This window comes from Pseudomonas sp. NFACC02 (genome assembly GCF_900110765.1).
Classification (GTDB): domain Bacteria; phylum Pseudomonadota; class Gammaproteobacteria; order Pseudomonadales; family Pseudomonadaceae; genus Aquipseudomonas.
In genome coordinates this window covers 1-56562 of the sequence record NZ_FOEO01000018.1, presented here as the reverse complement: position 1 = coordinate 56562, position 56562 = coordinate 1, and the positions used below count along the sequence as shown (strand labels likewise).

The window sequence follows — 56562 nt, the reverse complement described above, 5'->3', positions numbered from 1 at the left end:
GCCACTCAGCGAAGAGCTCAAGCGCATTGGCATTGGACAAGTCAGCTATGTCGCAAGCCTGACCCAGACTGATCGGCACTACGAGCAAATCATCGAATCACTGAAGCCTCAGGGCAGGCTGGGCCTGATCGATGATCCGGCCACGCTTGACGCTGTGCCGCTGAAGCGTAAGAGCCTGTCGTTGCACTGGGAGCTGATGTATACCCGCTCGCTTTACGAAACCGAGGACATGCAGGAGCAGCACAACATCCTCAACGAAATTGCGCGGCACGTCGATTCGGGTCTCTTGCGCACCACTCTTGGCGATAACTACGGACGCCTCAGCGCAGAAAATCTTCGTCGTGCCCATGCTCTACTGGAAAGCGGCAAGGCAAAAGGCAAGATCGTTCTGGAGGGCTTCTAAGAGGTACCACAGAAACGACTGGGTAATCTCCAGCTTCAGGTACCCTTCACGCAAACCGTGTTGCTTCAGGCGCTTGGACACGCACGGAAAGCACCGAAGCCCGAAACTGCCGGGCCGCGATCAGCCTCAAGCAACGCGATAAAAGACCAAACACCGCAGAACCATGGGCTCCTCCTCACAGACAGCTTTCGACCCAAAGCAGCCGGTCGCGGCAGCTTGAATAAAGCAGCAAGAATCGGATGGTAAGTACTGTACGAGTTCCAGTCTGATAGGACTCCAAGCCAAGAGGAGTTCGACCATGGCGTTCCGTATAACTGGCCTTTCCCCCGAGCCATTCCAGTCACTGTTTGGATTGTCCGACCAAGAGCTGGCATCTCTTGGGATGAAGCGTTACATCGTCGACAGCAACCCAGGCTTTCCTGACCGTATCGAAATGAAAGATGCGGAGCTAGGTCAGAGCGTGCTTTTACTCAACCATGTCTGTCAGCCAGCCAAGACGCCATACCGTGCCTCACACGCGATCTTCATACGGGAGTGGGCCTCACAAGCTTATGACGCAGTCGATCAGGTACCTGAGTCTATGCGAATCCGCCTGCTATCGCTTCGCGCTTTCACTGATGATGGGATGATGCTCGATGCCGACGTAGCTGATGGAATAGCAATAGAACCTGTAGTCACTCGGATGTTTGCCAATCCAGAGGTTAGTTACATTCACGTTCACAATGCCAAGCAGGGTTGCTACTCCGGGCGAATAGATCGGGCGTAGTCACCGCAGGTCTTGGTGGCTCGTCCTTCTGTCGACTCTGCCGGTCACCGACTGGCCGGTATTGGCCGATAGCTGACGCTCATTTGACCCTGCACGATGTTTGCCTTGCCAACCTGTACTGAACGGGCACTACCGGTGAAACGCACCCAAAATAAGCGACGAAAAAGTTGTGATCGCTTCATCGAGGGTGTGTCGTCCACGCACAGTTGCGCTCGAAAGCGCTTCGCCTGCTCCTATCAGACCGGTGCAGATACGCTCCATCTCTGCAGTCGACAGCGCTGCGTGCGGTTCCAGCACCGCCATAAACATGCGCACGCAGTTATCCAGCAGCTCCTGGAAAACCACCGCTTTGTCGCTACTGCCTGCAAGCGCTGCTCCGACAGCGTGAAATTCGTCTGTTTGGTCGGCCGCACAGTGGATATAAGCACTGGCAAGCGCCTGCGCAGTATCCTCCAAAGTCTGCGGACTTCCCGCCATAGCGTGGCGAAAAGCATCGACGCGTTCCGTATCGATCCATCTGTACAGCTCGATCAATAGTGCCGACCGAGTCCTGAAATGATCGTAAACCACCGGTTTGGAAACGCCGGCGCGGACCGCCAAATGGCCCAAGGTCAAACGGTCAGCGTCTTCTTCCCGCACAATCAGCAGTGCCGTCTTGAGCAATTGTTGCCGCCGCTCGGCTTTTGTAAGTCGATGTGAGCCTGTGCCACTGGCTGGAGGGTTGCTGACTTTTTCCACGCTGATCCTCAGAAGCAGATAACCTACCAATGGTAGGTTACGGATTGTAAGTCTCGTGCTAGTTTTCCTACTAATAGTAGGTTAACTGGAGGGAGAACGCACAATGTCTAGGCATCCAATACTTTTCATGGGCGGTTCAGGCGCTATAGGCCAACGCACTGCTCAAGCCTTACGCGCAGCTCATCCCGAGATTGCGCTCTTGATAGGCGGACGCGATCTTGCCAAGGCTCAGCAAGCGGCAGAGCAGTTAGGATGTGCGCAGGGGATTGTGACTGATCCCGCAGCAGATGATTTAGGGTTAGGTGATCGTCAAGTCAGCGCAGTGGTGGTCTTTTACATGGACCACACGCTTGCCGGATTGCGTTTTGCCCAAAAGCGCGGCGTGCCGCATCTGAGCATCTCCTCCGGCGTTTTCGAGATCGCGCCTGAAATCGCAACCTACATGCACAGGCCTGACATCGCGCCCATTGTTCTGGGTTATGAGTGGATGGTCGGCGCGACAACCGTGTCGACGCTCAGTATCGCCAGTGCTTATGGCCGTGTTCGCGACATCGTGATCAACGCGTTAGTGGATGAGCAAGACAGTGGCGGTCCGACTGTCGCCAGGGATTTCGAGCACTTGAGCAAGATGTTGCCGGCGGCGCTGAGTAGGCGCGATGGGGGGTACATCTGGCGCGAAGGCCAGGATGCCAAGGTCAGCTTCCACGCGGTGGATGGTACAAAGCTCGAGGGTAACGGTTTCTCTTCTATCGACGTTGTCGGTTTGGCTGCTGCTACCGGAGCGCCCAACGTCCAGTTCAATCTCGCCACCGGCGTGAGCTCGACCCGGCGCCAAGGCCAGCCAATGTCGACTGAGATCATCATCGAGCTTGCAGGTGAAGATCTGAACGGAGCACCTCTGCGTACCCGCCACGCTTTTGTCCACCCAAAGGGCGCTGCCTACCTCACCGGCCTAAGCGTGGCAATGCTGTTGGAGCGACTGCTTGCACTGGACGGACGGCCTGCCCCACTGCCCGGACTCTATTTTCCATACCAGCTCTTGGAGGCCGATTTGTATTTTAAACGCTTGGCTCAGGAAGGCGGGGAGCTGCGTAGGTTACCCACTCAAGGGTGAAACCTTGGCTGCACCACTACGCAGCGCGTGTAAGCGTCATTAATTAAGTGATGGTCGGTCACGATCATTAGACGAGTTTGCCGACTGCATTCGATAGCGCTGGGCACGCTTGACTCACCCTTGTAGCCTCAAACGCAGAAGCACGTTCATATCGAATCTTTAGCCAACGGGTACACGGCATCCAACCCGGGCCCTTTCGTCCACTGACGGCGCTATGTCGTAGTCAGCTGTGCGCCACTTTGTCGCAGCTCGTCTGAGGCTCAGGTTTATTGGGACGCCTGCCACGGGCGCACAGTGGTTTCAGTTTTTCCCGTTGGGCAGCTTGTGTATTTCCATTTCCGACGATGTTAGATTCCGCCGATGAATTTCGTCCGAACCCACCGCTCGATCATTGCCTGGATGCTTTACGGCTTCATCCTGTTCAATGGCATCGTGTGCAGTGTGGGTCATGGGCAAATGGTCGATGCCTTTTCCGGCGCCACTCAGGCCATGGATTGTGGTGACCAGGGCGCATTTATCCTGTCCGATCTTTCGAAGATGGGTGATCACGCGCTGATCATGAAGTTGTCGATGAGCGATTGCGCGTTCGCCGGAATCGCTTTCCTGTCGTTGATGTTTTTCATCGGTCTGGGGTGGCTGCTCAGCACCCGCCAGCTTCGACTGCCTGCCGCTTACACCTTCCATCGACGAATACCCCGTCATCTGCTCCCCGGACTCCTGCCTCAGGCTCCCTGATTGATTTGACGTGCTCGACTGACGAGCCCCTATGCAATCTGAATCCTGAATCGCTTGCGCTGGCGACCTGTTCGTCATGCGCATGCATACCGTGGAGAGTCTTCATGTCCAGTCACCTGCTTCCGGCGCGCCTGCGCGTCGTTCGTTGAAAACAAAGCGTGTTTTGCGGTGATCGACTAATGCGTCAAAGGCGCCTGATTGCTGCATGGCTGAGCCTTTTCGCCATGCTGATGATCTTTGCCGGTCCCTTGATCAGTCAGGGGATCAGCCTTGCGCAGGGTCAAAACGCGTCCATGAGCATGGCGGGCATGGCATGCGACGAAATGCCGGGCATGAGCATGGCGTCGCATCAACCGCCAATCAGCAAGAACCATCATTTGCTGCTCTGGGAGAAATGCGGCTATTGCTCGCTGCTGTTTCAGCATCCGCCGCTGGTTGAATCCAGGCTGTTGATCACGCCGCCTGGTGTACCCCAAGCCAGTTTGTTTTCCATTCATTTTGTCCCTGAACAACCCGCACCACCTGTATTCCCAGGGGCGCGAAGCCGAGCACCACCGGTTTGACCGTTGAACGTCACAGATCATTTTTAGAACGCTGAACGCCCGACAGCCCCAGCACGCGCTTTTGCGAATCACGTGTGGGATGGCTGTGGGCGCTCCATGTACACCTGACTTTCATCGGAAGATCCATGTACTCGACCAAGAACGAGCCGCTTTTTCAACTTGATCGGTCGCGCCTGAACTGGCGCCGTGCCTATTTCATTTTTCTGGGGCTGACGTTGCCCGTCGTTGCACAAGCGGCACAGCCAACCGCCGGTGACGGCGATCCGCAAGAGCAAGTGCTGGGGCTGTCGCCACTGGTGATCACGGCGGTGCAGCAAAGCTCGCCACTGACCATCGTCACCCGTCCGAAGGACGCTCGCCAACCTGTTCCTGCCAGCGACGGAACGGATTATCTGAAGACCATCCCCGGTTTTTCTGCCATTCGCAGCGGCGGCTCAAACGGTGACCCGGTGCTGCGCGGCATGTTCGGTTCGCGTTTGAACCTGCGTACCAATGGTGGCCTGATGCTCGGCGCCTGTCCGTTCCGCATGGATGCGCCGAGCTCCTACATCGCCCCGGAAACCTTCGACAAACTGACCGTGATCAAAGGCCCGCAGACCGTGCAATGGGGCCCCGGCGCTTCGGCGGGCACCGTGCTGTTCGAGCGCGAGCCGGAACACTTCGGGGAACTGGGCAGCCGTCTCAACGGCAGTGTGCTGGTGGGCTCCAATGGCCGCTTCGACAAGGTGCTCGACGGCGCGGTCGGCGGCCCGCAAGGCTACCTTCGGGTAATCGGAAACCAGGCGCAGGCTGACGACTATAAGGACGGCCACAACAACACCGTGCCTTCACGCTGGGATAAGTGGAACGGTGATGTGGCGCTGGGCTGGACACCGGATGCCGACACACTGGTTGAGCTGACTACCGGTAAAGGCAACGGCGAGGCGCGTCTGGGCGGTCGAGGCATGGACAGCTCGCAACTGGAGCGCGAGAGCCTGGGGCTGAAGTTCGAAAAGCGCAACATCGGCGGCGTGCTGGATAAGCTTGAAGCGCAGGTCTACTACAACTACGCCGACCACATCATGGACAACTTCCGGCTGCGTACACCGGACCCCACCAGCATGATGGCCATGCCGATGGCCTCGCAAGTCGACCGGCGCACGATGGGCGCCCGTGCGGCCGCGACCTGGAAATGGACCGACGTCGAACTGGTGACCGGTATTGATGCACTGCGCAGCGAACACCGTGAGCGCAATTCGACGTACGACATGGTGACCAATGTCTACACCGACACAGACGCCTTCGCCTGGAGCAAGGACGCGGTTGAGCACAACTACGGCGCGTTCGCCGAGATGACCTGGTACGCCGCCGAGCGCAGTCGTATTGTCTCGGGCGCGCGCCTGGACAGGGCGTCGGCCAAGGACTATCGGCAATCGGTCAGCACGATGTCGATGAGCATGCCCAATCCGACGGCGGACGACACGCGCGCCGATACGTTGCCCAGCGGGTTCGCCCGTTACGAATATGACCTCGCCGACTCTCCGACGACGCTGTACGCCGGGATAGGTCATGTCCAGCGGTTCCCCGACTATTGGGAGCTGTTTTCCGCAGGCAGCGGCCCCGCGGGATCCCGCAACGCGTTCGAGGGGGTGAAGCCCGAGAAAACCACCCAGTTGGACTTCGGCGCGCAATACAGCGGTGACGATCTCCAGGCATGGGCATCCGGTTACGTCGGCGTGGTTCGCGACTTCATTCTGTTCGACTACGGCACCGACATGATGGGCATGAGCACCACCAGTACCGAGAACGTCAATGCCCGGATCATGGGGGGCGAGTTGGGCTTTGCCTATCGTCTGGCGCCGAACTGGAAAACCGATGCCACGCTGGCCTACGCGTGGGGCAAGAACACGTCAGACGGTCAGGCATTGCCGCAGATGCCACCGCTTGTGACCAAGCTGGGACTGACCTACGAGCAAAACGCCTGGAGCGCCGGGGCCTTGTGGCGAGTCGTTGCGGCGCAGAACCGGGTGGCTGAAGGCAAAGGCAACGTCGTCGGCCAGGACTTCGGCAAGAGTGCGGGCTTCGGGGTGTTTTCTCTCAATGGCAGCTATCGCCTCAGCAAACAGCTGAAGGTCAGCACCGGCGTCGACAACCTGTTCGGCAAGGACTACGCCGAGCACCTGAACCTTGCGGGCGACGCCGGTTTTGGCTTACCCGGCGACCGCGCGCTCAACGAGCCCGGACGCACGTTCTGGACCAAGGTCGACTTCAGCTTCTGATGTACGGGCCGCTTGGACCTGCGTCCGGGCGGCCTGCCTTGCGCTGTGTTGTCGAGCCTTTGCTCGACGCGTCAGCGACCGGGGCATCTTCATGGACCAGAGTGAGGTTATCGAAGATGGCAGCACTGCGCAGTTCTTCGAAGGGGGGGCAGATCGGCACCCGCGAGCTCAAACGTTCCTCCATCAGATCCGCCGGCATTGAGCGCGGATGACCTTGATTCTGAAGCCTCACTTTTTCATATGGTTGTCCACACGCTTCAAATCCTTTGCCAGTTGGATGCGTAATGCGGATATCAACTTTCGCGCGTTGTCCGCCAAGGGTTTTCCGGGACGGAAAAGCAGAAGGCTGGTGAAGTTGACCGTCAGGGAAAACGGGCGGATCACCAAGCCTCGGTCGATGTAGTCCACGACGGCGACAGGATTGGCAAAACCGAACCCGATTCCGCGCAATGCCATCTCGCAAACGGTGTGGGCATAGGGCGTTTCAATCCTGATATTCGGCGTTACGCCATAGGGGCTCAGCGCAGCCTCAAGCCGCCGACGACTGCTGTCTTCTGGATTGAGTGCGATGAAGTCATGGCTGCCGATGTCGCTCGGGGTGATGACTGACAGCTTGGCGAGCGGGTGATCAGGCGGCATGGCCATTACGCCCGGCGAATCCAGAAACGGCGAATGTTCCAGCCCCATGACCGGCATCTCGTCGGCCATCAGGCCAAAATCGCATTGGCCCGACGACACGTCCTGGTGGACCTCCCTGGAGCTCAGGACCCGCAGCGACACTCTCATGTCTCGCCCTGCCAGGTCGAAGGACGACAAGGCCCTGGGCATGAATGCATTGCCAAGTGCCGGATGCACAGCGATGGCCAGACGGTCCGTACCGAACTGCTTCAAGCTCTTGATTCGATGTTCGATCGCATCCATACCGATGAAGAGTTTGTCCACGTCCACCATTAACGCGTGCGCTTCCTGCGTGGGCACCAGACGCCCGCGGATCCGGTGGAAAAAAGCAATCCCGGCTGCCGTTTCGAGCTTGCGAATCGCCTGGCTGACGGCAGGTTGCGAGATTCCGAGCATGTTCGCTGCCTTGCTGGTGCTCCCTGCGTTCATGACCACTCGGAATACTTCGATTTCGCGGACACCCATGCGGCAACCTATAACCTTTGCTTATCGAGTTAATAATTCTACGTGTAGCCGCTGACGCAGGTCTATTCAACAATAGGTTTCATTGTTCCTGACCTGACAAGGCGTACTCAGATGAAACTTGTAGATCCTGCCGGCAGCCCGTATGCCAGCCTCTCTCCAGGTGTATGGCGCGGTTCGACCGTGGTTTTCGACTCATTCGAAGACTTCGTCAGCCGCAAAAGTCGACAGCCGGACGGCTACAGTTACGGCATTACCGGCACGCCGACTTCTCGCGCGCTTGAGCGGCAAGTCGCTGAGCTGGAAGGCGCTCGTCATTGCGTGGTCATGCCGACGGGTGCGTCTGCGCTGATCACCACGGTCATGGGCTTTGTTCGTGCCGGTGACCATCTGCTTATCTCGGACTCCTGCTATGGCTCGCTCAAGACGTTCGGTCGCCAGTGGCTGGCTCATCTCGGTGTTGAGGTCGAGTTCTATCCGCCGACGATCGACGCCGGGATTGAAGCGCTGATCCGCCCGAACACACGCATGATCTGCATGGAAGCGCCGGGCACCGTCACCATGGAAATGCAGGACATCGGTGCGATCACCGCCATCGCCAAAAAGCATGGCGTGCTCACGATGATGGACAACACCTGGGCGAGCCCGCTGTACTTTAGGGCCATCGAGCACGGCGTGGATTTCGTGGTTCAGGCAGCCACCAAATACTTCGGTGGTCATTCCGATCTGTTGATGGGAACCGTCAGTCTCAATGATCCAGAACGCTATGCGACGCTCAGGGAAACCCAAAGCATCTTCGGGCAGGCCACCAGTCCCGAGGATTGTTTCCTGGTACAGCGCGGGCTTCAGACGTTCGAGCTTCGGCTGCGTGAGCAAAGCCGAAAGGCCTTGGCAGTGGCGCGTTGGCTGGAGGCTCAGCCTCTGGTGAGACGCGTGCTGTTTCCTGCCCTGGAAAGCGATCCAGGTCACACACTGTGGCAGAACCAGTTCGAAGGCAGCGGTTGCCTGCTCTCGATCATTCTGGAACCGGCCGCTGACGAACGTGCCTTCGGGGCATTTTTCAACGCCCTGCAACTGTTCCCGATCGGCGCGAGTTGGGGCGGCACCCATAGCCTGATTGCCTACTACCCGGCGTCCCAGCAACAAGCACGGCAATTTTCGCCAACGGACCAACCCATCGTGCGTCTCTCGATCGGGCTGGAGGACGAGTCGATGTTGATCGCCGACCTGGCCAACGCCCTGGAGGCGTACGCCCGGGCGCGCTGACGTATAGGCACGCTGCGCTTCAGACGCGGCGGCCAGACACGCTTTTTCTGCCGTTACTCCCGCGAGCCCCCGAGGCCGCACACCCAAATGAGGATGGATAACAATGAAACAGAACGGCATTCGTTTCGCACTGGCGATGATCATGTCTTTCGGCATTGGCTCGGCCGCCATGGCGGATGACTCGTTGCAAACCCTGCGCGAACGGGGCGTTATTCGCATCGCCAATACCCAGGCCAGTCCACCCTGGAGTTATCTGGGGCAAGACAACCAGCCAGCGGGATACGACGTTGCCATCGCCAAAGAGGTTGCCAAGCGTATTGGCGTGGCCAAGGTGGAGTTCATCGCCGACAGCTTCAAAAGCTTCGTCGAAGGCTTGAAGGCAGACAAATACGACCTTGTCATGAACGACCTGACGCCCACCGATGAGCGCAGAAAACAGGTCGACTTCGCCAGTCCGTATGGCGTGGAAGAGTTCTACATTTTCGTGCGCGACGACAATCAGGACATCCATAGCATCAAGGACATGCCTGGTCACTCCATCGGTGTCACGTCCGGTACCAGCAATGAATCCTGGGCCCGCAAACACATGACCACGTCCGATATCCGGGCCTATGAAAACGGCGGCTTGGTTTTCAACGATATGGCAATTGGACGGGTCGACGCCGTGTTGTCTTCATTGTTCGGCGGGGAGAAGTACAAAAAGGTCAATAACCTGCCGATCAAGGCAGTGGGTGAGCCTCTGACGTACCAGCTGTCTGCGCCGGCCATGGCGAAGGGCAGGGACAGTTTGCGTGATGCGGTCAGCAAAGCCATTGAGTCGATGGTTGCAGATGGCACGGTGGACGCCGTCGCCAAGGAGTGGATCGGGCCGGATTATCACATGACCGCCGGGATCAAGGCCGCTCTCGCTGAGCTGGCGGAGGAGTAAACCATGTGGGATCTCTTTCTACGGGCGTTGCCGCTGCTGCAAAAAGCGATCGTGACAACGCTTGGCTTGGGTCTGGGTGCCTTCGTCCTCGGCACCGGCCTGGGCCTGATCATTGCCCTGATGAGGATTTCTCCAGTGCGGCTGTTCCGGATGATCGCCTTCAGCTACGTCTCGATCTTTCGTGGCACGCCCCTGCTGGTGCAGATACTTCTGATCTACTTCGGCTTGCCCCATTACGGGATCGTGATGACGCCGATACCTTCTGCGCTGCTCGCACTGACGCTGTTCTCGGCGGCTTATCTGAGCGAAACCTTTCGTGCCGGCATCATTGCGGTCGACAGTGGCCAGTGGGAGGCGGCCAGCTCCATGAGCATGGGCTACTGGACCTGTCTGCGTCGGATCATTCTTCCGCAGGCGTTTCGAATCGCGTTGCCCACCATGGGCAGCCGGCTCATTGCGCTGATCAAGGACACCTCGCTTGCCTCCACGATCACGGTCATGGAAATGACCCGGGTCGCTGAGCAAATCGGTGCGTCCACGTTCCGGTACATGGAAATGTTCCTGATGGTGGGGGCGATGTACTGGCTCATCAACCAGATGTTGACCATCCTGCAAACCTGGCTGGAAGGCCGTTGGACGAGGCACATGCGATGACCACAAGCACTGTACGCGTTACCGGGCTTAGCAAGACCTTTGGCGATCTGGCCGTACTCAAAAATGTCGACCTTGAGGTTCAGGCTGGTCAGGTCGTGGTCATCCTGGGTCCGTCGGGATCAGGCAAGACAACCTTGCTGCGCTCTCTGAACCTGCTGGAAAAACCAGACGCTGGCACGCTGGAAGTCTGTGGGCATAAGGTGGAGGTTCCGCGCAACGGTCGATTCGACCGGGCAACGCGCAAGCAAGTGGCGCTGCTCAGGCAGAAGACCGCCATGGTGTTCCAGTCCTTCAACCTATTTCCACACATGACGGCCCTTGAGAACGTCATGGAGGGGCTTCTCAGCGTAAAGAAAGTGCCCAAGGCAAAGGCCATCGAGCGGGCCCGTCATCTGCTGGCGCAGGTCGGCCTGGCGGAAAAAGCTGACAGTTACCCCGCCAAACTTTCTGGGGGCCAGAAGCAGCGCGTCGCCATTGCGAGAGGGTTGTCCATGGACCCCGAGGTCATCTTTTTCGATGAGCCGACCTCGGCCCTTGACCCTGAATTGCGCGACGAAGTGCTAGGGGTCATGCGTGAACTGGCGAACAGTGGCATGACCATGCTGGTGGTGACCCACGAGCTGCGTTTCGCTCGAGAAGCGGCAGACCGCGTGGTGTTCATGGAAAACGGTGTGGTGGTCAAGGATTGTTCCACTGAAGCGTTCTTCGGTGGCGACAGCGGCGAGCGCATTCAGCAGTTCCTGCGCCGGTATTGATTGCCAACGTTATCGGGAGCGAGGTGATGACACTTTTGCGCAATACCCGGTTGCACCTTCTGGCAGGCACTCGGGGTTTACAACTGACCCCGAGCACCAGCGCTGTACCAGCGCCACTCAACTTAGGCAGGACGATGTAGGAAAGAGCATCTTCAATAGCGATGCCGCCATAAAAAGTCCCAGTCCGAATGTCAGATGCGCGGTGATACTCTTGCGCCTTGCAACGCCAGGTGCCCCTGTCTTCGAACCGGCAATGCCGAAACCGAGCGCGGGCTGCATGATGAAAAAAGGCGCAATCACACTCAACAACCCCGTCACCAGCGCAGGTACGAGCGTGGGGTTGCAGATCCAGGCAGGCCCTATCGCGCCGATCAACACCATCGCGAAGACGACCCCCGTGATGTAATGGAATACCCACCCCATCAAACGTTCATTCCTGACGGGGGGCGCCGCCATGATCGAGGCATGACGAAACCGTCCGTGCCACATGTGGCCCAGCCAGCGACCCACCCATCCATAGTCAAGCGACGCTTGGCCAAACAATCGGGCTTGAGCAAAACCCGACACGTCCATAATCAGTGTGGCCCCCACTCCAACACCCAGGATGTGCAGTGCGGTCTCGGTTGTCCCCATGATGTTGCTCCTTGCCTTGAGCCTGTTTTAGCGGTTTGATCCGAGCAGTCTGCACGTTCAAGTCGACTTGAGGTCAAGCATGAAAGAGCTGGATATTGGTGAGGTGGCGCGACGTTCCGGTCTACCGACTTCAACGCTGCGCTACTACGAAGAAAAGGGGCTTATCAGCTCAATCGGTCGTCGCGGTCTGATTCGCGTGTTTGGTGCCGACGTACTCCAGCGTTTGTCCTTGATCGCGCTCGGGCAATCGGCCCAGCTCTCACTGGACGAAATATCCACCATGCTGGACGCAGAGGGGCAGCCTGACATTGATCGTCAGCTGCTTAACGAAAAGGCAGACGAACTGGACCGCACCATCGAGCGACTCAGCGCCGTACGCGACGAGCTTCGTCGAGTCGCGTGCTGCCCTGCTGCTCGTCACATGGACTGCTCAACGTTTCAGACATTATTGAAAGCAGCAGGGAAGGGGGGATCAGGAAAAAGAACCGGAAAGGGGGACCTGCGCAGACGAGCGTGAAGAAGGGGTTGGATCGATAGCGACCCTTCCTCTCCGATCCTCAGTTGTCGACCCGAGGCAGCCGGTCGCCACTGGCAGCAATGGATCAAAGCCTGGGGCACCCGACGAGGTTACCGCGAGCATACTTCACGGCCGTGCCCCTGATGCCCTGGGGGAATGGCTTCTGGTCAGACCAGAAAGCGTTTTCCGCTTTGGTAGCACTCTCACCAGAAAAGGCTTTGTGTCTCGATCTGGCTGTTAAACCGCCTTGGCGGAGTGATGACTTAGAGGGCGCTCGCCACTGAGATATGCCTGTCTGAAAAAACTCGGCCCATGACACCGTGGGCGTTACGACGTCAGGCTTGAACGGAAACGTCGCAGTGTCAGGCAGAAAAACATCAGGCCAAGCACGGCCAAGGCCAGGACCTGAGGCCATATCAGTAACCACCCGGCATTGCGAAACAGGATGGCAGTGCTCAGGCTGACAAAGTGGGTCGAAGGCGAAAGCTGCATCATCCATTGCAGCCACAGCGGCATGCTTTCAAGCGGAGTCGAGCCTCCTGAGAGCAAAAGCATCGGAATGATCACCGGAATGGCCAGAAGGCCGAATTGCGGAGTGGAGCGCGCCAGTGTCGCGAGAAAGATCCCCAGAGAGTTGGTGGCGAACAGATACAGAGCGGTGAGAAGCAAAAACAGCGTCGTCGAGCCTGTCAGGGGTACATCCAGGGCAAGCCTGACGACACACTCCAGCGAAGCCCAACTGCAAGCGACCACGACGATGGCATTGGCGCTGATTTTCGACAGCATCACCTCCATGGGGCTCAGAGGAAGCACGAGCAAATGGTCGAGCGTGCCATGCTCCCGTTCCCGCAGTACCGCAGTGCCCGACAGGACAATCGCCAGAATGGTGATGTTATTGACGATCTGGATCACAGCCAGAAACCAGGCGCCCTCAAGGTTTGGATTGAACAGCGCGCGGGTCGTCAACTGTATCGGCGGCGGCAGCGTGGGTGCGCCCCGGCTGCGGTAGTCCTGCAACACCCTTTGCAGAATCCTGGAGAGGTAACCGGCGCCCATGAAGGCCTGGCTCATGGCGGTGGCGTCGACATTGATCTGCATTTCGGGACGGCGACCGGCGTTCAGGTCACTCTGAAAGTTCGCGGGTATATCGATGATAAAAGTGTAGCGACCATTGTCCATCGATCGGTCCAGCTGGTCGTAAGGCAGGAGCACGGGCGGTTGAAACTCGGGTGGTAACACGGCCTCCATGACCAGCCGGGAAACATGGCTGTGATCTTCATCGACGATCGCCACACTGGCATGGTGTACGCCGATGACCGAGCCTGCCGCCGGCATATAGATGGCGATGGAGAAGGCATACGTGAGAAACAGGAGCAGCACGTGGTCGTAGCGCAGACTGGTCAGCTCTTTGAGTGTCAACCAGAGCACATTGGCTGCCTTGCTCATCAGCGCTCCTGTTTCTTCAACATCAGCAGACTTAAACCACTGAACGCCAGGAAGAATCCTGACAGCGCGACGCACTGCGGCCACAGGTGGCGAATATCCAGCGCCTTGGTGAATGTGCCCACCGCAATGTCCAGGAAATAACCCGCAGGAAACAACGCACCCATCCATGCGGCAGCGCCCTGCAACGACGACCTGGGCACGATCAGCCCGGAAAACTGGATCGTCGGCAGGCTGGTGATGATCATGGTCCCCAGGATGGCGGCGATTTGTGTACGGGTGAAGGCGGAAATCAGCAGGCCCAGGCTGGTGGTCGCCATCACGTACAGAACGCCGCCCAATGCCAGGGTCAGCAGGCTCCCCTTGAACGGCACATCAAACAGCCATCGGTTCATGGCGGTGAGCAGACACAGATTGATCAAACTCACGGCGACATAGGGCAACTGCTTGCCGAGGAGGAACTCGATCCGCGTCAACGGGGTGGCGAAAAAGTTGGTGATCGACCCCAGTTCCTTTTCCCGGACGATGCTCAGTGCCGTGAGCATGGCTGGTATGAATGCCAGGATAAGCGCCATCACCCCGGGACCGATAGCGTTGACGCTGACCACGTCCTGGTTGTAACGAAAGCGTGTCTGGAGCTGGGCGTCGGGTGCCGGAAGTGCAGGATGGCTACTCAACTGCGCCATCGCTTGCAGATTGGCGGCATGCACGGCTTCCACGTAGTTACGGCTGGTTTCGGCCCGGAATGGCATACCGCCCTCCAGCCAGGCCGCCACGACGGGATGCCGCCCGGCATACAGGTCGCGAGCGAATCCCGGCGGAATCTCCAGCGCCAGCTTTATTTCCGAACGTTGTAAACGCTCATGCAGGTCAACGGGGTTCTGAATGGGAGCGTGCTCGGAGAAATACCGTGAGCCTCTGAACGCTTCCAGATACGCCCGGCTTTCTGGTGTCTGGTCCTGATCGAATACCGCAAACGCCAGGTTCTCGACATCAAGAGAGATGCCCAGGCCGAAGATCACCATCATCAGGATGGCGCCCAGCAGGGCAAAGGCCAGACGCACTCTGTCACGCAGCAGCTCCCGGCGCTCCTTTCCCGCGACGGCAAGCAGGCGGCCCACCCGCGCGTAACGGCGCGTCACAGGGTGGTTGACGGCTGGGGCCGAAGCGGACAAGTCGGCCACAGGCGTCGGGTTGTGCTCTGCCTGAGCCCGCTCCAGACAATCGATGAAGGCAAGCTCCAGCGTCGGCGACCCATACTGTTCCTGCAACTGCGCGCAGGTGCCGCAGGCCAGGACTTTGCCGGCGTGCATGAAGGAAATGCGGTCACACCGTTGCGCTTCATTCATGAAGTGGGTGGAGAGGAAAATCGTTACCCCCTGGTTGCGCGACAATTCGGTCAGCGCCTGCCAGAACGTATCCCGTGCCGCCGGGTCGACGCCAGAGGTGGGCTCATCGAGGATCAACACCTCCGGCTCGTGGAGGATCGCGACGGCCAGCGACAGTCGTTGGCGAATCCCCAGTGGCAAGGCACCGGAAGGCTGGTCGGCGAGGTCGGCCAGCTCGAAGCGGTCAAGCAGACGAGTGATGCGCTGCTCTCGTTCGCCGGCGGGCACGTCGTAGAGCCTGGCATGCAGGGTCAGGTTCTGGCGCGCCGTGAGCTCACCGTAAAGCGAGAAGCTTTGGGTCATGAAGCCAATGCGTTTGCGGGTCTGCAGGTCTCTGGCGTCCACGGGTTTGCCTAACAGCGTGGCCGTTCCCGTCGTGGCCGGGATCAGGCCTGTGAGCACCTTCATGGTCGACGTCTTGCCGCAGCCGTTGGAGCCCAGAAAACCGAAGATCTCGCCTTTGCCGATCGAGAAACTGACATCGTCGACCGCGGTGAAATCGCCGAAGCGAAGGGTCAGCCCGCGGGCCTCGATCGCAATAGCGTGCGTATCCGGCTGTTGGCTGTAGAGCACCTGCGGTCCTGGCGCGGGCGCTGGCGTGCCGCCCTGAAAGTGGGTGAACGCTTGGTCCAGCTTGCCACTGGGCGTGCTCGCAGCCAGTGCTTCGCGGGTTCCGGCCGCAATCAACCGGCCCTGGTCGAGCATCAGGCAGTGCTCGAATTGCTCAGCCTCTTCCATGTAGGCGGTGGCCACCAGAATGGTCAGTTGCGGACGTTGCAGACGCACATGGTCTATCAGTTCCCAGAAGTGTCGCCGGGACAGTGGGTCGACGCCGGTGGTCGGCTCGTCAAGTATCAACAGATCCGGGTCATGAATCAGCGCGCAACACAGTCCCAGTTTCTGTTTCATGCCGCCTGAGAGTTTTCCCGCACGACGATCCTGGAATGGCAGCAGATCGGTCGCCAGCAAAAGCGCTTGCATACGCGCCTGGGTTTCGACGGCGCTCAAGCTGAACAGCGCGGCGAAGTAACGCACGTTTTCCTCAACGCTCAGGTCGGGATAGAGGTTATTGCCCAGCCCCTGCGGCATGAACGCAATGCGGGTATACAGGGTAGTGCGGTGGGTGCGGTCATCGATCTCACCGCCCAGAACCGAAAGCTGCCCGCACTGCAACGATTTGACACCCGCAATCAGCGCCAGAAGGGTCGATTTGCCAGCGCCATCGGGTCCGATCAGGCCACAGCGTATGCCAGCAGGGAGCTCAAGGTTGATGTCGGTCAATGCAGGAGCGGCGCCGTAATAATGGCTCAACCCATGAACGCGCAGCGCCGGGCCTGTCATGGCAGCACAGCCGGCCAGGAGACGGGGCGCGTCCTGACATAGCCGGTGCCTGGCATGCCAGGTTTGGCCTGCGGTGTCCGCTCGGGATCGGTCAAGGTCAGTTTCACGCGGAATACCAGCTTCTGGCGTTCATCCCGAGTTTCCACTTCCTTGGGCGTGAACTGGGCCTTGTCTTCCACGAAGCTGATGCGGGCCGGCAGCGGTGTGGTGGCGAGCGCATCGAGCACGATTCGCGCTTCGTCGCCCAGCGTCAACTTGCCTACGGTCGCCGTAGGCAAGTACAGGTTCATGTATTGATCCTGAGTGTCGATCAGAAGGAGCACCTGCCCGCCCGCGGCCAGCACTTCGCCTGGCTCGGCCATGCGTAACTGAATGACGCCATCCACAGGCGCCCGGAGGCTGTTATCGTCAATTTCGCTTTGCAGGCTCGCGACCTCCGCCAACGCCGCTCCAATAGTGGTCTGGAGTGCTTCCACTTGAGCTCTGGCAGCGCGCACTGCTGACGTCGTGGTTTCCATGCGCGATGTCTGCTGGTCGAAGCCCTGGGCACTGTAGTAGCCGCGTTCGTACAGTTGGCGGGCACGTCTGAGCTCTTGCTGAGCAAGCAACTGTTCACTCTGACGCAGTTGCAGCGTTGCCTGTGCTGCAGCGACGTTTTGCCGGGCGCCGGCCACGCCCGCTTCGGCTTGCCTCAAGTGCGCATCAAGGGTGCGGGTGTCCATGCGTGCCAGCAGTTGGCCGGCCGTGACTTTATCGCCCTCGTGTACCAGCACCTCTGCCAGGCGCCCGGCGGTCTTGCTGGCGATCTGCACTTCGGTCGCTTCCAGCCGTCCGTTGGACATGACGAAGTCAGGCGACAGTCGAGGCTTGCGCAGTTGCCAGTAACCGAAAACACCGCTGCCCAGCGTCAGAACCAATATCGCCACTGCCCAAATGATCCACTTGCGATGCTGTGCTGCCATAAAACGTCCCCTTGTGTGAGGGGAGTCTGGACCTGCCCGCATCGCGGCGTTTGATCATTGTCAAACTCACGTCCTTTTGACATCCACGTCTCGGACGACCAAGCGATTCTGATCTAGATCAAATGCGCTTGCGCCCGGTTGCCGACAATGGCTTCACATCCGCATCGGCCAAACCCGCTGCGACCCGACAAGCAATGGAGGTGTGAAATGGCCGAGATCGAGCGATTGTTGCTGATTGCCCCACCACTGATGGAACGCACCCCCGCGTTTGACCGTGCGGCCTCGCTGGCCAAGGTCAAATCCGCGGCGTTGCACATCGTTGCGTTCGATTATGTAGAAGGCATTGCGTCCTCGGGGCTCGTCAACGAGACCGCGATCGCGGAGATGCGTGAAGGCTATCTGCACCGCCATCGTCAGTGGCTGGATGAACAGGCCAAGGGCATTCACCACATGGGGGTCGAGGTCACCACGGAGGTGATATGGGTCAAACGTCCGCTGGAAGAAATCCTGACCCACGTTCGTCAGATGAAGCCAGCGATGGTGATCAAGGATTTGCAGCAGGAATCCTGGCTGACACGGGCGCTTTTCACCACGCTGGACAGGCGCCTGTTGTATGAGTGTGACGCCCCGTTGCACCTGGTGGCCAAGGTGCAACATGGCATCCCGCGCAAGATCGTGGCGGCTGTCGACCCCTTCCGGGTGGATGATCAATTCGAGCGGCTGAACGACCGGATTATCACCATGGCCGAGCAACTGGCTTCGCAGTGCGACGCGCAACTGGACCTGTTGTACGCCTACGATTTGTCCTACATCTACGCGCTGGACGGCGGATTCGGTTATCAAGCGTCGGTCATGGACGAGCTGTACGCGACCGAAATGCAGGCGTTCGAGCAGTTGGCAGAGCGCTTCGGGGTACCGGCAGACCGCAGGCACATGATCACGGGAAACCCCGCTCGGGTCATTGAAACGTTCATGACCGACAACGGTGTGGACGTCGTAGTGCTCGGCACCGTTCACCGCGATGTCATGAACAAACTGCTGGGCAGCACCACCGAGCAACTGGCGAACCACTTGCCCGGTAGCCTGCTGACCATCAATCCGCGAAGCGGCGAATGAGCAGTCGGGTAATGAGCAGGCAGAGTGTCTGTGCGCCTGTCTGCGAAATGTCGCCGCACGCCTGTCATTCACGCAATCCGTTGTTCGATCATGGATCCAGCCGTCAGACGCGCCGGATCAGAGGGCGTTCCTGAGGGTTTGCAGGTAGGCAACCTGACGGGTGAATTCGGCGCTGGGCAGACGTTCTTCAAGGCGTGGGCGCAAGGCCTGACCCACGTGATGGGTCGACTGGCGAGTCATGCGGGCGAGCAGTTGCCATTGTTCGGTGACCGGTAAGGTTTCGAACCCGGGATGGCGTTGTCGAGCGCGACGCAGAATGTCCTGCTGCAGGGATCGTAGCAACGCGTGCTGCCCTCGGCGGCGCAGCAGGAAGTCGGCGCTGGCGCGCAGATGCTCGCCCAGTTGTCGACGGGCGCGTGACGGCTCGGGCTGCAACGGGCCGTGGCGCATGCCGGCGTGCCAGAGCCCTGCACCGAGGCAAAGCGCCAATGCCAGCAACGCTTGCGGGAAATACTTCCAGAGCAGGCCGAACAAGTCATCGTGGTCAGTGCGCAGCAGGAAGGTCACGTTGCTGTCCTGGCTCAGGTACCACAGCAGCCAGGCATTGTCATATTTGCCGATGGCACGGGTTTTCCACAGGTCCGCGTCAGTGAGTACCGTGATCAGCCCCTTGCCGTACACCATCTGCAGCATGTGCGTCGCGTCGGCGCTGTTGGCCCAGGACTGTGCGTGATCCAGTGGGTCGTCCAGGTGAAACGCCGGATCGAAACTCATGTAGGCCGGATCGTTTTCGTTTTGGACGTAGAGTCGGGTCAGCTCGGGCCAGGGCGTTTTCGGCGCGTCGATGTCTGGTGTGCTCAAAGGGATGACGGGCTTGAGCTGCTCACGTTCACGCCGTCGGTCCTGTTCGCGCAGGTCACGGGTAAGGAACTGATGGATCTGCAGCTGATCGAGCAACAGGTCGCCGCTGCGGCCTTTCTTTTCATCCCACAGTTGCTCGGCGACAAACAGCAGCCGTCCGCCTGCACGGGTCCAGCTCAGCACGCGGGTGACGTCGGCCGGGGTCATCTTCTCGCGCGTGTCCAGCAGCATCAGGGTCTGCGTCTGCTGGCGTGTGTCAGGGAGGTTGTTGAGGGCCTGGGTGACGTTGACCGGCACGCCTCGCTGGCGCAAAAACGTTTCGGCCGCCAGGTACGGGTTGGCCCGCGCCTCAGGTGACGCGCCCTGATCGACCACGTCCTCATAGTGCTCGATACGGTTGAGCAGCGGTGCACTGGCGATCGCGATGCACACCAGCACGAGGGCGCCCAGCAGCATCCCTGTGCGCCGACTCATGCGGCGGCTCCACGGGCGAACAACCGTCGCCATTCGTCACACAGGGCCTGCTGCACATCCGCGTCAGGGAGCTGATGACCATAGGCCAGATTTTGCCAGTGGCGTGTCAGTTCATGGCTGTAGGCGTGGAGCGGCGGCTGGTTCAAGGCGTCGACCCGCGCCAGCACCTGACCTTCGGTATCGGCATTCTTAAGTGGCAGTTGATAGTCGGTCAGCAGACGGTTGAGCAGGGCGCGGTAGAGCAGGCTGAGCGCCTCGCGGGGGGCGTGTGGCCAGAGTTTTTCTGCGGCAGTGGCGACGTCATCCGGCAAACTCTCGGCAGCCACCTGCAAACCAAATAATTGATGAGGCGTTGCACGCGCAGAGGGCGTCTTGCGCTGGCCCCTGCCCACAAAGGTGCCGAACCAGGCGCGGTAACGCCAACCAATCCAGGCTACGACTACGGCGATCAAGGTCCACAGCAGCGCTTCGAAAACGGTTGACAGGGTTTTGCCTGCGTTCAATAACCCCACGATCAGCTTCGCCAGCCATTGAGGGGTGTCGCCAGTCTTTGCATGGTGCTTCTGTTCGGCGATTCGCCAGCCCGAGACGGTTTTCGGGTTCTTGAAGGGCGGGCCGTCCAGCACGGCCTTGATGGCTTGCCGTGAGGCCTGGCTGGTCAACGGCTGGTTCAGCAGACGCGGCGCGGCGGGGCCTGCCACCTGCTCGTCCGCCGAGGCGGAATCCAGCGGCGGTAACGGACAACTGTAATTCGATTCGTCTGTGGTCTCGGCGGCCATCGCGCTCGACGGCGACAGGCTGAACGCAAGCGAGACGCCGATCAACAGCGCGTAGGCACTGCCCATCACACGCTGACGCAACTGGCGGAACGCGAGCTCGATGTCCCAGGCTTCCAGCGTCGTACGGCGATTGAGGTACAGGGCGAAACCGCACGAGACATAGGTCGGACCCCAGAACACCAGCACCAGCGCGTAGAACGCGTTGGTCAAATGTTCCAGCCAGTTCCAGTTCCCTTCGATGTCCAGCAGGCTGCGCCACGACCAGTCCAGTTCGACCTGCTGGGGAATGAGCGCGTAGAACAGCAGCATCGCGCTGACCCAGAAGCCCATCTCCAGCGTGCTGCCCAGGGACGTCAGACAGCGGGCGACGCGTCGGTCCTTTTCTCCCAGCAGTGCGATGCGTTGTGCCCGGGCCAGTCCGTCCAGGCCTTCAAGCTGTTGCACGGGCAGATAGAAGCTGCGGCTCAAGCTGAATCGTCGCCACGTCAGGCTGGCGAGCAATTGGGGTTTGAGCGCACGCGGCCAGGCCCTGAGCGCGTCTTTCAACGACGGGGGCGCACCGAACAGCGCCTGGGAAAGGATCAGCAGCGGCAACCGTTCGTACGCAGGCTTGAGCCACCAGAACAGCAGCACCGCGACGCTGGGGTAGTCCCAAAGCAACCCACTGATCAGCGCGAAAATCGGCAACGTGATCATCGCCCAGCTCGTCATCAGCAGGCGCCGATGCTGACGTGCGAGCAGCACGCCGAGGTCGATGGCTTCCCATGGATTGCGCGGGCGAATCGCCACGCAGGCTTCAGTCAGGCGCATGGGACGTGCGCCCGGCAAAGATCAGATAGGACGCCACCAACGCCCACAGTACGGCGCCCACCAGGTATTTGGTGGCGGGCTGCGGCCAGGTCATCGACGACCAGTAGGCTTCGATAAACGCGGCAATCAACAGGAACAACATGACGCCGCCGATCAGCCGGACGCTGGTTTGTGCGGCGATGCGCAGGGCTTCACCGCGCCGCATCGGGCCGGGTGCGAGCAACGCCCAGCCCAGTTTCAGACCCGCGGCGCCGGCCAGGGCAATGGCGGTCAATTCAAAGGCGCCATGCCCCACCACGAACGGCCAGAAGGTCTGGCCGAAGCCGACATCGGTCAGGTGACCCGCTACGGCACCGATCAGCAGACCGTTGAAGAACAGGAAAAACAGACTGCCCAGGCCAAACAGCAAACCGCTGGCGAAGGTCTGAAAGGCGATACCGACGTTGTGCATGATGTAGTAACCGAACATCAGCCAGTCGGTGCTTGAGGCGCGTTCGGCTGCCTGACCGATACGACGTGCCGCCGGGTCGTACATCGACTCCATCTCGCTGACTTGGGCCGGACTGACCACGCTGTAGATCAGGTCCGGATACCCGTACACCAGCAGTCCCATGACGATCAGGCTACCGAAGAACAAGACCAGGGCTAACGTGACGAGCCGCCATTCGGCGCGCACGAGACGGGGGAAATCGGCCAGTACGAACGCCAGCAACCGGGCGGCGAACTGACTGTGATGGCGATACAGCTGTTGGTGACCGCGCATGGCGAGCTGTTGCAGGGGCTCGATCAGATGGCTGCTGTAACCGCGCGCTTGAGCCAGGGCCAGGTGCTGGCAGATTTGCCGGTAGGCCTGTGTGAAGCCATCGCCCGCTTCGTGCCTGCGACGGCTGCGTTCCAGCGCGTCGAGGCGTTCGCTGAACTGTTGCCAGGTACCTCGATGGCGTTGTTCGAACTGGCCTTGCTTCATGGCGAGCTCCGCTTCATGTCGATCCCGCCAGTGAGTGAGCGATGCCGTTCAACTGGCTCACCGCCTGTTGCGGCGGGGTGTGTAGCGGCATTTGCAACGGTTCGACGAGGATCGAGGCAAGCTCCTCGACCCGCGCCGGTGCGAGCCCTTGCTGGCGTTCGGCGAAGGCCAGTACGGCGCGTTGCTCCGACAAGGTCAGCACCAACGGCGATGTCATGGGGGAGGCCTCGGGCAGCGTCGGGCGCGGCGTCGGTGTGTCGCGGTAAATCACCAGCGTCCCCGCGGCCAGGTCGCCAAGGCGTTTGAACAGGGGATGCTGCAAGCAGGCAAACGCCCCCACGCTGTAACCGAACGGCAGCATGTCGACAAAACGCAACAGGTTACGCAGCAGCGACGCCGACCAGCCGACCGGCGTGCCGTCATCGTGTACAACGCGCAGCCCCATGATCTGCTTGCCGGGTGTGCGCCCCTGATGCAGGACCTCGAACAGCACCATGTACCACCAGTTGATCAGAAACAGCACCAACACGAATACGCCGGTGCCGAACTCGCCAAGTGCTCCCAGTAGAAAAAACAGTCCGGCCAGCAGGGCACCGCGAACCAGCAGATCGATGCCAAAGGCCAGCGAGCGCGACAACAGTCCGGCGGGACGCAGCATCAGGTCGATGCCTTCCGGGGTTTCCATGCGGATACGGGTGTCCAGCGGGGCAGGCTGCGCAGCGATCCTTGGCCAAGCGTGCGAGGAGGACATTGTGGGGAGGGATACGCCTTGAAATAAAGTCTGATGCTAGCCACGGTGGGGGAGGTAAGCAACCTGCGCATAACCCGGTTACATCTGCCGCCTCGATGGAGCGCCAGGACCATCTGTTAGACTGCCTCGGTCTTTTGTTCAGGATCAGGCCCGTGACCTCCAGCATCTTCTGGTACGACTACGAAACCACCGGGATCAATCCGCGTAACGACCGTCCTCTGCAGATGGCGGGCATACGCACCGATGAGCAGCTCAACGAAATCGCCGATCCCGTCAACCTCTACTGCCAGCCAAGCGACGATATCCTGCCGCATCCTGCGGCCTGCCTGGTCACGGGCATTACCCCGGCCCGACTGGCGGAAAAGGGATTGTGCGAAGCGGATTTCATGACGCGCGTGCATGCCGAACTCTCAAAACCCGGTACGTGTGGGGCCGGTTACAACACGCTGCGTTTCGATGACGAAATGACGCGCTACAGTCTGTATCGCAACTTCTTCGACCCGTATGGGCGAGAGTGGCAGGGCGGCAACAGCCGCTGGGACTTGATCGATGTTGTGCGTACCGCATATGCCCTTCGACCTGAAGGCATTGTGTGGCCGGAAGAAGACGGGCGCGTCACGCTGAAGCTCGAACGTCTCACGGCTGCCAATGGTATAGATCACGGTCAGGCGCACGATGCGCTCTCCGATGTGCGTGCAACTATTGCACTCGCGCGGTTGATTCGCGACAAACAACCCAAGCTGTACGACTATCTTTTTCAATTACGCAGCAAGCACAAGGTGCAGGAGCAAATACGCCTGTTGCAGCCACTGGTGCATATATCTGGCCGGTTCTCCGCAGCACGAAGTTACGTGGGCGTCGTATTACCGCTGGCCTGGCACCCGACCAATCGTAATGCGCTGATCGTCTGCGACCTTTTTCATGACCACAGTCCCTTGCTGGAAGAAGACGGTGAGACCTTGCGCCAGCGCTTATATACGCGTCGTGAAGATCTTTTGGAGGGGCAGTTGCCGGTGCCGCTCAAATTACTGCATATAAATAAATGCCCGGTTGTCGCCCCCTTGAGCGTCTTGCGCGAGGAAGACCGTCAGCGATTGCAGTTGGACATGAGCGTCTTTAAAGATCGGGTCTTGCGTCTGAACGAGGGGCAGGCGATCTGGCAGGAAAAGTTGAAAAAGGTTTACGCCAGTGATGAGTTCGCTGTGAGTGAGGACCCCGAGCAGCAGCTATATGACGGCTTTATTAATGACCGGGATCGTCGTCTCTGCGAGCAGGTTCGTAATGCAGAGCCGCCGCGACTGGGCAACGAAGCCTGGCCGTTCGATGACCCTCGTCTTCCCGAGTTATTGTTCCGTTACCGTGCCCGAAACTTTGCCGAAACCCTCAGCGTCGAAGAGCAACAACGCTGGTTACGCTTTTGCCAGCTGCGCTTGACCGACCCACAGGCCGGAGCGCCCAACACCTTGAAAGCGTTTACCAAAGCCTTGATTGCGCAGTCCCTTACCGCGACGCCCGAGCAGCTCAAGGTGCTAAGCCAGTGGCAGGACTATTCGCTGCAACTTCAACAGCGGCTGAATTTATAACGGGGCAGGACCGTTCGCCGCCCATAAAAAACGCCAGCATTTGCTGGCGTTTTTCTTGAGTCGCACATCACTGCACAACAGCTATCGCACTACGCGGGTAATTAGCCCAGCAGAGTTGCCCAGCTTTCAACCTCGTCGCCGCCCCACTTGGCTTTCCACTCTTTCAGGGTTTTGTGGTTGCCACCTTTGGTTTCGATGATTTCACCGTTGTGTGGGTTCTTGTATTGCTTGACCTTGCGCGCGCGTTTGGTGCCGGTAGTTTTTACCACAGCGCCACGCGGGGCTTTCATTTTGGAGTCTGGATCCAGCAGCGCGATGATGTCGCGCAGGGATTTCTGATATTCGCCCATCAGGGTGCGCAGTTTGCCTTCGAACTCAAGTTCCTTTTGCAGTTTGTCGTCTTGTTGCAGGTTTTGCAGACGCGCTTGCAGTTCTTTGATGGCTTCTTCTGTTGCGCGGTATTCGTTGATCAAGGACATGAGGGTTACCTGTGTTGTGATGAGCAAGGTGTAATGACGCAATAATAGTCATAGCGTTTGCGCAAGTAAACATTTAAGAAAAGTTTTATCTGTAGCATTTTGAAATAGCTAAGCGACATGCGCGTTCATGAAACAAATGTTATGTGGGCGGTTTTCAAAAGACTGCCACTATTGAGCGCCTTAACGGCACCTTGTTCGGTGTGAGGGAGGCCTGCCCGGAGCGCCGAGCCCGATTAGCGCTGGCCGAGGGTGCGTTTGCTCCCGATGAAATCAGTGTCATCGGAATACTGCACAGTCGTGAGGTAGCCGTTAGAATAGCCGCCTTTTGCGAAGTTCTGGAGTTTCCCCCTCATGCGCACTTTTCGTCTGGTCATCGCGTGCCCGGACCGTGTAGGCATCGTTGCCAAAGTCAGTAACTTTCTGGCGTCGTACAACGGCTGGATTACCGAAGCAAGCCATCACTCTGACAACCTCAGCGGATGGTTTTTCATGCGTCACGAAATCCGTGCCGACACGCTGCCGTTCGACCTCGACGGTTTCCGTGAGGCGTTCACCCCCATCGCCGAAGAGTTTTCGATGGACTGGCGCATCACGGACTCCGATCAGAAAAAACGCGTCGTGCTGATGGCCAGCCGCGAATCGCATTGCCTGGCAGACCTGCTGCACCGCTGGCACAGCGATGAGCTGGATTGCGAAATCGCCTGTGTGATCTCCAACCACCAGGACCTGCGCAGCATGGTCGAATGGCACAACATTCCCTACCACTACGTGCCGGTCGATCCAAAGGACAAGGAACCCGCCTTCGCTGAAGTCTCACGTCTGGTGAAACAACACGAAGCGGAAGTCGTTGTCCTCGCCCGTTACATGCAGATCCTGCCACCTGACCTTTGCCGTGAATATGCGCATCAGGTCATCAACATTCATCACAGCTTCCTGCCTTCGTTCGTGGGCGCCAAGCCGTACCATCAAGCATCGCTGCGCGGCGTGAAACTGATTGGCGCGACATGTCACTACGTCACCGAAGAGCTGGACGCCGGTCCCATCATCGAGCAGGACGTGGTGCGCGTCAGCCATCGTGACAGCATCGAGAACATGGTGCGTTTCGGGCGTGACGTCGAGAAGATGGTGCTGGCCCGTGGTCTGCGCGCGCACCTGGAAGATCGCGTGTTGGTGCATGACAACAAGACCGTGGTGTTCGACTAAGCTGGCGACAGGCGCTGCGAGAGAAGTAGCGTTCAAACGCCGGACACGTGGGAGCCAATTGATTCGCGATGCACTGTGTCAGGCGATACAGCGCAGCGCACGTATCGGTGCTCGCGAATGAATTCGCTCCTGCAATCAAATCCGTGTATCAGCGGAGCACAGCCATGACCGACCCCCTTGATAAAGCCACTTCCAAAGCGCCGCCCACCCTGGGTGAGGGCTGTCTGAGCCGATATGACCCTGAGGCGTTGTCCCCTGACGACGGAACTGAATTCGAGGGGGCCGCTCAGCTGTGGGAGCAGCTCAACCCTGAAGAACAGGAAGAAGAGGCATCACGCGGTTTTGACCCGGAGTAGCTTCATCAACAAGGGGCGGCCCACCATCAGCAGAAACACCGGTCCGCCCGCGACCAGGTAGAAGTAGTGGGTCACGATCCGCCAGATCAGAATCGCCGCGGCAGCGGTCGATTTGCCCACCATGGGCGCCAGCAGGGCCGCCGACGTCAATTCCGCAGCACCGGCGCCACCTGGCGACAGGCTGAATTGTCCCGCGCTCAGCGAGAGCATTTGCACCAGAAATGTCCAGGCCCAATCGATGTCCACGCCAAGCCCACGCAAGGCCAGGTACATCACGCTATAGCGCAGGCTCCAGTGAATGCAGGTCAGGGCAAAGACCTTGAGCAGAATGCGGTGGGGCATCTTCCAGGTTTCAGCCAGCGCGTCCCGAAAGTGCAACAGCTTGCGCGCCCACCGGATGCGCGTGGTGTTTTTGCGTTTAAGGCGCTTGAGCAGCTTGCCGTTCAGCAGAATGATCCGACGGTGATACCGCGCAAAGCCTGCGCAGGCACACAGGCCGGCACCGATTAGCAAAGCGCTGGCAATGAGCATCCATTCCAGATTTTCGCTGAGTTTGTGGAAAACGGCGTAAATCAGGATGCCGATCAGCGCGAGCAGAAAAAAGACAAGGTCGTTGAGCTGGTCCGTGGCGAACGCTGCTGTGCTCTTCGCCGGACCAATCCCACTCCGTGACAGCAGGGCCACCAACGTCAGCGGCGCGCCGCTGCCGCCTGGCGTCGCGCAGTACGCGAACTCAGTGGCCATGACCACCGCCAGGCTCTTGCGCATTCCCAATCCCCGAGCGCTGTCGCCTAACAGCAGTCGCAAGCGCATCGTATTCATGCACCAGCCGACCAGGACCATGCCGAACATGCCCAGTAGCAACACAGGTGAAAAGTTGCGCAGGCGGTGAAACATGTCCGCGCCGCCCATGAAAAACGGGATCAGAAGGGCAAGTAACAGCAGCACCGCCAGCCAGACAAGTCGCTTCACGCGGCGGACCTGACGGCACTCTGACGCTGCAGCCAGGCAAACTTGGTCATGGGCGTACGGCCGTCCTCCAGCAGGCGCTCGAGCGTGTTCAGCCAGTACTGACGAGAAAAATCATGGCGCATGTCCACGGGGTGCAGCCCGAGGCGAATGGTGTTGGCGTTATGCAAATGAGCCTCGCGATGGTCACTGATTATTTTCGACAGTCCGCGTCGCCAGGAACTGCGTGCGCTCCAGACAATACCCGGTGCTTCGATCCGGGAAAAGTCCGGTAGACGATACAGATGTTGCGCATCACTGGTGTAGTCCAGTGGTAATTGGCGCAAGGCTGCTCGCGTGGCTTCGCTCATGAGCCAGGCCGGTGCGACGAATCCGTGCAGCGGCCAGTCATGGCGCTCGAATACCTTGACGCCCGCTACCAGACGTTGCAGCGCCTGAGGGTAATCGAGGGTGTAGAACTCGCCTTCCCAGGTATAAATACGCCGCATGAAAAAAGCATGAGGGGTTCGCGGTGCCGGGCCGTCATCGCAATGGTAGTAGCCGTGAAGCGCCAGTTCGTCGCCTCGCGCCAGACGCGAATGCATCAGACGCTGGAAGGCCGGCGCGTTGTCGACGTGGTCGTTTTTGTGAAAGTCCGGCACAACCAGCCAGGTCATTGGAATATTCCCCATGGCGTCGACGGCTTCGACGAAGGGGCGGTAGTCGGCCCAGGTCTGCGGTGCGACATCATGTAACACCACCACAACGCTGCGCTCGCGGGGCATAAGGACCTCATCCATGAGCGTAGGCCGGTGCCCGGGTGCCAACCGTGATGCCCAGAACTGACGCGTAATGACCAAGCAGGCCGGCGACGACGGTGTCCCAATCGTAGTGCATTTCGACATGGCGGCGTGCCGCGCGTCTCATGCCGGGGAGGTCTTGCCTGAATAGCTGACCCACGGCGTCGGCCATGGCCTTTGGATGATTGGGTTCGCACAACAGGCCACAGGTGGCGGGAATGATCTCGCGGAAAGCGCCCGCATCAACGGCCACTACGGGTGTCCCGCTGGCCATGGCCTCCAGAATCACCAGGCCAAAGGTCTCTTGATTGCCAGCGTGCACCAGCGCATCGGCGCTGGCCAAGAGGCGGGCAACCTCTACGGGCGGCAGGAAATGATTCATCACACTGACATTCTCCGGCACGTGGGTCGGCATGTGCGAGCCTACCAGCAACAGGTGATAACCCTCGCCGAGCTCCCTCATACAATCGAGCAGGATCGGGATGTTTTTTTCCTTTGACCCCCGCCCGGCAAAGACCAGCAGGTGTGTCTCGTTGCCAAGGCCCAGCGCTGACTTGAGTCCCGGATCGCGGCGGGCAGGATGGAACATCTCGAGGTCCACCCCCAACGGCTGCACGTGCACGTTTGTGACGCCTATACGAATGAGTTTTTCTGCCATGGCCGTGCTGGGTGCGAGGACGCGGTCGAAGTTGCCGTAGAGTTTGCTGATGTAAGTTTCGACATTGGTGCCCGCCCAAGTGCCGATGCGGTTGCTGACCAGCAATGGAAGGTCGGAGTGGTAGAAGCCAATGACCGGGACGTCCAGCTGGCGGCGGGCATCCAGCGCCGCCCAGGCGGTGAGATAGGGGTCCCCGGCCTCAATGAGATCGGGATGAAGGTCACGCAGGGTATTTCGCCAAGGGGCCACCCGCAGTGGAAAGCGGTAGCCGTTGCCAAACGGCACAGGTGGGGCTGGCACGCTGTACACCCCATCCTTGGAGCCGAGGCCGGCGCCCGGAATGAGAAGACTGTGTCGGACGTCGGGATAAATCCCCAGCCGGCGGTGCTTGGCATCCAGATAAGTGCGCACGCCGCCGCTGGCAGGGGCGTAGAACATGGTCATGTCTGCGATATGCACGGTGGCCTCCTGCGGTGTTCGCGTCCATTGTTGACCACGTTCAAGAATAGTTGTTCGGTCGGAAAACAGTTCTGGAACGGGCGACGCTGTGGGCATCGGGTGACCTGAACTAGAGTGAATAAGCCGACCCTGATCGGTGATGTGCAATGCGGGCGACGCTCGCCGTATCGCCTGGCCTAAGCGAAAACAACCGACCTGAGGAGAAGACATGCCTGATGCTCAACAAATTCTGATTGGCGCAGGCCTGGACGGACAGCCAATCGGCCAGGCGATGCGTCTGGCCAATCGTCACGGCTTGGTGGCGGGTGCGACAGGTACCGGAAAAACCGTGACCTTGCAGCGCCTGGCTGAAGTGTTCAGCGACGCCGGTGTTGCGGTGTTCGCCGCAGACATCAAAGGCGACCTTTGCGGGCTGGGCGCTGCGGGTAATCCGCAGGGCAAGGTTGCCGAGCGTATCGCCGGTATGCCCTGGCTGAATCACACGCCGCAGGGGTACCCGGTGACATTATGGGATGTGCAGGGTCGCTCGGGTCATCCACTTCGTACGACGTTGTCTGAAATGGGGCCGTTGTTGCTGGGAAGCCTTCTGGAACTGACCGATAGCCAGCAGTCCGCTCTGTATGCCGCCTTCAAGGTCGCCGACCGCGAGGGGCTGTTGTTGCTGGACATCAAAGACCTCAAGGCGCTGCTCAACCATTTGCGTGACAATCCCCAAGCGCTGGGCGAAGACAGCGCGCTGATGACCACAGGTTCCAGTCAGGCGCTGCTGCGGCGCCTGGCGGTGCTGGAGCAGCAGGGCGCCGAGGCGCTGTTCGGCGAGCCGGCACTGCAGCTCGAAGACATCCTGCAGCCAGCGAGCGATGGGCGAGGGCGTATTCATCTGCTGGATGCCAGCCGTCTGGTGCATGAGGCGCCGAAGGTCTACGCGACATTTTTGTTGTGGCTGCTGGCTGAGCTATTCGAGCAGCTTCCGGAACGCGGGGACGCAGACAAACCGTTGCTGGCGTTGTTTTTCGACGAGGCTCATCTGCTGTTCGCCGATACGCCAAAAGCCTTGCAGGACCGGCTTGAACAGGTGGTCCGGCTGATACGCTCCAAGGGCGTGGGGGTTTATTTCGTCACGCAGTCCCCTGCGGACCTTCCCGATACGATTCTTGCGCAACTGGGCTTGCGCATCCAGCACGGCTTGAGGGCCTTCACCAGCAAGGAGCAGAAATCGCTGCGAGCCGTGGCGGAAGGGTTTCGGCCCAATCCCGAATTCGACGCGCTGACGGTGTTGACCGAATTGGGAATCGGTGAGGCGCTGGTGGGCACACTGCAGGAGAAGGGCACGCCGGAAATGGTCAAGCGCGTGCTGGTTGCACCGCCGCAGTCAAGAATAGGACCGTTGAGCGACGCCGAGCGCGGGGCGTTGATCGCTCAATCACCGCTGTCCGGTCGTTACGACAAGCCGGTTGATCGCGAGTCTGCGTATGAAATGCTGCTGGCGAGGAAAGGGGCGGCACCCGAACCGGGGCAAGCACCTGTTGCGGACGAGAAGGCAGAGGGCGGCTTTGTAGACATGGCCGGTGGCTTTCTGGGCGGGCTGGCGGGGCAGGCGGTCAAGAGCGCCATGCGTCAGGCAGCCAACCAGATTGGCCGAGAGCTGGTGCGAGGCTTGATGGGGTCGTTGCTGGGTGGAGGCAAGAAGAGGCGCTGACGGCTGGCTTCCCGGTTTCACCCGCCCAAAACGATGGTGCCCACTCCATGAGTGGGCACCGTGGGTCATTGCGCTGCGATCACGCCAGCGCTTTGGACGCCAGCCAGAACAACGCAGCCGACAGGGCGACTGTTGCAGGCAGGGTCAAGACCCAGGCCAGCAGGATGTTGCGCACCGTGCCGCCTTGCAGACCACTCTTGTTCGCCACCATGGTCCCGGCAACGCCGGAGGACAGGATATGCGTGGTCGATACCGGCAGGCTGAAGACGTTGGCCAAGGCGATCGCGCTGGCGGTGGTGATCTGCGCCGACATGCCTTGTGCGTAAGTCATGCCCTGTTTGCCGATCTTCTCACCAATGGTCAGCACCACACGTTTCCAGCCGACCATGGTGCCGATGCCCAGCGCCAGCGCTACGGCAAGGATCACCCAGAAAGGGGCATATTCAGTGGTCGCCGTCAGGTCTTTGCGCAGTTTGTCCAGATCGGATTTCTCGCGTGCATCCAGCGCCGGCAGCTTGCTGACCTTGCGCGCGGTGTCATCCAGGCACAGCAAGTAGCGGCGCACTTCGATGCGATGCTCGGGCGCCAGGCTGTGATAGTCGGTCACACCCTTGAGGTTGTTGAGCAGGGCATCGATGGTGGGTTCGGTTTGTTCCGGGTTGCAACTGAAGCGCTCAGGCAGGTCACCGCTCTTTGATTTGCCCAGGGCCAGGTACTCGCCCAGCGTCGCGTTGTTGCGCTGGTAAAACTGACTCAGGTGCAACGTCGCATCGCGGGTACGTTCGATCTGGTAGGTCGTGGTGCTCAGATCCAGTACGAATTGCGCAGGTACGATGCCGATCAGCACCAGCATGATCAAGCCAATACCTTTCTGTCCGTCATTGGAGCCGTGCACGAAACTGACCGCCATCGCCGAAATCACCAGCACCAGACGATTCCAGAACGGTGGGTGCTTCTTGTCGTCGAGCTTGCGCCGTTGTTCCGGTGTCTTGTGCATTTTCGACAGCGGACGCCAGGTTTTAAGACCGATCAGCACCAGCGCGGCGACGATGAAACCCATCAGTGGCGAGAACACGAGCGAGGCACCGATATCGATCGCCTTCTGCCAGTTCACGCCTTCGCCCAGCGGAATGTGGTTGATCAGCGCATTGGCCAGGCCCACGCCCAGGATCGACCCGATCAAGGTGTGCGAACTGGACGCCGGGATACCGAAGTACCACGTACCCAGGTTCCAGGTGATTGCCGCCGCGAGCAACGAGAACACCATCGCCAGACCATGACCGGTATTGACGTTGATCAGCAACTCGACCGGCAGCAAGTGGACGATGGCATACGCCACGCCGACACCGCCGAGCAGTACCCCGAGAAAGTTGAACACACCCGAGAAAAATACCGCCAGATGTGGCGGCATGGCCTTGGTGTAAATGACTGTCGCCACCGCGTTGGCGGTGTCATGAAAGCCGTTGATGAACTCGAAGGTGAGGACAAAAGCCAGGGCGAGCAGCAAGCTCACAATCACCCAGGCATCCAGTCCGCTGAATAAATCGATCATGGAAGGTTTTCTGACCCGGTATTAAGGGGGCGGGATTATGACAGAAAAAAAACTAATCGATAGGCAAGCCGCCAATTGGTAGCAACCTGCAACGAAAATTCTGCCCGCGCACCCCTGTTGACTTTTTGCAAGGTAGCAGAAACACAGTAGCGTGCTTCAACCTTGGCTGAAACCGGGTCGGGTGAATCGAGTATCTGGCCGTTGCTTCAGCGTCGACTGTCAAACGGATTCAAGGCTCTTCTTTGAGCTCGTCTTCCATTTTCTGCAGTTCTTGCTTGAATGCCTGATCGAGTAAACTGGCCCTTTTGCGCCAAGGCTTGCGTTCAGGTTCGGGCTGAGCGGCGTAGGTGGTGATTTCGCCACCGTAAACTTCCTTGTAACGTTGTTCCTGGCGCTCTAATTCTGCGCGCAGTTCATCTTTGGTCACGTTAATACCTGATTGTGTCGAGTGCGGTTCTGGCGATAACGCAGTGGCTGGAAGTGTTAAGGCCATTGACCGATCGATGGAAAATAAACGTTATCGATGAGTCATGAGCGAGTGTATTAAACACTTCTGTCACACGCGGCTACGCGCACCAGAACGACAAAGCTGTCGTAGCAACATACATTTTTTCGGCTTGCCAGCGTTGGCTGGCTAATCGACCAGGCTTCTGGCCTGTCTATCGCTGGCAATGCACTCGGGTAGTGCATGCGGTGCGATGATTGGATCCACACAGGTTTGGCGTGGACGTCACCCTCACACCTTAGCGTTATAGCGCGTCAATTACCGCGTACTATCTCCAAGAAGAGCAAAAGAGTCAACTGTGGCGCGACCCGTTATTGAATAACTGAGGATAAATACTCTTTTCGTGTACGAAGGTTCCGAAGTTTGTGCAGGAAAATTTATGACAGAACTTTGTTATTCAATCGTGAACTGCCGAGACAAAATTCTGGCGACGTATTTCCATGCTGATTCGATTGAGCCGCGCACGTAAATGTATCGGATTCAAACATTGAGGGGATTCGGGATGAGGCACAGACAAAAACGGCCTTGCGGTGAGCAAGGCCGTGCCTGGGACTTCTCAGTGGGTACCTGACCAGTATTTCCAAGAAGCCACATGGTGGCGTGTGAAAGGTATAAGCAACGAGACGTCCGGTCAATTGCGATTATCGGCCAGTGGTTCGATAATCGCCCATACCACCCTTGATGTCTCCAAAAAAAGAGACGAGAGTGGCGCTATAGAAGGCCTGCGCGGCCACGACGAACGGTATCAAGATGAACGATCAACTGCGTAATTCCTTTACTTCGCTGGCACCACCCATCGTGGCGTCCCCCGCCAAGCGTATTCAGGCCCTGACAGGTGATCCGGATTTCATGACGTCACTGGCGCGTGGACTGGCCGTCATTCATGCGTTTCAGGAGCGCAAGCGCCACCTGACCATTGCGCAAATCAGCCACCGCACGGAAATTCCCCGCGCGGCCGTGCGCCGCTGTCTGCACACACTGATCAAACTGGGTTACGCCACCACCGACGGACGCACCTATTCACTGCTGCCGAAAGTGCTGACTCTGGGTCACGCTTATCTGTCGTCGACGCCGCTGGCTGTCTCGTCCCAACCTTATCTGGACCGCATGAGCAGCCAGTTGCATGAGGCCTGCAACATGGCGACGCTCGAGGGGGACGACATCCTTTATATCGCCCGTTCTGCGACCACCCAACGGCTGATTTCCGTTGATCTGGCGGTGGGCGGCCGGTTACCGGCGTATTGCACCTCGATGGGCAGGATTCTGCTGGCCGCGCTGGACGACGTATCGCTGCAGGAATACCTGGATCATGTGGACCTGCAGCCCAAAACCAGTCGCACCCTGCGTACGCCCGAGGCGTTGCTTGAATGTTTGCAGCAGGTCCGCCAGCAAGGCTGGTGCATTGTCGATCAGGAACTGGAGCAGGGTTTGCGCTCGATCGCAGTCCCGGTTTATGACGCGTCGGGGCAGGTGCTGGCGGCGCTTAACGTCAGCACCAGCGCCGGACGTGTGACACGCAATGAACTGGAGCAGAAGTTTCTGCCCATCATGCTCGACGCCAGCCGCGATCTGAGTACCCAGCTGTTCACCTGATTTGATCGCCCTCACTCTCTGTTCGATTATCGAACGGTTAGTCGATTATCGGATTGTTCCGTTCCACCCCCAGGCATAACCTGAATCTCATCCCGGCGTTGTTCCACACGCCGCTCACCGATGAGATTTTGAACCTGGAGCACCTCATGGCGGACATTCTTTCCCTGCACGATGCCGTGGAGCAATTCATCAACGATGGCGACACCGTTGCGCTGGAAGGCTTCACCCATCTGATTCCTACGGCTGCCGGTCACGAAATCATTCGTCAGAAGAAGAAGGACCTGACGCTGGTTCGCATGACCCCGGACTTGATCTACGACCAGTTGATCGGTGCGGGCTGTGCGAAGAAGCTGGTTTTCTCGTGGGGTGGCAACCCGGGTGTGGGGTCGTTACACCGTCTGCGCGATGCTGTTGAAAAGCAATGGCCGCAGCCCATGGAAATTGAAGAGCACAGCCATGCGGACCTTGCCAACGCTTACGTCGCGGGCGCTTCGGGCCTGCCGTTCGCTGTGCTGCGCGCTTACGCCGGTTCTGACCTGCCGAAGGTTAACCCGCTGATCAAGTCCGTGACCTGTCCGTTCACCGGTGAGGTGCTCGCGGCGGTCCCTGCCGTGCGCCCTGATGTCACCGTGATCCACGCGCAAAAAGCCGATCGCAAGGGCAACGTCCTGCTCTGGGGCATTCTTGGGGTGCAGAAAGAAGCCGCGTTGTCCGCCAGGCGTTGCATCGTCACCGTTGAGGAAATCGTCGATGACCTCAATGCGCCCATGAACGCCTGTGTGCTGCCAACCTGGGCCCTCAGCGCGGTCTGCCTTGTACCGGGCGGGGCCCACCCTTCCTACGCGCATGGTTACTACGAACGCGACAACCGTTTCTATCAGGCGTGGGACGCAATCGGTCGTGACCGTGAGGCATTTACGGCATGGATCGATGAATACATCCACGGCACCCGTGATTTCAGTGAGTTCCAGAGCAAGCTGGCCCGCGCTTCGGAGGCAAAATAATGACCTACACCACCAGTGAAATGATGACCGTGGCCGCAGCCCGTCGCTTGAAAAACGGCTCTGTCTGCTTCGTCGGCATCGGGCTGCCTTCCAAGGCGGCTAACCTCGCGCGGCTGACCTCGTCACCCGATGTCGTGCTGATTTACGAATCCGGTCCGATTGGCGCCAAACCTGATGTTCTGCCGCTGTCCATCGGCGACGGCGAGTTGGCCGAAACCGCGGACACCGTGGTATCCACCAGCGAAATTTTCCGCTACTGGCTGCAAGGCGGTCGGGTCGATGTCGGTTTCCTCGGCGCCGCTCAGGTCGACCGTTTCGGCAACATCAACACCACCGTGGTGGGCGATTACCACAATCCGAAAGTGCGCTTGCCGGGTGCTGGTGGGGCACCTGAAATTGCGGGTTCCGCCAAGGAAGTGCTGATCATCCTCAAGCAATCTTCGCGTGCGTTCGTCAACACGCTGGATTTCATGACCTCCGTCGGCCACGGCGAAGGCGGCGACTCTCGCAAACGCCTCGGCCTGCCGGGCGCAGGGCCAGTGGGCATCATCACCGACCTGTGCATCATGGAGCCGGAAGCGGGCACCAACGAGTTTGTGGTGACCACGCTGCATCCGGGCGTGACCCGCGAGCAAGTGATAGCGGCGACGGGCTGGGAAGTGCGTTTTGCCGAAAACGTGGCGGTTTCTGAAGAACCCACCGAATACGAGCTGAGCGCCTTGCGTGATCTGGAAGCGCGTACCGCTGCCGCCCATGGTCAGACCCCGGGAGAAGCATGATGCGTGATGTTTTTATCTGCGATGCGATTCGCACCCCGATAGGCCGCTTCGGCGGCGCGCTGGCGACTGTCCGCGCGGACGATCTGGCTGCTCTGCCGATCAAGGCATTGATGGAGCGTAATCCATCGGTGAACTGGAGGGAGGTCGACGAAGTGTTCCTTGGCTGCGCCAATCAGGCCGGCGAAGACAACCGAAATGTCGCGCGCATGGCGGCGTTGCTGGCCGGCTTGCCGGAAACCGTGCCCGGCGTCACCGTCAATCGTCTCTGCGCGTCGGGGCTGGACGCCGTGGGTAGCGCTTTCCGCGCGATTGCCTGTGGCGAGATGGAGCTGGCGATAGCCGGTGGCGTCGAGTCGATGTCTCGTGCGCCGTTCGTCATGGGCAAGGCCGACAGCGCATTCGGTCGGGGGCAGAAGCTGGAAGACACCACCTTGGGCTGGCGCTTCGTCAACCCGCAGATGAAAGACCAGTACGGCGTCGAGACCATGCCGCAGACCGGCGACAACGTTGCCGAGGACTTCAAGGTGTCCAGAGAGGATCAGGACGCGTTCGCGCTGCGCAGCCAGCAACGGACCGCAGCGGCGCAGGCTTCGGGCTTCTTCGCTGAAGAAATCGTGCCGGTACGGATCGCTCACAAGAAGGGCGAAACCATCGTCGACCGGGATGAGCATCCGCGCGCCGAAACCAGCCTGGAAGCACTGGCCCGATTGAAACCGGTCAACGGTGCCGGCAAGACCGTGACCGCAGGCAACGCGGCCGGTTTGAACGACGGTGCCGTCGCGCTGATTCTGGCGTCAGCGGATGCGGTCAAGAAACATGGCCTGACCCCACGCGCCCGCGTGTTGGGCATGGCCAGTGCGGGCGTCCTGCCGCGCGTCATGGGCATCGGTCCGGTCCCGGCGGTGCGCAAGCTGGTTGAGCGTTTGGGCCTGGCTGTTTCAGATTTTGACGTGATCGAACTCAATGAAGCGTTTGCCAGCCAGGGCCTGGCGGTCATGCGCGAACTCGGTATCGCCGACGATTCGCCCAAGGTCAACCCGAACGGTGGAGCTATTTCCCTGGGCCACCCGTTGGGCATGAGCGGTGCGCGGCTGGTGCTGACCGCGTTGCATCAATTGGAAAAAACCGGTGGCAGCAGGGCATTGGCCACGATGTGCGTCGGCGTGGGACAGGGCCTGGCCCTGGCAATAGAACGATAAGCGACACGTAACGAATTCAGCCGCCCGAGCCATCGACTGCCTCCACGAACAGGCAACTTGATGGCTTGGGCGGTTGTCCTTGTGATGTCGAAGTGTTACTGCTTAAGTCTAAATGTTGCAGACTATGTCGTAGACTGGCCGCAGGAACAGGCTCGAACGGGCTGGTACTTATAAAAACTGGGGAAAAAATAATGACAACGACTCACTACACCGGAGAAGAAAGGAGCAAAAGGATTTTTGCGATTGTGGGGGCCTCATCAGGCAACCTCGTGGAATGGTTCGACTTCTATGTCTACGCCTTCTGCGCCATCTATTTCGCACCGGCCTTCTTCCCGTCTGACGACCCGACCGTGCAACTGCTGAACACCGCCGGCGTATTTGCGGCAGGCTTTCTGATGCGTCCCATCGGTGGCTGGTTGTTCGGCCGCGTCGCCGACAAGCACGGCCGCAAGAACTCGATGATGATTTCGGTTCTGATGATGTGCAGCGGCTCGCTGGTCATTGCCTGCCTGCCGACCTATGCCGCCATTGGCGCCTGGGCGCCGTTCCTGCTTCTGGTCGCACGCCTGTTTCAAGGCCTGTCGGTCGGGGGGGAATACGGCACTACCGCGACGTACATGAGCGAAGTTGCGCTGCGGGGGCAGCGCGGTTTCTTCGCGTCCTTTCAGTACGTGACGCTGATCGGTGGTCAATTGCTGGCCGTCCTGACAGTGGTCATCCTGCAACAGTTTCTGAGTGCCGATGAGTTGAAGGCCTATGGCTGGCGGATTCCATTTGTGGTCGGCGCGATTGCGGCTGTCATTTCGCTGCTGCTGCGTCGCTCGCTGAAAGAAACCACCACCGCTGAGGTGCGCCAGGACAAGGACGCCGGCAGCATCGCTGCGCTGTTCCGTGACCATAAAGCCGCGTTCATTACCGTGCTGGGTTATACCGCCGGCGGCTCGCTGATTTTCTACACCTTCACCACGTACATGCAGAAATACCTGGTGAACACCGTTCACATGGACCCCAAGGTCGCCAGTTACATCATGACCGGCGCTTTGTTTCTGTACATGTGCATGCAGCCGGTGTTCGGCGCGCTGGCGGACAAGATTGGTCGCCGCGCATCGATGTTGTGGTTCGGCGGTCTGGGCACCCTGTGCACCGTGCCGCTGCTGATGACCCTGAAAACCACCACCAGCCCGGTCCTGGCGTTCGTCCTGATCACACTGGCCCTGGCGATCGTCAGCTTCTACACCTCGATCAGCGGCCTGGTCAAAGCCGAGATGTTTCCGGTGCATGTCCGGGCGTTGGGCGTGGGCCTGGCGTACGCCGTCGCCAACGCGATCTTCGGCGGTTCGGCGGAGTTCGTGGCTCTGAGTTTCAAGAACATGGGCTCGGAAAACACCTTCTACTGGTATGTGACCGTCATGATGGCGATCGCTTTCCTCTTCAGTCTGCGTCTGCCGAAGAAGCCGGAATACCTGCACGAAGACCACTGATTTACCCGCGCGCGCCTGCGAGCAGGCGCGCGTCATCCATACTCTTCAATGACGTTCTCGCAAGTGCCCGATAAACAGGAGCGGCTATGGCTTTCGTACAACTTGAAGACGGTGAAATGTATTACGAGGTCGAGGGGCCTGCTGGCGCGCCGGTGCTGGTGCTGTCCAACTCGCTGGGCACAGACCTGCACATGTGGGACGCGCAGATCGACCCATTCAAGAAGTCCTTTCGGGTGGTGCGTTATGACACGCGCGGCCATGGCAGGTCGCTGGTCACTCAGGGGCCTTACACCATTGAGCAGTTAGGGCGTGACGTGTTGGCGCTGCTCGATGCCCTGAAGGTCGAACGCGCGCATTTCTGTGGCCTGTCGATGGGCGGGCTGATCGGTCAGTGGCTGGGTATTCATGCCAGTGACCGTCTGCTCAAACTGATCCTGTGCAACACCGCCGCGAAGATCGGTGGTCCTGAGATGTGGGGGCCGCGAATCGACATGGTGGAGAAGGGCGGCGATCAGGCGATGAAGGCGCTGGGTGCCGGTGCGGTAGGGCGCTGGTTCACGCCGGAGTTTGCGCGCGACCATGCGGATAAAGTCACGCCGGTGACTGACGTGCTCGCCAGCACTTCTCCGCTGGGCTATGCGGCGTGCTGTGCGGCGGTGCGTGATGCGGATTTCAGCAAACAGGTGGGATCGATCACGGTGGATACGCTGATCATCTGTGGCAGTCATGATTCGGTGACTACCGTGGCTGATGGGCACTTTTTGCAGAATCACATTGATGGTTCGCAGCTATCTGATTACTACGCGGCGCATCTGTCCAGCGTTGAGTTGGGGGATACGTTTACGTGGAGGGTGACGGAGTTTTTATTAGCGTGAATCGGATTTAGTTGGGTGTGCAGATCCATTGTCTTTGGTGACGCTGGCAGTGGTCCTGCCTGATTCGTGCATCAATCTCCCGCACGCCATCCCTATCCATAGGAGCGTGGCTTGTCCCGCGATCTGCCGGGAACCGGCAGCAAGTGTCAAGGACGCGGAGTGTCAGGCATTACCAAGTCGCCTGGATTTGCTACCGCTGCGCGGTAGGTCGCGGGACAAGCCACGCTCCTACAAGCGTTACGTCATTCGATGCTTTTGATTTTGCTTTTCTAGCGCGATAGTCCAGACGCGCGAGCCGGGCCATTAAAAATGCCCATAAAAAAACCCACCAAACGGTGGGTTTTCTCATGACGCATCAAATCAGAACATCCGCATCGCCGGCACATCACCCGAGGTCGGCTGTTTCTGGCCGGTCTGAGTCTGCTCGTACCAGCCACCACCCAGCGCGCGGTACAGATTCACCTCGCTGGACAACTGCGACAGACGATCCGTGATCAACGATTGCTGCGCACTGAACAACTGACGCTGAGCATCGAGGAAGGTCAGGTTACTGTCGATCCCGATGCGGTAGCGTCGCTCAGCCAGACGGTAGTAATCCTGGTTGGCAGCCACGAAGTCGGTCTGCGCCTTAAGTTGATCGGTGAAGGTCTTGCGTGCGGCCAGGCCGTCGGAAACTTCCTGGAACGCGGTCTGAATGGCCTTCTCGTAGTTGGCGACGCCGATGTCTTTCTGAATCTTCGAGTAATCCAGGCTCGCGCGCAGGCTACCCGCGTTGAAGATCGGCAGATTGATCGTCGGTGTGAACAACCAGGTACCCGAGCCGCCTTTGAACAAACCGCTCAGATCGGTGCTTGCCGTACCCGCGCTGGCGGTCAGGCTGATACTCGGGAAGAACGCGGCCCGTGCGGCGCCGATGTTGGCGTTGGCGGCTTTCAGGCTGTGCTCGGCCTGGAGGATATCCGGACGACGTTGCAGCAGCTCGGAAGGCAGACCGGCCGGCATCTCATTGAGCATGTCAGCGCTCAGCGGCTGCGGAGCTGGCAAGTTGGCTGGCAGACCGGTGCCCAGCAGCAGGACGAGGTTGTTCTCGTCCTGCGCGACCAGGCGCTGGTATTGAGCTAGCTTGACGCGGGCGCTCTCCACCGAGGTACGCGACTGCGCCAGGTCCAGTGCCGACGCCACGCCGACTTCGTTGCTGCGCGTGGTCAGGCGCAGGCTTTCTTCAAAAGCGCCCAGGGTGTCCTGAGTCAGCTTGAGCAATTCCTTGTCCGCCTGCCAGGTCAGATAAGCATTGGCGACGTTGGCCACCAGGCTTATCTGCGTGCTGCGACGGGCTTCTTCGCTGGCGAAGTAGGTTTCAAGGGCTTGCTCGCTCAGGCTGCGCACGCGGCCGAACAGGTCCAGTTCATAGGAGCTGACACCCAGACCGACCGAATACTGACTGGTAATGCCTGCCTCGCCGGTTCGCGAAAGATCCGCCGGTACGCGTTGGCGCGTACCGGTGCCTTCAGCGTTCACGGCCGGGTACAGGTCCGCACGCTGGATGCGGTACTGCGCGCGATAGGCGTCGATATTCAGGGCGGCGACACGCAGATCACGGTTGTTCACCAGCGCTGTCTGAATCAGTTGTTGCAGCGCCGGGTCGTGGAAGAACTGACGCCAGCCTTGCTCTACCGCTGCCTGGTTGGGCGCGTCGGCCGGCGAATAGGCCGGGCCTTGCGGGTACTGGGCGGCCACCGGAGCTGCGGGCTGCTTGTAATCGGGGATCAACGAGCAGCCGCTAAGAATGAACGCGGTAACTGCCAGAGAGATCAGGGACTTGCTCATTGGCCAGCCTCATCGTGTGGAGTGTGTTTCTGTTTGCTCTTGAACAGCGAGGATACCGAAACGAAGAACAGAGGTACCCAGAAGATCGCCAGAATCGTCGCCGTGATCATACCGCCGATCACGCCGGTACCGATCGAGTGCTGACTGCCCGAGCCCGCGCCGGTGGAAATGGTCAGCGGTACCACGCCGAGGATGAACGCCATCGACGTCATCACGATAGGACGCAGACGCATGCGACACGCTTCCACGGCGGCATCCATCAACGACTTGCCCTGTTCATGCAGTTCCTTGGCGAATTCGACGATCAGGATGGCGTTTTTCGCCGCCAGACCCACCGTCACCAACAGACCTACCTGGAAGAACACGTCGTTGGACAGACCACGCAGGCTGGTTGCCATCAACGCGCCGATGACGCCCAGCGGTACGACCAACAGAACCGCGATCGGGATCGACCAGCTTTCATACAGCGCCGCGAGACAGAGGAACACGACCAGTACCGAAATCGCATACAGCGCCGGAGCCTGTGAACCGGAAAGGCGCTCCTCGAACGACAGACCCGTCCAGGAGTAACCGATGCCCTGCGGCAGTTGCTGCGCCAACTTTTCGATCTCGGCCATGGCCTGACCGGTACTGTACCCCGGTGCCGGTGTACCAAGGATTTCCTCGGCCGGAACACCGTTGTAACGCGACAGTTTGGGCGAGCCGAACACCCACTCGCCGCTGGCGAAGGCGTCGAACGGAACCATCGTGCCGCTGGCGTTGCGCACGTACCACTTCTTCAGGTCTTCAGGGCTCATCCGCGATTTCGCATTGCCCATGATGTACACCTTCTTCACCCGGCCACGGTCGATGAAGTCGTTGACGTAATTGCCGCCCATCGCCACCGACAGGGTGGTGTTGATGTCGGATTGCGTCACGCCCAGCGCACGGGCTTTTTCGTCATCGATCAGCAACTGGTACTGCGGCTCGTCGGTCAGCCCGTTCGGACGTACGCCCGCCAGAATCTTGCTTTGCGCGGCCAGTCCCAACAACTGGTTACGCGCCTGCATCAGTTTTTCGTGGCCCAGACCGGCCTGATCCTGGAGGTACAGGTCGAAACCGGTCGCGTTACCCAACTCCAGTACGGCGGGAGGAACGACGGCGAACGACATCGCGTCACGGAAACCGAAGAAATGCGCCTGCGCACGCTTGGCCACCTCGAACACGCTGTTCGACGAATCACGCTCTTCCCAGGGCTTGAGCATCACGAATGCAAGACCCGAGCTCTGACCGCGACCGGCGAAGTTGAAGCCGTTGACGGTAAACACGGAGTTCACGCCACTGTCGGTCAGCAGGTATTCGCGCATCTTGTCCAGGGTGTCCTGAGTACGCTCGGCGGTAGAGCCGGGCGGCGTCTGCACTTGGGCGAAGATCACGCCCTGGTCTTCTTCCGGCAGGAACGCGGTCGGGATGCGGGTAAACATCCAGATCATGCCCGCGAAGATCAGGATATAAACGAGGAATGCCGGAATCTTGTGACGGATGACGTTGCCGACGCCACGCTCGTAGCTGAGGACGCTGCGGTCGAAGGTGCGGTTGAACCAGCCAAAGAAACCCTTGCGCGGTTGTCCATGCTTTTCAGGATCGATCGGCTTGAGCAACGTAGCACAGAGGGCCGGGGTGAAGACCAGCGCGACCAGTACCGACAGCGCCATGGCTGACACCACGGTGATCGAAAACTGACGGTAGATGACACCCGTGGAGCCGCCAAAGAATGCCATGGGCAGCAATACCGCCGACAGCACCATCGCGATACCCACCAGGGCGCCCTGAATCTGCTCCATCGATTTACGTGTGGCGTCTCGCGGGGACAGATGGTCTTCGGCCATCACCCGCTCGACGTTCTCCACCACCACGATCGCATCGTCCACCAACAGACCGATGGCGAGCACCATGCCGAACATGGTCAGCGTATTGATGGTGAAACCGGCGGCGGCAAGGATGCCGAAAGTACCCAACAGTACGACCGGGACCGTCATCGTGGTGATGATGGTGGCGCGGAAATTCTGCAGGAACAGGTACATCACCAGGAACACCAGGATGATGGCTTCACCCAGGGTATGAACAACGCCGTTGATCGATTCCTTGACCACAGGCGTCGTGTCGTACGGGTAAACCACTTTCATGCCCGGCGGAAAGAACGGCTCCAGGCGGCTGACGGTTTCGCGAATCGCCTTGGCAGTGTCCAGCGCGTTGGCGCCGGTCGCCAGTTTGATCGCCAGACCCGAGGCCGGCTTACCGTTGAACTGCGCATCGACGCTGTAGTTTTCACCCCCCAGACCGATGCTGGCGACGTCTTTCAGACGAACTTGAGAGCCGTCCTGGTTGACCTTGAGCAGGATATTGCCGAACTGCTCGGCGGTTTGCAGACGGGTCTTGCCGATGATCGTGGCGTTGAGCTGCTGGCCTTTGACAGCTGGCAGGCCACCGATCTGACCGGACGACACTTGAACGTTCTGAGCGGTGATGGCGGCTTTAACGTCGACCGGGGTCAACTGGTAGTTGTTCAGCTTGTCCGGGTCGAGCCAGATACGCATCGCGTACTGCGCACCGAAGACCTGGAAGTCACCCACGCCCGGGGTACGGGCGATCTGGTCCTGAATGTTGGAAACGATGTAGTTGGACAAGTCTTCCTTGGCCATGCTGCCGTCTTCCGACACCAGACCCACCACCATCAGGAAGTTCTTCACTGCTTTGGTCACGCGCAGACCCTGCTGTTGCACCTCTTGAGGCAGCAGTGGGGTCGCCAGGTTCAGCTTGTTCTGCACCTGGACCTGCGCGATATCAGGGTTGGTCCCCTGGTTGAAGGTCACCGTGATGGTCATGCTGCCATCGGAGTTACTTTCAGAGGAGATGTAGCGCAGGTTGTCGATACCGTTCATTTGCTGTTCGATGACTTGAACCACGGTGTCTTGCACGGTCTGTGCAGAGGCACCCGGGTAGGTCACCTGAATGGCAATGGCCGGTGGCGCGATGGCCGGGTATTGGTTGATCGGCAGCTTGAGGATCGATAATGCGCCGACCAGCATGATCACCAGGGCGATTACCCAGGCGAAAATCGGTCGGTCGATGAAAAACTTCGACATGGATCAGTTACTCCCTTGCGCGGGAGCCGGGGCAGCAGCGGGTTTGATGTTGGTTGCCTCGGCCACTTTCACCTGCGCGCCGGGTTTGACGTACTGCAGGCCTTCGGTGATGACGCGGTCGCCTGCGCTGAGGCCTTTCTCGACGACCCAATCGGTGCCGCTGGTACGGTTGGCCACGAGCGTGCGCAATTCGACCTTGTTGTCCTGATTCACGATCAGCGCAGTGGGCGTGCCTTTCAGGTCACGCGTGACGCCTTGTTGCGGCACCAGGATCGCCTTCTCATCGACGCCAGCCTGCAGACGCGCATGCACGAACATACCCGGCAGAAGGGTGTGATTGGGGTTGGGGAATACCGCTCGCAAGGTGACCGAGCCCGTGCTCTGGTCAACCGAGACTTCGGAGAACTCGAGCTTGCCGTCGATCGGGTACTCGCTGTTGTCCTCCAGGGTCAGTTTGACCTTCGCGGCGTTGTCACCGGCTTTCTGCAGCTTGCCGCTTTCCAGATCACGGCGCAGGCGCAGCATCTCGGTCGATGACTGGATAACGTCCACGTAGATTGGGTCAAGCTGTTGAATGGTTGCCATCGCATCGGCCTGACCGTTGCTGACCAGCGCACCTTCGGTCACCAGCGAACGACCGATACGACCGGAGATCGGCGCATACACTTTGGTGTAACGCAGATTGATCTGGGCAGTCTGCACGGCGGCTTGCGCTTCACGTGCATTGCCAACGGCGGTGTCGTATTCCTGACGGCTCACAGCCTGTTCATTGATCAGCTGCTTATAGCGGCCAGCCAGTGAGTTCGTAGCCTCGAAGGTCGCCTTGGCGCTGTTGAGGTTGGCCTCATAGATGGCTGGATCGATCTGATACAGCTGCTGACCGGCCTTGACGTCGGTGCCTTCAGTGAACAGGCGCTTGAGAATGATGCCGTTCACTTGCGGACGCACTTCAGCGACGCGGTAGGCCGTGGTGCGGCCCGGAAGGTCGGAAACCAGCGTATAAGGCCGGGGCTGGATGGTGACGACGCCGACCTGAGGGGGCGGTGGTGCAGCCGCGGCCGCATCTTCCTTTTTACTGCATCCGCTGAGCAGAGAGGCCAGGGCGACGGCAGTGACCAGTACGGTAACAGCTGGCTTGAATTGCATGAAGATCCTCGGGTCAGGAGCGCGAGCTCATGAGAAGTGGAAAGGGCGTAAAAAAGTCTTCCGGCTGGATAAGTAGCAAGCTAATGAATATACTTACGTTCGCGGTTGTTTGTAAACACCCATTTCTGCGACACACAAACGCAGTCAGGGCATCGATTGTAGGTCCGGGACAAGGCATTACAAAGGCCGTCCGGCATGCTGTTCAGGCCACTCGACCAGAGAGCCGGAAGCATTTTCATTGAGGTTTTTACTGCCATGGTCCGACGCACGAAAGAAGAAGCTCAGGAGACCCGCAGGCAGATTCTTGAAGCTGCCGAGCAAGCGTTTTTCGAGCGTGGCGTATCGCGCACGACCTTGGCAGACATCGCAGCCCTGGCGGGAGTTACGCGCGGAGCGATCTATTGGCACTTCAGCAACAAGGCCGATCTGGTCCAGGCGATGCTGGACAGCCTGCATGAGCCGCTGGAGGAAATGGCCCGAGCCAGTGAAAGCGCAGATGAAGTTGATCCGCTGGGCTGGACGCGAAAGCTTCTGGTTCATTTGTTTCAGCAAGTTGCAATGGACCCGAAAACCCGCCGCATCAATGAAATTCTGTTTCATAAATTCGAATTCACCGATGAAATGTGTGACATGCGGCGTCAGCGGCAATTCGTCTGGCTCGATGCCAATGAACGCATCGCCCTGGCGCTGAGCAACGCTTCTCGCCAAGGGCAGTTACCCGCCGATCTGAACCCTCAACGAGGGGCCATCTGTCTGCATGCGTATATACATGGCATTCTTGGCCAGTGGTTACTGGTGCCCGACAGCTTCCCGCTGTTTCAGGACGCAGAGCGCCTGGTCGATACCGTCCTGGACATGCTCCGTTACAGCCCCGCCTTGCGCGACCCGTCCACAGGGTCTGGCGATCCCCGCGTTTGAAGCGCTTTATGACCGCGGGTCGGACGCACGTTGTTTCACATATGAAAGCCGAAGGCAGCAAATACCGCGCTCTTTAGAGAGCCGACTATAACTGTGTGGCGGTTAGCCTGCATCTATACATACGTTCAAGCGGATTGAACAGGTGATTTACGCAGCCTTTACCTAAACCTCCTGGCGCATTCAGTCCTGCAACAGGCTGCTGACAGATGTGCGCTCTGCGGGTGCAAGCATCGAACTGCCGAATACTTTCTTATTGCCATCCTCCGACTAAGCTTGGTGCCAAACCAATAAAAACGGGGTGGGCGCGATGTCAGTTGGTTCAAGAAGCGGGGTTTGGAACAGGTTCGTTTTCTTCGTGCTGGCCTGCCTGTGCGCCGGCTCGGCCTGGGCTGCGGGGGATGAGGCTCAAGAGGCGGCTGCGGCGAAGGCACTGCTGGAAAAAGCCGTGGCGCATTACCGCCAGGTCGGTGACAAGGCGCTGGCCGAGTTCAGTCGTCAGGGCGAGTACGTCGACGGTGAGCACTATGTCTTTGTCACCGACACCAACGGCATCATGCTCGCCAGTGGTGGGCCGTCGGTGGTCTTGATTGGCCGCGACGTCTCTTCGGTCCTTGATCCCGATCTGCAGAAGGCCTTCAAGGACGTCCTGCATACCCCGGAAAGCGCCGGGATTCAGCAGGCCGAGTACCGCTGGAAGAACCAGAATGACGGCAAGGTCGAACGCAAGCGTGTGTATTTTCAGCGTGTCGGTGACCGTGTTCTGGCTGTCGGTTATTACCTGCCTCGGGCTTCACCGGAACAGGCGAGGGCGCTGCTGGACAAGGCGTCCAGAGCGCTGGAGCAGGATCAGGACGGAACCCTCGAGGCGATCAACAACCTCAAAGGCGGCTTTCTGCAGGATGATCTCTACGTGTTCGTCGTTAACGTCGACAGCAAGCGCTACGTCGCGCACGGCACCAACCTGCGTCTGGTCAACACCGACTTCAGCAAGGTCAAGGACCCGGAAGGCAAACCGGTGGGCCTGCCGATGCTCGACATGATCAGGAAACAGCCGGAAGGTGAATACGAATACCGCTGGCGCAACCCGGTCACCGGCAAGGTCGAGCACAAGCATGCGTACATGCGCAAAGTGGGGAATTTTCTGGTTGCGGTCGGCTATTACAACGGTTGAGTCAGTGAATTCGCTGCCTGCCTTGCAGGAGCGCGCTTGTCCGCGAGAGGCCAGCATGGTCGTGAATATTCATCGGCCGGAGCAACGTTGCGCGGCAAGCGCATTCCTACAGACGGGATGGCAAACAACCTCACCGATCCTTGTCCTCCCGTCCGCGCAAAAGGTTGTTCGGCATTGCCAACGCCGCTGCCAGACCAAGGACGGAGACGGCGGCGCTGATCATCAGCAGATGCTGAAAGGTCATCGACAATTGACCACGAAGCAGTTCGAGCGCCGGGCCGCTGGCGGCGTTCAGGCTGTCTATCAACAGATTGCCCGAACCCCCTTCACCGATCGCGCTGCCACTGAGGTGGCCCAAGCCAGACGTCGTCAACATGGCCAATAACAGCGCCGACATGCTCGCCACGCCCACAGCACCGCCCAATGACCGGAAAAGGTTGGTGGTGCTGGTGGCCACGCCCATGTCCTTCATGTCCACCGAATTCTGTGTGCCAACCAGCGATGTGGGGAATTGCAGGCCGCTGGCGATGCCCGTGAGCACCATGAAAAGTCCGGTGAGGATCACCGACTGTGGGGGTGTGAAAGCGATGCCCAGAATCGCCAGCGGCATCAGCGCTGCCCCCGTCAGAATGATCGGTTTGTAGCGGCCGGTCAGTGATGTCCGCCGTCCGCCAAAGTAAGCGCCCATCGGCATGCCGATCGCCAATGGCATCAGGTGCAGGGCCGCACTGTCTGCGCCACCGCCCGTCACGGTCTGGAATCGTAATGGCAGCAGCACAATCAGCGAGATGGCCTGAAAGCTGGTGAAGAAAATCGTGCACCAGCACAACACGGCGCTACGGTTGGCGAACAGGTGCATGGGCAGCAGGGGCTCGCGGGTCCGGCGTTCGAACAGCACGAAGACCACCAGCGCCAGCAGGGCCACGCCTAGCTGAATCAGCACGTGATCATCGCGCCAGCTATGGCCCTGACCGATTTCCGTGATCCCCAGCAGCAGGGCCGTGAGGCCGATGATCATCAGCACCGTGCCCAGGTAGTCGATGACAGGCTTGCGCTGTGGAACCGGCAGGCCGATCAGGGTCCGACGCGCGACCCACCAGGCCACCAAGCCCAGCGGCAGGTTGATGATGAACACCCAGCGCCACGAGAGGTATTCGGTCATGAAGCCACCCAGCACCGGTCCCGCAACGCTCGCCGCCGCATACATTCCGCTGAAATAACCCTGATACCGGCCGCGTTCACGCGGTGGAACGATGTCGCCGATGATCGCCTGACTGACCGAGACCATACCGCCTGCGCCGATGCCCTGCAGCACGCGCGCCAGCACCAGTTGCTCCATGCTCTGGGCCATGGCGCAAAAAAGGGAAGCGAGGGTAAACGTCCCCAGGCCGAACAGCATCAGGCGTCGACGGCCGTACAGATCGCCCAGCTTGCCGTAAATCGGCACGGCAACGGTCAGCGCCACCATATAGGCCGAGATCACCCAGGCCAACAGGTCGAAATCCTTGAATTGAGCGGAGATGGCGGGCATCGAGACCGCGACGATGGTCTGGTCCAGTGCGCTCAGAAAGACGGCCATCATCAGCGCGAACAGAATGCTGCGGATGTCCGGACGGGTTTGGTTGAGGCTAGTCACGACAAGGGCTCGAACTGGCAAGTGGTCCCGCCGTACACCGCTGCGGGAATTTTTGCTCAGTCTAGTCCGTTAGCTAGCTAATCGATAGCTGGCTTTATCGATTTCCCTCGAACGCGGATGGCGTCGAATGCGTTCAGCGCAAGGCGCTGAAACTGGCGTCCGACGGCACACAGTGTCCGATGGTGCAGACGACCGCCATGCGCGGTTGCTGCCGCAGTTGTTCTATTCGATAGGCGCCTGCCGCATAGATGCTCAGCACCGCCAGAACAGCGACTACGTACACGCATTGTCTTTTTATTGTGGTTTTCATGGCATTTGCCTCGATCCGGTTACAAAAATGTTTTTTTGTCGGACAAGGTAAGTGTAGGACGGATGGCCAATGATGGCCTGATGATAGAGATTGAATGTTTTTATCAGCCAGGGCGCGCTGCAAGGTTTGTCCTCAGGGCTCATTAACCACGTTGATCACGAGTCCTGGCGCTGACCGGCCTGGGCCAGCAGCCAATTCAGCAGTTCCTGCAATGGCGGTGAAGCCCCGCGGTTCGGGTAAACGAAATAGTATGCCTGGCCGGTTGTTACCCGCAGATCGAACGGCATCACCAGCCGCCCGGCGCTCAGGTCTTCGCCGATCAGTGCCCAGTCGCCCATCGCGACGCCCGAACCCTGAGACGCGACCGTCATCGCCAGGTCGAGTGTGTCGAAATGCTGACCTTTGCTGATGTTGCTCAGGGTGGTACCCGCCGCTTTGAGCCACTGTTCCCAGTCACGTTGATCGCGCGTCGGGTGCAGCAGCATGTGCTGCTCCAGATCGCTCAACTGGCCGAGCGGCGTTGAACCGTCCAGCAGTGATGGGGAACAGACCGGCGTGAGTTGTTCGTCAAAGATGTGATGAACCTGCATCGAACCATCAGGGCGCGCACCGTAGACCACGGCGGCGTCGAACGCCTCGCGATGGAAGTCCACTGCGTGCTGCACGGTCGTCGTCAGTTCCACGGGCACATCCGGACGCTCCTTTTGCCACTGCAACAGGCGTGGCAGCAGCCAGCGCATCATGCAAGTGGGGGCCTTGAGTTGCAGCGCTTCGGGTTTGATGCCGACCTGATCGACCGCCTCGTCGATCAGCGCGAACACGTGCTGGATGCGCGGGAACAGTTCACGACCTTGTGCCGTCAGGCTCAGCCCGCGTGCGTGGCGCTGAAAAAGGCGGTAGCCCAGATGACTCTCCAGCCCCGAAATCTGCCGGCTGACCGCGCCTTGCGTAATGTGCAACCGCTCTGCCGCGCGCGTGAAATTGCAGCACTGAGCCGTAATCAGGAAGGTGTGCAGGGCGGGCAGGGCAGGCAGACGTTTCATCGGTTGCTGAGCCATGAGCTGAAAACATGGCTAAGCATGACATTTTTTGCGTTGTCACCGATATGTCCGCACGGTTCCAATGATCCTACCTCTGCCGCGCCGGGTGTGAGCCGTGCGGGCAGCTCCGAATCCGGTTTTCAGACGACGATAAGGTCCAGACAATGGCGACGTGTGGCGAAGTGTTGGTCAAGTTACTCGAGGGGTACGGTGTCGAGCAGGTGTTTGGCATTCCCGGCGTGCATACGGTGGAGCTGTATCGCGGCCTGGCAGGGTCCTCGATCAATCACGTCACGCCGCGCCACGAGCAGGGCGCCGGTTTCATGGCCGACGGGTATGCGCGCACGAGCGGCAAGCCAGGTGTGTGTTTCATCATCACCGGCCCTGGAATGACCAACATCACGACCGCAATGGGGCAGGCCTATGCCGACTCGATTCCGATGCTGGTGATTTCCAGTGTGCAGTCGCGCAACCAGTTGGGCGGCGGACGCGGCAAGTTGCATGAACTGCCCTCGCAGAGTGCGCTGGTGGCGGGGGTCGCTGCCTTCTCCCACACATTGATGTCGGCCGCCGAACTGCCCTCGGTGCTGGCCCGTGCGTTCGCGTTGTTCCAGGCCGGTCGCCCACGGCCTGTACACATCGAAATTCCGCTGGATGTGCTGGTTGAAAACGCTGATGACCTGCTGGACAGCCAGCCGGTGTCCGTCACGCCGGCCGGTCCATCGCCTGCGGCCATCAAGCAAATGGCAGGGCTGCTGGCCAAGGCCAAGCGTCCGCTGATCCTGGCCGGTGGTGGCGCCATTTATGCGGCCGGCCCACTCACTCAACTGGCAGAACAGCTCGATGCGCCAGTTGCGCTGACGATCAACGCCAAGGGCATGCTGGCTTCGAATCACCCGTTGTTGATCGGTTCGACCCAGTCACTTGACCCGACCCGCGAAATCATCGAAGGCGCCGACGTGGTGCTGGCGATCGGCACAGAACTGGCCGAAACCGATTACGACATTACATTCCAGGGGCACTTCAAGATTCCCGGCACACTGTTGCGTATCGATATCGACCCTGATCAGACGGTGCGCAACTTCCCGCCCAAGGTCGCCCTGGTGTCCGATGCCCGGAGCGCGGCTGAGGCGCTGGTGGCTGCCTTGGGGGAGGAAACACTGGTCGAACGTCAAAACGATTGGGGCCACAAACGCGCGGCCGCGCTCAAAGCGACGCTGGCGACCTCTTGGGATGAAGCCACTCGCGGCCAGACGCTCTTCTTGCAGACCGTCCTGGAGGTGCTGCCCGACGTGGTGATCGTCGGCGACTCAACCCAGCCGGTCTACACCGGGAACCTGACCCTGGATCTGGACAAGCCTCGCCGCTGGTTCAACTCGTCCACCGGTTACGGCACGCTGGGTTACGCGCTACCCGCCGCTGTTGGCGCCTGGCTGGGCAGTCGAGATGCAGGCGAGCATCACCCGGTGGCCTGCCTGATCGGCGACGGCGGTCTTCAGTTCACGCTGTCCGAGCTGGCCAGCGCTGTCGAAGCGCGCACCCCAATCATTGTCTTGCTGTGGAACAACCAGGGTTATGAAGAGATCAAGAAGTACATGGTCAATCGCGCGATCGAGCCGGTGGGCGTTGACATTTACACCCCTGATTTCATCGGCGTCGCCAAAGCGCTGGGCTGTGCGGCCGAGGCGGTCGGCGGCGTCGAGCCTTTAAAAGCAGCGCTTGATGCAGCGAAGAGTCGGCAAGGCCCCACCGTCATCGAGATAGACCAGCATCGCTGGATGAAAGGTCTGAAAGCATCGTGAGTCAGGCAGCGAGCGGTGCATGATCGGTGGATTTGTCGTTGTGCCGCGACTTTTTCTGCCTGATGCAGCGCGTTGCTGATGCAGTGCTCGTCAGGGGGTCACAGCGTCTTGCGCAGGCGCGCCAGGTCCCGCAAGGGGGGCGCGCCGAACAGACGACTGTATTCGCGGCTGAACTGGGAGGGGCTTTCGTACCCTACTTTGTAACCGGCCGCTGACGCCTCCAGCCCGTCGGACAGCATCAAACGACGGGCCTCCTGCAGACGCAGCTGCTTCTGATACTGCAACGGGCTCATGGCGGTCACGGCCTTGAAGCGATGGTGCAGGGTCGACACGCTGAGATTCACTTCCCGGGCCAGTTCTTCAATACGCAACGGCTGCTGAAAGTGTTCGTTCAGCCATTTGATCGCCTGCGTCACGCGATGGGTCTGGCAGTTGGAAATGGCGATTTCATACAGCCGATAGCCCTCACTGCCGCGCAGCAAACGGTAGAGGATCTCGCGGGTGATCAGCGGCGCCAGCATGGGAATGTCTTTCGGGCTGTCCAGCAGCCGGATCAGTCGGATGACCGCGTCCAGCAATTGTGAATCGATGCGCTCCACGTACATGCCGCGTCCGCTGGGGCGAGTCGGAACGCTCATGGGCCCGGCCTCGGCAATCAGCGCATTGATGTCGGCAGGGTCGATGTCCAGCCGCATGGCCAGGTGCGGGTCTTCCGGCGTGGCATGAATCACTTTGCCGCTGATGGGCAGGGCGACTGACAGCACCAGGTAGTTGAGCGGGTCGTAGGTGAACACCTCGCCACCCAATGTCACGTCCTTGCGACCTTGCGCCATGATGCACAGCGCGGGTTGAACCAGGCCCGGCACGGACTGCAGCGGGCGGTCGTGACGCACCATGAACAGCGGCTTGATCAAGGTCTGAAAGCTGCCGTCCGTTGGGGCGTGCCGACGAATCAGCCCGGCAAGCTCGGCACGCTGCTGTTCCATGTGTGCGTTCAGTTCAGGCAGCGTCCGGGTGTCCGGCGTGGCACTGGTCACGGCGGGCTCAACGGCGGTAGGCAACATGAAAAAATCCTCTGACGAAGCGTCGATGCATCACAGCTTATTTTTGTGCAATCGCGAGCGGTAGGCGAATCCTGCCGGATGATTGCCTGATTCTGCCAAGGGTTGAATGAATAGGCGACCAACCGCTCTGTCTGCTGGTGTCGATTGCTTGAAAGTCCCACATCGAACGGCAGGAGTCGACGGGCGATGCACCCGCGGTGGGGACGTATCCGCGCAGAATCAGGCAATAACCGGGCAGTAATCGGCTACCGACACTTGCGTCTGGGGCCCTAATCTTCACATCCAGCCGCCACGCCTTCTTCGATCGCGGCTGAACCAAAGGAGTGAAGATCATGCACAACCTGTCAGCTGTGAGTCACCTTGTATCCTTACGCGCCAGCGCCGGGAACAGTGCCCGACTGGGCGCACGCCTGAGCGCGCTGATCGCCCCATCTTCCAGCACCGGCGGTTGCCTGCACTTCGCCCTGCAGCAATCGATGACAGACAAGGACGTGTGGGTGATCAGCGGCGTGTGGATCGACGCATCCGCCATGAACGACTGGTTCGCCACCCCTGAGCTGAAAATCTTTTCCGAGTTGGTGACCGAACGCCTGGTCAGTAGCCTGGACTTTCAGACGTTCTCCCACGTCAGCGTCGCGCAGGCCGAGGCAGCGTATGGCTTGCCGGACGTCAGGAAGGCGGGGTGACAGGGTATTCGCCTCGGTCAGCATCAAGCGGCCCAAGAGCAGCTCACCCCTAATCGACGTCAACGGTTTAAAATCTTCGCCTTTCTCTTCTCAAGGCAGGATCCCGATTCCATGGCACGCAAAGAATTCCAGCATTACGAAGCCGTTTCCGCCGCTGTTCCGGGGGAGGCTGGCTACAGCGCCGCGATTGCGGTCAAAGGCTTGAACGCTGGCGGTGCGCCGACCTTTCATCGCGTGCTCGATGATCAGAAGTTCAAAACGGCCCTGGCCGCCGATCAAGCCGCTGCCCAGGAACTGGAGCGGTTGATCGACGTGACCCCTGAGGGCGAGTTGATGTTCGCCCAAGACTGATCAGGCTTTCGGTCGATACATCTTGAACAACGATTCGGGGCCCAACTGGAAGTAATCGGCGGGTCCACCGCCGCGCAGGATCGGCTCACCCGCCGCGGTGTCGTAGATTCCGTCCTTGAGCAGGCGCTTGGCGATGTGAATCGCCACTACCTCTCCCAGAATCAACCAGCTTGGTACCACTTCTTTGTCCGCTCGCTGTAGCTGGATGATCTGCGTCACTTTGCACTCGAACGCCACCGGCGTCTCTTTGACCCTCGGCACCGACACGATGCGCGAAGGCTCGGCGGTGAGGTTCGCCAGCTCGAATTCGTTGACATCGGCTGCCACGGGCGCGCAGCTCATGTTCATCTGCTCGGCAAGCGGGCGGGTGGCGAGATTCCATACGAACTCGCCAGTCTGCTCAATATTGTTCAAGCTGTCTTTGCGCCCAATGCTGCAGAAGCCAATGATCGGCGGCACGTAGTTGAAGGCGTTGAAGAAACTGTAAGGCGCAAGATTCAGCTTGCCGTGGGCGTCCTGAGACGAAATCCAGCCAATGGGACGCGGGCCGACGATGGCGTTGAACGGATCGTGCGGCAGCCCGTGACCTTTGGAAGGTTCGTAGAAATGAATATCGTCTGACATGGCGTATTTCCTGGATGAGAGAGGCGACGAGCCGACTTGGGCAGCGGCTGTCTGCACAGAATGAAGGCCGTCATAGTGCAAGGCATTTCCTGGGGATTCCAGACCCTGCGGTTATTCGGGCAAAAAAAAGCCCGGCATAAACCGGGCTACAAAGGGAGTTCGAGAGGTGGAACACGTGAAGCGGTAGACCTGTAAATCGTATTAGCTGACGCGGTTTGCACCGACATGGTCAGCGCCATCAGCGGCCAGACGATTTGCACCGACATGGTCAGCACCATCGGCAGCCTGACGGTTTGCACCAACGTGGTCAGCGCCATCAGCGGCCAG

At 59.5% G+C, this 56562-nt stretch carries 52 protein-coding genes (1 of these 52 only partly in view); 27 read left to right on the top strand and 25 right to left on the bottom strand.

Annotation, left to right across the window (positions count from 1 at the left end):
- Positions 1–403, top strand: partial view of a zinc-binding alcohol dehydrogenase family protein gene (locus tag BMY73_RS16095; RefSeq protein ID WP_062383814.1) — the 3' end only. It extends 617 nt beyond the left edge of the window; 403 of the gene's 1020 nt are visible here — the last part of the coding sequence; its start codon lies off the left edge, out of view; its stop codon occupies positions 401–403.
- 298 nt (positions 404–701) lie between these two features.
- Positions 702–1169: a DUF1203 domain-containing protein gene (locus BMY73_RS16090; protein ID WP_062383811.1), complete on the top strand. Its 468-nt coding sequence runs from the start codon at positions 702–704 to the stop codon at positions 1167–1169.
- Positions 1170–1298: 129 nt separating this feature from the next.
- On the opposite strand, the gene BMY73_RS16085 is transcribed toward BMY73_RS16090, so the two are convergent.
- The gene (locus tag BMY73_RS16085) at positions 1299–1907 is read right to left on the bottom strand and encodes a TetR/AcrR family transcriptional regulator (RefSeq protein WP_256571187.1); all 609 of its coding nucleotides are present in this window, start codon (positions 1905–1907) and stop codon (positions 1299–1301) included.
- 103 nt (positions 1908–2010) lie between these two features.
- Here BMY73_RS16085 and BMY73_RS16080 point away from each other — a divergent pair, with 103 nt between their 5' ends.
- The 4 genes from BMY73_RS16080 (at position 2011) to BMY73_RS16065 (ending at position 6577) form a co-directional block, all read left to right on the top strand.
- Complete coding sequence (locus BMY73_RS16080; protein WP_092408311.1) at positions 2011–3021, top strand: saccharopine dehydrogenase; 1011 nt, start codon at positions 2011–2013, stop codon at positions 3019–3021.
- A gap of 360 nt (positions 3022–3381) precedes the next feature.
- The gene (locus tag BMY73_RS16075) at positions 3382–3756 is read left to right on the top strand and encodes a hypothetical protein (RefSeq protein WP_092408309.1); all 375 of its coding nucleotides are present in this window, start codon (positions 3382–3384) and stop codon (positions 3754–3756) included.
- A 179-nt stretch (positions 3757–3935) separates the two neighbouring features.
- Positions 3936–4319: a DUF2946 domain-containing protein gene (locus BMY73_RS16070; protein WP_092408307.1), complete on the top strand. Its 384-nt coding sequence runs from the start codon at positions 3936–3938 to the stop codon at positions 4317–4319.
- Positions 4320–4444: 125 nt separating this feature from the next.
- Positions 4445–6577 carry a TonB-dependent copper receptor gene (locus BMY73_RS16065; RefSeq protein ID WP_092408305.1) on the top strand — a complete coding sequence of 711 codons (2133 nt, stop codon included), beginning with the start codon at positions 4445–4447 and terminating at the stop codon, positions 6575–6577.
- Here the strand turns inward: BMY73_RS16065 and BMY73_RS16060 are convergent.
- Both BMY73_RS16060 and BMY73_RS16055 read right to left on the bottom strand, forming a co-directional pair.
- On the bottom strand, positions 6567–6761 hold the full coding sequence (locus tag BMY73_RS16060) for a hypothetical protein (protein WP_139214240.1): 195 nt from the start codon (positions 6759–6761) through the stop codon (positions 6567–6569). The genes BMY73_RS16065 and BMY73_RS16060 overlap by 11 nt on opposite strands.
- Positions 6762–6805: 44 nt before the next feature.
- On the bottom strand, positions 6806–7720 hold the full coding sequence (locus BMY73_RS16055) for a LysR substrate-binding domain-containing protein (RefSeq protein WP_062383796.1): 915 nt from the start codon (positions 7718–7720) through the stop codon (positions 6806–6808).
- Between the two features lie 111 nt (positions 7721–7831).
- On the opposite strand from BMY73_RS16055, the gene metC reads away from it, so the two are divergent.
- The 4 genes from metC to BMY73_RS16035 all read left to right on the top strand — a co-directional run bounded on the left by metC (position 7832) and on the right by BMY73_RS16035 (position 11320).
- A complete protein-coding gene (gene metC / locus BMY73_RS16050; protein WP_062383794.1) occupies positions 7832–8983 on the top strand; it encodes a cystathionine beta-lyase in 1152 nt (383 codons plus the stop codon).
- Between the two features lie 103 nt (positions 8984–9086).
- A complete protein-coding gene (locus tag BMY73_RS16045; protein ID WP_092408301.1) occupies positions 9087–9911 on the top strand; it encodes a transporter substrate-binding domain-containing protein in 825 nt (274 codons plus the stop codon).
- A gap of 3 nt (positions 9912–9914) precedes the next feature.
- A complete protein-coding gene (locus tag BMY73_RS16040) occupies positions 9915–10565 on the top strand; it encodes an amino acid ABC transporter permease (protein ID WP_062383788.1) in 651 nt (216 codons plus the stop codon).
- Positions 10562–11320, top strand: a complete 759-nt coding sequence (locus BMY73_RS16035; protein WP_062383785.1) for an amino acid ABC transporter ATP-binding protein — start codon at positions 10562–10564, stop codon at positions 11318–11320. Before BMY73_RS16040 ends, BMY73_RS16035 begins: the two co-directional genes overlap by 4 nt.
- 117 nt (positions 11321–11437) lie before the next feature.
- Here the strand turns inward: BMY73_RS16035 and BMY73_RS16030 are convergent, their stop codons facing one another.
- A complete protein-coding gene (locus tag BMY73_RS16030; protein ID WP_062383781.1) occupies positions 11438–11953 on the bottom strand; it encodes a DUF2938 domain-containing protein in 516 nt (171 codons plus the stop codon).
- Between the two features lie 79 nt (positions 11954–12032).
- On the opposite strand from BMY73_RS16030, the gene BMY73_RS16025 reads away from it, so the two are divergent.
- Positions 12033–12470, top strand: coding sequence for a helix-turn-helix domain-containing protein (locus BMY73_RS16025; protein ID WP_062383777.1), 438 nt, complete (start codon positions 12033–12035; stop codon positions 12468–12470).
- Between the two features lie 327 nt (positions 12471–12797).
- Here BMY73_RS16025 and BMY73_RS16020 read toward each other — a convergent pair whose 3' ends face one another.
- The 3 genes from BMY73_RS16020 to BMY73_RS16010 are packed head-to-tail and all read right to left on the bottom strand — an operon-like array spanning position 12798 to position 17604.
- Positions 12798–13916 carry an ABC transporter permease gene (locus BMY73_RS16020; RefSeq protein ID WP_062383775.1) on the bottom strand — a complete coding sequence of 373 codons (1119 nt, stop codon included), beginning with the start codon at positions 13914–13916 and terminating at the stop codon, positions 12798–12800.
- A complete protein-coding gene (rbbA, locus tag BMY73_RS16015; RefSeq protein WP_062383771.1) occupies positions 13916–16642 on the bottom strand; it encodes a ribosome-associated ATPase/putative transporter RbbA in 2727 nt (908 codons plus the stop codon). Before rbbA ends, BMY73_RS16020 begins: the two co-directional genes overlap by 1 nt.
- Entirely contained in the window at positions 16639–17604 is a 966-nt protein-coding gene (locus tag BMY73_RS16010) for an HlyD family secretion protein (RefSeq protein WP_092408299.1), read from the bottom strand. Before BMY73_RS16010 ends, rbbA begins: the two co-directional genes overlap by 4 nt.
- Positions 17605–17811: 207 nt before the next feature.
- On the opposite strand from BMY73_RS16010, the gene BMY73_RS16005 reads away from it, so the two are divergent.
- The gene (locus BMY73_RS16005; RefSeq protein ID WP_175500193.1) at positions 17812–18720 is read left to right on the top strand and encodes a universal stress protein; all 909 of its coding nucleotides are present in this window, start codon (positions 17812–17814) and stop codon (positions 18718–18720) included.
- A 117-nt stretch (positions 18721–18837) separates the two neighbouring features.
- Here the strand turns inward: BMY73_RS16005 and BMY73_RS16000 are convergent, their stop codons facing one another.
- Genes BMY73_RS16000 through BMY73_RS15985 form a run of 4 tightly spaced genes read right to left on the bottom strand, consistent with a single transcriptional unit; the run spans position 18838 to position 23362 of the window.
- Positions 18838–20055 (bottom strand): DUF4350 domain-containing protein, encoded by a 1218-nt coding sequence (locus tag BMY73_RS16000; protein ID WP_092408297.1) that lies wholly within the window; start codon positions 20053–20055, stop codon positions 18838–18840.
- Positions 20052–21644 carry a DUF4129 domain-containing protein gene (locus BMY73_RS15995; RefSeq protein ID WP_092408295.1) on the bottom strand — a complete coding sequence of 531 codons (1593 nt, stop codon included), beginning with the start codon at positions 21642–21644 and terminating at the stop codon, positions 20052–20054. The genes BMY73_RS16000 and BMY73_RS15995 overlap by 4 nt, the downstream gene beginning before the upstream one ends.
- Positions 21631–22611 (bottom strand): stage II sporulation protein M, encoded by a 981-nt coding sequence (locus BMY73_RS15990; RefSeq protein WP_062383759.1) that lies wholly within the window; start codon positions 22609–22611, stop codon positions 21631–21633. Before BMY73_RS15990 ends, BMY73_RS15995 begins: the two co-directional genes overlap by 14 nt.
- Before the next feature lie 13 nt (positions 22612–22624).
- Positions 22625–23362, bottom strand: a complete 738-nt coding sequence (locus tag BMY73_RS15985; protein WP_062383758.1) for an RDD family protein — start codon at positions 23360–23362, stop codon at positions 22625–22627.
- 95 nt (positions 23363–23457) lie between these two features.
- On the opposite strand from BMY73_RS15985, the gene sbcB reads away from it, so the two are divergent.
- Positions 23458–24945 (top strand): exodeoxyribonuclease I, encoded by a 1488-nt coding sequence (gene sbcB, locus BMY73_RS15980; RefSeq protein WP_370588147.1) that lies wholly within the window; start codon positions 23458–23460, stop codon positions 24943–24945.
- Positions 24946–25046: 101 nt separating this feature from the next.
- On the opposite strand, the gene mvaT is transcribed toward sbcB, so the two are convergent.
- Positions 25047–25424: a histone-like nucleoid-structuring protein MvaT gene (mvaT, locus tag BMY73_RS15975; protein ID WP_062383752.1), complete on the bottom strand. Its 378-nt coding sequence runs from the start codon at positions 25422–25424 to the stop codon at positions 25047–25049.
- Positions 25425–25775: 351 nt separating this feature from the next.
- Here mvaT and purU point away from each other — a divergent pair, with 351 nt between their 5' ends.
- Together purU and BMY73_RS15965 are read left to right on the top strand one after the other, a co-directional pair.
- Positions 25776–26627 carry a formyltetrahydrofolate deformylase gene (purU, locus tag BMY73_RS15970; protein ID WP_062383750.1) on the top strand — a complete coding sequence of 284 codons (852 nt, stop codon included), beginning with the start codon at positions 25776–25778 and terminating at the stop codon, positions 26625–26627.
- Positions 26628–26791: 164 nt separating this feature from the next.
- Entirely contained in the window at positions 26792–26983 is a 192-nt protein-coding gene (locus BMY73_RS15965) for a hypothetical protein (RefSeq protein ID WP_062383747.1), read from the top strand.
- Here BMY73_RS15965 and BMY73_RS15960 read toward each other — a convergent pair.
- Genes BMY73_RS15960 through BMY73_RS15950 form a run of 3 tightly spaced genes read right to left on the bottom strand, consistent with a single transcriptional unit; the run spans position 26960 to position 29833 of the window.
- The gene (locus BMY73_RS15960; protein WP_092408293.1) at positions 26960–27955 is read right to left on the bottom strand and encodes a glucosaminyl phosphatidylglycerol flippase; all 996 of its coding nucleotides are present in this window, start codon (positions 27953–27955) and stop codon (positions 26960–26962) included. The two genes, BMY73_RS15965 and BMY73_RS15960, sit on opposite strands and share 24 nt — an antisense overlap.
- The gene (locus BMY73_RS15955; protein ID WP_092408291.1) at positions 27952–28716 is read right to left on the bottom strand and encodes an N-acetylglucosaminyl phosphatidylglycerol deacetylase; all 765 of its coding nucleotides are present in this window, start codon (positions 28714–28716) and stop codon (positions 27952–27954) included. The genes BMY73_RS15960 and BMY73_RS15955 overlap by 4 nt, the downstream gene beginning before the upstream one ends.
- Before the next feature lie 7 nt (positions 28717–28723).
- On the bottom strand, positions 28724–29833 hold the full coding sequence (locus BMY73_RS15950) for an N-acetylglucosaminyl phosphatidylglycerol synthase (protein ID WP_062384099.1): 1110 nt from the start codon (positions 29831–29833) through the stop codon (positions 28724–28726).
- Between the two features lie 223 nt (positions 29834–30056).
- Between BMY73_RS15950 and BMY73_RS15945 the strand changes: the two genes are divergently transcribed.
- Positions 30057–31547, top strand: coding sequence for a helicase HerA-like domain-containing protein (locus tag BMY73_RS15945; RefSeq protein ID WP_092408289.1), 1491 nt, complete (start codon positions 30057–30059; stop codon positions 31545–31547).
- A 79-nt stretch (positions 31548–31626) separates the two neighbouring features.
- On the opposite strand, the gene BMY73_RS15940 is transcribed toward BMY73_RS15945, so the two are convergent.
- Together BMY73_RS15940 and BMY73_RS15935 are read right to left on the bottom strand one after the other, a co-directional pair.
- Positions 31627–33099, bottom strand: coding sequence for an inorganic phosphate transporter (locus tag BMY73_RS15940; protein ID WP_062383735.1), 1473 nt, complete (start codon positions 33097–33099; stop codon positions 31627–31629).
- Positions 33100–33328: 229 nt separating this feature from the next.
- Entirely contained in the window at positions 33329–33526 is a 198-nt protein-coding gene (locus BMY73_RS15935) for a hypothetical protein (protein WP_062383732.1), read from the bottom strand.
- Positions 33527–34354: 828 nt separating this feature from the next.
- On the opposite strand from BMY73_RS15935, the gene pcaR reads away from it, so the two are divergent.
- From pcaR to pcaD, 6 genes are all read left to right on the top strand, one after another.
- Positions 34355–35197, top strand: coding sequence for a pca regulon transcriptional regulator PcaR (gene pcaR / locus BMY73_RS15930; RefSeq protein ID WP_062383728.1), 843 nt, complete (start codon positions 34355–34357; stop codon positions 35195–35197).
- Between the two features lie 146 nt (positions 35198–35343).
- Positions 35344–36201 (top strand): CoA transferase subunit A, encoded by an 858-nt coding sequence (locus BMY73_RS15925; protein WP_092408287.1) that lies wholly within the window; start codon positions 35344–35346, stop codon positions 36199–36201.
- Positions 36201–36980 carry a CoA-transferase subunit beta gene (locus BMY73_RS15920; protein ID WP_092408285.1) on the top strand — a complete coding sequence of 260 codons (780 nt, stop codon included), beginning with the start codon at positions 36201–36203 and terminating at the stop codon, positions 36978–36980. The genes BMY73_RS15925 and BMY73_RS15920 overlap by 1 nt, the downstream gene beginning before the upstream one ends.
- Positions 36977–38179 carry a 3-oxoadipyl-CoA thiolase gene (gene pcaF / locus BMY73_RS15915; protein ID WP_175500192.1) on the top strand — a complete coding sequence of 401 codons (1203 nt, stop codon included), beginning with the start codon at positions 36977–36979 and terminating at the stop codon, positions 38177–38179. The genes BMY73_RS15920 and pcaF overlap by 4 nt, the downstream gene beginning before the upstream one ends.
- Positions 38180–38370: 191 nt before the next feature.
- Positions 38371–39660 (top strand): MFS family transporter, encoded by a 1290-nt coding sequence (locus BMY73_RS15910; RefSeq protein ID WP_092408281.1) that lies wholly within the window; start codon positions 38371–38373, stop codon positions 39658–39660.
- 86 nt (positions 39661–39746) lie between these two features.
- Positions 39747–40535: a 3-oxoadipate enol-lactonase gene (gene pcaD, locus BMY73_RS15905; protein WP_092408279.1), complete on the top strand. Its 789-nt coding sequence runs from the start codon at positions 39747–39749 to the stop codon at positions 40533–40535.
- Between the two features lie 360 nt (positions 40536–40895).
- On the opposite strand, the gene BMY73_RS15900 is transcribed toward pcaD, so the two are convergent.
- From BMY73_RS15900 to BMY73_RS15890, 3 genes are read right to left on the bottom strand one after another with little or no spacing between them, the layout of a single operon-like run.
- A complete protein-coding gene (locus tag BMY73_RS15900) occupies positions 40896–42362 on the bottom strand; it encodes an AdeC/AdeK/OprM family multidrug efflux complex outer membrane factor (protein WP_092408277.1) in 1467 nt (488 codons plus the stop codon).
- Entirely contained in the window at positions 42359–45487 is a 3129-nt protein-coding gene (locus BMY73_RS15895) for an efflux RND transporter permease subunit (protein ID WP_062383705.1), read from the bottom strand. Before BMY73_RS15895 ends, BMY73_RS15900 begins: the two co-directional genes overlap by 4 nt.
- Before the next feature lie 3 nt (positions 45488–45490).
- Positions 45491–46633, bottom strand: a complete 1143-nt coding sequence (locus BMY73_RS15890; RefSeq protein ID WP_092408275.1) for an efflux RND transporter periplasmic adaptor subunit — start codon at positions 46631–46633, stop codon at positions 45491–45493.
- A 255-nt stretch (positions 46634–46888) separates the two neighbouring features.
- Here BMY73_RS15890 and BMY73_RS15885 point away from each other — a divergent pair, with 255 nt between their 5' ends.
- Positions 46889–47551 carry a TetR family transcriptional regulator gene (locus BMY73_RS15885; RefSeq protein ID WP_062384096.1) on the top strand — a complete coding sequence of 221 codons (663 nt, stop codon included), beginning with the start codon at positions 46889–46891 and terminating at the stop codon, positions 47549–47551.
- 307 nt (positions 47552–47858) lie between these two features.
- Positions 47859–48722 (top strand): cache domain-containing protein, encoded by an 864-nt coding sequence (locus BMY73_RS15880; protein ID WP_092408273.1) that lies wholly within the window; start codon positions 47859–47861, stop codon positions 48720–48722.
- Between the two features lie 130 nt (positions 48723–48852).
- On the opposite strand, the gene BMY73_RS15875 is transcribed toward BMY73_RS15880, so the two are convergent.
- From BMY73_RS15875 to BMY73_RS15870, 3 genes are all read right to left on the bottom strand, one after another.
- Positions 48853–50358, bottom strand: a complete 1506-nt coding sequence (locus BMY73_RS15875) for an MDR family MFS transporter (protein WP_062383695.1) — start codon at positions 50356–50358, stop codon at positions 48853–48855.
- A gap of 133 nt (positions 50359–50491) precedes the next feature.
- Positions 50492–50641 (bottom strand): hypothetical protein, encoded by a 150-nt coding sequence (locus BMY73_RS28340; RefSeq protein ID WP_175500191.1) that lies wholly within the window; start codon positions 50639–50641, stop codon positions 50492–50494.
- Positions 50642–50823: 182 nt separating this feature from the next.
- The gene (locus BMY73_RS15870) at positions 50824–51711 is read right to left on the bottom strand and encodes a LysR substrate-binding domain-containing protein (protein ID WP_092408377.1); all 888 of its coding nucleotides are present in this window, start codon (positions 51709–51711) and stop codon (positions 50824–50826) included.
- Between the two features lie 161 nt (positions 51712–51872).
- Between BMY73_RS15870 and BMY73_RS15865 the strand changes: the two genes are divergently transcribed.
- Positions 51873–53510, top strand: a complete 1638-nt coding sequence (locus tag BMY73_RS15865) for a 5-guanidino-2-oxopentanoate decarboxylase (protein WP_092408271.1) — start codon at positions 51873–51875, stop codon at positions 53508–53510.
- Positions 53511–53608: 98 nt separating this feature from the next.
- Here BMY73_RS15865 and BMY73_RS15860 read toward each other — a convergent pair whose 3' ends face one another.
- Positions 53609–54496: an AraC family transcriptional regulator gene (locus tag BMY73_RS15860; RefSeq protein ID WP_256571190.1), complete on the bottom strand. Its 888-nt coding sequence runs from the start codon at positions 54494–54496 to the stop codon at positions 53609–53611.
- A 410-nt stretch (positions 54497–54906) separates the two neighbouring features.
- On the opposite strand from BMY73_RS15860, the gene BMY73_RS15855 reads away from it, so the two are divergent.
- Both BMY73_RS15855 and BMY73_RS15850 read left to right on the top strand, forming a co-directional pair.
- Positions 54907–55260 (top strand): antibiotic biosynthesis monooxygenase family protein, encoded by a 354-nt coding sequence (locus BMY73_RS15855; RefSeq protein ID WP_062383690.1) that lies wholly within the window; start codon positions 54907–54909, stop codon positions 55258–55260.
- A gap of 111 nt (positions 55261–55371) precedes the next feature.
- Positions 55372–55611, top strand: a complete 240-nt coding sequence (locus BMY73_RS15850; protein ID WP_092408267.1) for a hypothetical protein — start codon at positions 55372–55374, stop codon at positions 55609–55611.
- Here BMY73_RS15850 and BMY73_RS15845 read toward each other — a convergent pair whose 3' ends face one another.
- Complete coding sequence (locus BMY73_RS15845; protein ID WP_062383683.1) at positions 55612–56235, bottom strand: flavin reductase family protein; 624 nt, start codon at positions 56233–56235, stop codon at positions 55612–55614.
- Between the last annotated feature and the right edge of the window lie 327 nt (positions 56236–56562).

What these genes read in the sequence shown, in the direction of transcription:
- BMY73_RS15925 (WP_092408287.1), top strand. Translation starts at nt 35,344, where the DNA reads ATGGCGGACATTCTTTCCCTGCACGATGCCGTGGAGCAATTCATCAAC.
- BMY73_RS15955 (WP_092408291.1), bottom strand. Translation starts at nt 28,716, where the DNA reads ATGCCCCGCGAGCGCAGCGTTGTGGTGGTGTTACATGATGTCGCACCG.
- BMY73_RS15920 (WP_092408285.1), top strand. Translation starts at nt 36,201, where the DNA reads ATGACCTACACCACCAGTGAAATGATGACCGTGGCCGCAGCCCGTCGC.
- BMY73_RS15860 (WP_256571190.1), bottom strand. Translation starts at nt 54,496, where the DNA reads ATGGAACAGCAGCGTGCCGAGCTTGCCGGGCTGATTCGTCGGCACGCC.
- BMY73_RS16025 (WP_062383777.1), top strand. Translation starts at nt 12,033, where the DNA reads ATGAAAGAGCTGGATATTGGTGAGGTGGCGCGACGTTCCGGTCTACCG.
- BMY73_RS16055 (WP_062383796.1), bottom strand. Translation starts at nt 7,720, where the DNA reads ATGGGTGTCCGCGAAATCGAAGTATTCCGAGTGGTCATGAACGCAGGG.
- BMY73_RS15890 (WP_092408275.1), bottom strand. Translation starts at nt 46,633, where the DNA reads ATGCAATTCAAGCCAGCTGTTACCGTACTGGTCACTGCCGTCGCCCTG.
- mvaT (WP_062383752.1), bottom strand. Translation starts at nt 25,424, where the DNA reads ATGTCCTTGATCAACGAATACCGCGCAACAGAAGAAGCCATCAAAGAA.
- BMY73_RS16045 (WP_092408301.1), top strand. Translation starts at nt 9,087, where the DNA reads ATGAAACAGAACGGCATTCGTTTCGCACTGGCGATGATCATGTCTTTC.
- BMY73_RS15880 (WP_092408273.1), top strand. Translation starts at nt 47,859, where the DNA reads ATGTCAGTTGGTTCAAGAAGCGGGGTTTGGAACAGGTTCGTTTTCTTC.
- BMY73_RS15885 (WP_062384096.1), top strand. Translation starts at nt 46,889, where the DNA reads ATGGTCCGACGCACGAAAGAAGAAGCTCAGGAGACCCGCAGGCAGATT.
- BMY73_RS16030 (WP_062383781.1), bottom strand. Translation starts at nt 11,953, where the DNA reads ATGGGGACAACCGAGACCGCACTGCACATCCTGGGTGTTGGAGTGGGG.
- BMY73_RS16080 (WP_092408311.1), top strand. Translation starts at nt 2,011, where the DNA reads ATGTCTAGGCATCCAATACTTTTCATGGGCGGTTCAGGCGCTATAGGC.
- BMY73_RS16060 (WP_139214240.1), bottom strand. Translation starts at nt 6,761, where the DNA reads ATGGAGGAACGTTTGAGCTCGCGGGTGCCGATCTGCCCCCCCTTCGAA.
- pcaF (WP_175500192.1), top strand. Translation starts at nt 36,977, where the DNA reads ATGATGCGTGATGTTTTTATCTGCGATGCGATTCGCACCCCGATAGGC.
- BMY73_RS15990 (WP_062383759.1), bottom strand. Translation starts at nt 22,611, where the DNA reads ATGAAGCAAGGCCAGTTCGAACAACGCCATCGAGGTACCTGGCAACAG.
- BMY73_RS15945 (WP_092408289.1), top strand. Translation starts at nt 30,057, where the DNA reads ATGCCTGATGCTCAACAAATTCTGATTGGCGCAGGCCTGGACGGACAG.
- BMY73_RS16035 (WP_062383785.1), top strand. Translation starts at nt 10,562, where the DNA reads ATGACCACAAGCACTGTACGCGTTACCGGGCTTAGCAAGACCTTTGGC.
- BMY73_RS16075 (WP_092408309.1), top strand. Translation starts at nt 3,382, where the DNA reads ATGAATTTCGTCCGAACCCACCGCTCGATCATTGCCTGGATGCTTTAC.
- BMY73_RS15865 (WP_092408271.1), top strand. Translation starts at nt 51,873, where the DNA reads ATGGCGACGTGTGGCGAAGTGTTGGTCAAGTTACTCGAGGGGTACGGT.
- BMY73_RS16000 (WP_092408297.1), bottom strand. Translation starts at nt 20,055, where the DNA reads ATGAGTCGGCGCACAGGGATGCTGCTGGGCGCCCTCGTGCTGGTGTGC.
- purU (WP_062383750.1), top strand. Translation starts at nt 25,776, where the DNA reads ATGCGCACTTTTCGTCTGGTCATCGCGTGCCCGGACCGTGTAGGCATC.
- BMY73_RS16005 (WP_175500193.1), top strand. Translation starts at nt 17,812, where the DNA reads ATGGCCGAGATCGAGCGATTGTTGCTGATTGCCCCACCACTGATGGAA.
- BMY73_RS15995 (WP_092408295.1), bottom strand. Translation starts at nt 21,644, where the DNA reads ATGCGCCTGACTGAAGCCTGCGTGGCGATTCGCCCGCGCAATCCATGG.
- BMY73_RS15845 (WP_062383683.1), bottom strand. Translation starts at nt 56,235, where the DNA reads ATGTCAGACGATATTCATTTCTACGAACCTTCCAAAGGTCACGGGCTG.
- BMY73_RS15850 (WP_092408267.1), top strand. Translation starts at nt 55,372, where the DNA reads ATGGCACGCAAAGAATTCCAGCATTACGAAGCCGTTTCCGCCGCTGTT.
- BMY73_RS15900 (WP_092408277.1), bottom strand. Translation starts at nt 42,362, where the DNA reads ATGAGCAAGTCCCTGATCTCTCTGGCAGTTACCGCGTTCATTCTTAGC.
- BMY73_RS15870 (WP_092408377.1), bottom strand. Translation starts at nt 51,711, where the DNA reads ATGAAACGTCTGCCTGCCCTGCCCGCCCTGCACACCTTCCTGATTACG.
- metC (WP_062383794.1), top strand. Translation starts at nt 7,832, where the DNA reads ATGAAACTTGTAGATCCTGCCGGCAGCCCGTATGCCAGCCTCTCTCCA.
- BMY73_RS15855 (WP_062383690.1), top strand. Translation starts at nt 54,907, where the DNA reads ATGCACAACCTGTCAGCTGTGAGTCACCTTGTATCCTTACGCGCCAGC.
- BMY73_RS16020 (WP_062383775.1), bottom strand. Translation starts at nt 13,916, where the DNA reads ATGAGCAAGGCAGCCAATGTGCTCTGGTTGACACTCAAAGAGCTGACC.
- BMY73_RS15965 (WP_062383747.1), top strand. Translation starts at nt 26,792, where the DNA reads ATGACCGACCCCCTTGATAAAGCCACTTCCAAAGCGCCGCCCACCCTG.
- pcaR (WP_062383728.1), top strand. Translation starts at nt 34,355, where the DNA reads ATGAACGATCAACTGCGTAATTCCTTTACTTCGCTGGCACCACCCATC.
- BMY73_RS15940 (WP_062383735.1), bottom strand. Translation starts at nt 33,099, where the DNA reads ATGATCGATTTATTCAGCGGACTGGATGCCTGGGTGATTGTGAGCTTG.
- BMY73_RS16070 (WP_092408307.1), top strand. Translation starts at nt 3,936, where the DNA reads ATGCGTCAAAGGCGCCTGATTGCTGCATGGCTGAGCCTTTTCGCCATG.
- pcaD (WP_092408279.1), top strand. Translation starts at nt 39,747, where the DNA reads ATGGCTTTCGTACAACTTGAAGACGGTGAAATGTATTACGAGGTCGAG.
- BMY73_RS16040 (WP_062383788.1), top strand. Translation starts at nt 9,915, where the DNA reads ATGTGGGATCTCTTTCTACGGGCGTTGCCGCTGCTGCAAAAAGCGATC.
- BMY73_RS15895 (WP_062383705.1), bottom strand. Translation starts at nt 45,487, where the DNA reads ATGTCGAAGTTTTTCATCGACCGACCGATTTTCGCCTGGGTAATCGCC.
- BMY73_RS16065 (WP_092408305.1), top strand. Translation starts at nt 4,445, where the DNA reads ATGTACTCGACCAAGAACGAGCCGCTTTTTCAACTTGATCGGTCGCGC.
- BMY73_RS16090 (WP_062383811.1), top strand. Translation starts at nt 702, where the DNA reads ATGGCGTTCCGTATAACTGGCCTTTCCCCCGAGCCATTCCAGTCACTG.
- BMY73_RS15950 (WP_062384099.1), bottom strand. Translation starts at nt 29,833, where the DNA reads ATGACCATGTTCTACGCCCCTGCCAGCGGCGGCGTGCGCACTTATCTG.
- BMY73_RS16010 (WP_092408299.1), bottom strand. Translation starts at nt 17,604, where the DNA reads ATGGCAGCACAGCATCGCAAGTGGATCATTTGGGCAGTGGCGATATTG.
- BMY73_RS15910 (WP_092408281.1), top strand. Translation starts at nt 38,371, where the DNA reads ATGACAACGACTCACTACACCGGAGAAGAAAGGAGCAAAAGGATTTTT.
- BMY73_RS15985 (WP_062383758.1), bottom strand. Translation starts at nt 23,362, where the DNA reads ATGTCCTCCTCGCACGCTTGGCCAAGGATCGCTGCGCAGCCTGCCCCG.
- sbcB (WP_370588147.1), top strand. Translation starts at nt 23,458, where the DNA reads ATGGAGCGCCAGGACCATCTGTTAGACTGCCTCGGTCTTTTGTTCAGG.
- rbbA (WP_062383771.1), bottom strand. Translation starts at nt 16,642, where the DNA reads ATGACAGGCCCGGCGCTGCGCGTTCATGGGTTGAGCCATTATTACGGC.